This is a genomic window from Actinoplanes sp. NPDC049548, assembly GCF_040676695.1.
Taxonomy (GTDB): domain Bacteria; phylum Actinomycetota; class Actinomycetes; order Mycobacteriales; family Micromonosporaceae; genus Actinoplanes.
This window is the reverse complement of sequence record NZ_JBFAPM010000013.1, coordinates 166,870-223,429: the sequence shown is the minus strand read 5'-3', so window position 1 is coordinate 223,429 and position 56,560 is coordinate 166,870. Positions and strand designations below refer to the sequence as shown.

At 73.5% G+C, this 56,560-nt stretch carries 51 protein-coding genes (2 of these 51 running past the window's edge); 30 read left to right on the top strand and 21 right to left on the bottom strand.

Annotation, left to right across the window (positions count from 1 at the left end; genetic code table 11):
- A protein-coding gene (locus AB0J80_RS25290) for a glucose 1-dehydrogenase (protein WP_364709369.1) crosses the window boundary here: on the top strand, positions 1-726 show its 3' portion. Its footprint begins 57 nt before the window's first position; the window shows 726 of its 783 coding nt (coding positions 58-783); its start codon lies off the left edge, out of view; its stop codon occupies positions 724-726.
- Between the two features lie 220 nt (positions 727-946).
- Here AB0J80_RS25290 and AB0J80_RS25285 read toward each other — a convergent pair whose 3' ends face one another.
- The 4 genes from AB0J80_RS25285 to AB0J80_RS25270 all read right to left on the bottom strand — a co-directional run bounded on the left by AB0J80_RS25285 (position 947) and on the right by AB0J80_RS25270 (position 5,525).
- Positions 947-1,471, bottom strand: coding sequence for a DUF6262 family protein (locus AB0J80_RS25285; protein ID WP_364709366.1), 525 nt, complete (start codon positions 1,469-1,471; stop codon positions 947-949).
- Positions 1,468-3,951 carry a site-specific integrase gene (locus AB0J80_RS25280; RefSeq protein WP_364709364.1) on the bottom strand — a complete coding sequence of 828 codons (2,484 nt, stop codon included), beginning with the start codon at positions 3,949-3,951 and terminating at the stop codon, positions 1,468-1,470. The genes AB0J80_RS25285 and AB0J80_RS25280 overlap by 4 nt, the downstream gene beginning before the upstream one ends.
- The gene (locus AB0J80_RS25275; RefSeq protein ID WP_364709361.1) at positions 3,948-5,084 is read right to left on the bottom strand and encodes a tyrosine-type recombinase/integrase; all 1,137 of its coding nucleotides are present in this window, start codon (positions 5,082-5,084) and stop codon (positions 3,948-3,950) included. The genes AB0J80_RS25280 and AB0J80_RS25275 overlap by 4 nt, the downstream gene beginning before the upstream one ends.
- Positions 5,085-5,228: 144 nt before the next feature.
- On the bottom strand, positions 5,229-5,525 hold the full coding sequence (locus AB0J80_RS25270; RefSeq protein ID WP_364709359.1) for a hypothetical protein: 297 nt from the start codon (positions 5,523-5,525) through the stop codon (positions 5,229-5,231).
- A gap of 260 nt (positions 5,526-5,785) precedes the next feature.
- Between AB0J80_RS25270 and AB0J80_RS25265 the strand changes: the two genes are divergently transcribed.
- On the top strand, positions 5,786-6,643 hold the full coding sequence (locus AB0J80_RS25265) for a universal stress protein (RefSeq protein ID WP_364709356.1): 858 nt from the start codon (positions 5,786-5,788) through the stop codon (positions 6,641-6,643).
- Here AB0J80_RS25265 and AB0J80_RS25260 read toward each other — a convergent pair.
- From AB0J80_RS25260 to AB0J80_RS25250, 3 genes are all read right to left on the bottom strand, one after another.
- On the bottom strand, positions 6,627-7,325 hold the full coding sequence (locus AB0J80_RS25260) for a VanZ family protein (RefSeq protein WP_364709353.1): 699 nt from the start codon (positions 7,323-7,325) through the stop codon (positions 6,627-6,629). The genes AB0J80_RS25265 and AB0J80_RS25260 overlap by 17 nt on opposite strands.
- A gap of 73 nt (positions 7,326-7,398) precedes the next feature.
- The gene (locus tag AB0J80_RS25255) at positions 7,399-8,190 is read right to left on the bottom strand and encodes an SAM-dependent methyltransferase (protein ID WP_364709350.1); all 792 of its coding nucleotides are present in this window, start codon (positions 8,188-8,190) and stop codon (positions 7,399-7,401) included.
- A gap of 45 nt (positions 8,191-8,235) precedes the next feature.
- A complete protein-coding gene (locus AB0J80_RS25250) occupies positions 8,236-9,654 on the bottom strand; it encodes an amino acid permease (protein ID WP_364709347.1) in 1,419 nt (472 codons plus the stop codon).
- Between the two features lie 200 nt (positions 9,655-9,854).
- On the opposite strand from AB0J80_RS25250, the gene AB0J80_RS25245 reads away from it, so the two are divergent.
- The 5 genes from AB0J80_RS25245 (at position 9,855) to AB0J80_RS25225 (ending at position 15,143) form a co-directional block, all read left to right on the top strand.
- Entirely contained in the window at positions 9,855-10,727 is an 873-nt protein-coding gene (locus AB0J80_RS25245) for a helix-turn-helix transcriptional regulator (protein WP_364709441.1), read from the top strand.
- 205 nt (positions 10,728-10,932) lie between these two features.
- On the top strand, positions 10,933-11,181 hold the full coding sequence (locus AB0J80_RS25240) for a hypothetical protein (protein WP_364709345.1): 249 nt from the start codon (positions 10,933-10,935) through the stop codon (positions 11,179-11,181).
- A gap of 75 nt (positions 11,182-11,256) precedes the next feature.
- Positions 11,257-12,381 (top strand): FAD-dependent monooxygenase, encoded by a 1,125-nt coding sequence (locus AB0J80_RS25235; protein ID WP_364709343.1) that lies wholly within the window; start codon positions 11,257-11,259, stop codon positions 12,379-12,381.
- 69 nt (positions 12,382-12,450) lie between these two features.
- A complete protein-coding gene (locus tag AB0J80_RS25230; RefSeq protein ID WP_364709341.1) occupies positions 12,451-13,044 on the top strand; it encodes a hypothetical protein in 594 nt (197 codons plus the stop codon).
- Positions 13,041-15,143, top strand: coding sequence for a bifunctional polysaccharide deacetylase/glycosyltransferase family 2 protein (locus AB0J80_RS25225; RefSeq protein ID WP_364709339.1), 2,103 nt, complete (start codon positions 13,041-13,043; stop codon positions 15,141-15,143). Before AB0J80_RS25230 ends, AB0J80_RS25225 begins: the two co-directional genes overlap by 4 nt.
- Positions 15,144-15,190: 47 nt before the next feature.
- On the opposite strand, the gene AB0J80_RS25220 is transcribed toward AB0J80_RS25225, so the two are convergent.
- Together AB0J80_RS25220 and AB0J80_RS25215 are read right to left on the bottom strand one after the other, a co-directional pair.
- The gene (locus AB0J80_RS25220) at positions 15,191-17,446 is read right to left on the bottom strand and encodes a catalase (protein WP_364709336.1); all 2,256 of its coding nucleotides are present in this window, start codon (positions 17,444-17,446) and stop codon (positions 15,191-15,193) included.
- 75 nt (positions 17,447-17,521) lie between these two features.
- Entirely contained in the window at positions 17,522-18,637 is a 1,116-nt protein-coding gene (locus AB0J80_RS25215) for an RNA ligase RtcB family protein (protein WP_364709334.1), read from the bottom strand.
- A 134-nt stretch (positions 18,638-18,771) separates the two neighbouring features.
- On the opposite strand from AB0J80_RS25215, the gene AB0J80_RS25210 reads away from it, so the two are divergent.
- Positions 18,772-19,683, top strand: a complete 912-nt coding sequence (locus AB0J80_RS25210; protein WP_364709331.1) for an AEC family transporter — start codon at positions 18,772-18,774, stop codon at positions 19,681-19,683.
- 18 nt (positions 19,684-19,701) lie between these two features.
- Positions 19,702-20,094: a DUF1232 domain-containing protein gene (locus AB0J80_RS25205; protein ID WP_364709328.1), complete on the top strand. Its 393-nt coding sequence runs from the start codon at positions 19,702-19,704 to the stop codon at positions 20,092-20,094.
- A 10-nt stretch (positions 20,095-20,104) separates the two neighbouring features.
- On the opposite strand, the gene AB0J80_RS25200 is transcribed toward AB0J80_RS25205, so the two are convergent.
- The 5 genes from AB0J80_RS25200 to AB0J80_RS25180 all read right to left on the bottom strand — a co-directional run bounded on the left by AB0J80_RS25200 (position 20,105) and on the right by AB0J80_RS25180 (position 24,566).
- Positions 20,105-21,280, bottom strand: coding sequence for a hypothetical protein (locus AB0J80_RS25200; protein WP_364709325.1), 1,176 nt, complete (start codon positions 21,278-21,280; stop codon positions 20,105-20,107).
- A gap of 196 nt (positions 21,281-21,476) precedes the next feature.
- Positions 21,477-22,241, bottom strand: coding sequence for a calcium-binding protein (locus AB0J80_RS25195; protein WP_364709322.1), 765 nt, complete (start codon positions 22,239-22,241; stop codon positions 21,477-21,479).
- 19 nt (positions 22,242-22,260) lie between these two features.
- Entirely contained in the window at positions 22,261-23,022 is a 762-nt protein-coding gene (locus tag AB0J80_RS25190) for a calcium-binding protein (protein WP_364709320.1), read from the bottom strand.
- Positions 23,023-23,251: 229 nt separating this feature from the next.
- The gene (locus AB0J80_RS25185) at positions 23,252-24,091 is read right to left on the bottom strand and encodes a patatin-like phospholipase family protein (RefSeq protein ID WP_364709317.1); all 840 of its coding nucleotides are present in this window, start codon (positions 24,089-24,091) and stop codon (positions 23,252-23,254) included.
- 4 nt (positions 24,092-24,095) lie between these two features.
- Positions 24,096-24,566 carry a hypothetical protein gene (locus AB0J80_RS25180; RefSeq protein ID WP_364709314.1) on the bottom strand — a complete coding sequence of 157 codons (471 nt, stop codon included), beginning with the start codon at positions 24,564-24,566 and terminating at the stop codon, positions 24,096-24,098.
- A gap of 54 nt (positions 24,567-24,620) precedes the next feature.
- On the opposite strand from AB0J80_RS25180, the gene AB0J80_RS25175 reads away from it, so the two are divergent.
- From AB0J80_RS25175 to AB0J80_RS25145, 7 genes are all read left to right on the top strand, one after another.
- On the top strand, positions 24,621-25,700 hold the full coding sequence (locus AB0J80_RS25175; RefSeq protein WP_364709311.1) for an NYN domain-containing protein: 1,080 nt from the start codon (positions 24,621-24,623) through the stop codon (positions 25,698-25,700).
- Positions 25,701-25,704: 4 nt separating this feature from the next.
- Complete coding sequence (locus AB0J80_RS25170; protein WP_364709308.1) at positions 25,705-27,126, top strand: pyridoxal-dependent decarboxylase; 1,422 nt, start codon at positions 25,705-25,707, stop codon at positions 27,124-27,126.
- A 58-nt stretch (positions 27,127-27,184) separates the two neighbouring features.
- Entirely contained in the window at positions 27,185-29,437 is a 2,253-nt protein-coding gene (locus tag AB0J80_RS25165; RefSeq protein ID WP_364709305.1) for a bifunctional diguanylate cyclase/phosphodiesterase, read from the top strand.
- Positions 29,438-29,482: 45 nt separating this feature from the next.
- Positions 29,483-30,196 carry a DUF309 domain-containing protein gene (locus tag AB0J80_RS25160; RefSeq protein ID WP_364709302.1) on the top strand — a complete coding sequence of 238 codons (714 nt, stop codon included), beginning with the start codon at positions 29,483-29,485 and terminating at the stop codon, positions 30,194-30,196.
- 61 nt (positions 30,197-30,257) lie between these two features.
- Positions 30,258-30,824 carry a hypothetical protein gene (locus tag AB0J80_RS25155; protein ID WP_364709300.1) on the top strand — a complete coding sequence of 189 codons (567 nt, stop codon included), beginning with the start codon at positions 30,258-30,260 and terminating at the stop codon, positions 30,822-30,824.
- 26 nt (positions 30,825-30,850) lie between these two features.
- The gene (locus AB0J80_RS25150) at positions 30,851-31,735 is read left to right on the top strand and encodes an LLM class F420-dependent oxidoreductase (protein WP_364709297.1); all 885 of its coding nucleotides are present in this window, start codon (positions 30,851-30,853) and stop codon (positions 31,733-31,735) included.
- A complete protein-coding gene (locus tag AB0J80_RS25145; RefSeq protein WP_364709294.1) occupies positions 31,732-32,847 on the top strand; it encodes a Gfo/Idh/MocA family oxidoreductase in 1,116 nt (371 codons plus the stop codon). The genes AB0J80_RS25150 and AB0J80_RS25145 overlap by 4 nt, the downstream gene beginning before the upstream one ends.
- A gap of 3 nt (positions 32,848-32,850) precedes the next feature.
- On the opposite strand, the gene AB0J80_RS25140 is transcribed toward AB0J80_RS25145, so the two are convergent.
- Positions 32,851-33,981 (bottom strand): acyltransferase, encoded by a 1,131-nt coding sequence (locus AB0J80_RS25140; RefSeq protein WP_364709438.1) that lies wholly within the window; start codon positions 33,979-33,981, stop codon positions 32,851-32,853.
- A gap of 226 nt (positions 33,982-34,207) precedes the next feature.
- Here AB0J80_RS25140 and AB0J80_RS25135 point away from each other — a divergent pair, with 226 nt between their 5' ends.
- The 3 genes from AB0J80_RS25135 (at position 34,208) to AB0J80_RS25125 (ending at position 36,916) form a co-directional block, all read left to right on the top strand.
- Positions 34,208-34,879, top strand: coding sequence for a hypothetical protein (locus tag AB0J80_RS25135; RefSeq protein ID WP_364709292.1), 672 nt, complete (start codon positions 34,208-34,210; stop codon positions 34,877-34,879).
- Positions 34,880-34,955: 76 nt separating this feature from the next.
- A complete protein-coding gene (locus tag AB0J80_RS25130) occupies positions 34,956-36,032 on the top strand; it encodes a hypothetical protein (protein WP_364709289.1) in 1,077 nt (358 codons plus the stop codon).
- Positions 36,029-36,916 (top strand): hypothetical protein, encoded by an 888-nt coding sequence (locus AB0J80_RS25125; protein WP_364709287.1) that lies wholly within the window; start codon positions 36,029-36,031, stop codon positions 36,914-36,916. Before AB0J80_RS25130 ends, AB0J80_RS25125 begins: the two co-directional genes overlap by 4 nt.
- Here the strand turns inward: AB0J80_RS25125 and AB0J80_RS25120 are convergent.
- The gene (locus tag AB0J80_RS25120) at positions 36,904-39,381 is read right to left on the bottom strand and encodes an Ig-like domain-containing protein (protein WP_364709284.1); all 2,478 of its coding nucleotides are present in this window, start codon (positions 39,379-39,381) and stop codon (positions 36,904-36,906) included. The genes AB0J80_RS25125 and AB0J80_RS25120 overlap by 13 nt on opposite strands.
- Positions 39,382-39,395: 14 nt before the next feature.
- Here AB0J80_RS25120 and AB0J80_RS25115 point away from each other — a divergent pair, with 14 nt between their 5' ends.
- The 3 genes from AB0J80_RS25115 to AB0J80_RS25105 all read left to right on the top strand — a co-directional run bounded on the left by AB0J80_RS25115 (position 39,396) and on the right by AB0J80_RS25105 (position 40,145).
- Positions 39,396-39,527, top strand: coding sequence for a hypothetical protein (locus AB0J80_RS25115; protein WP_364709282.1), 132 nt, complete (start codon positions 39,396-39,398; stop codon positions 39,525-39,527).
- Between the two features lie 63 nt (positions 39,528-39,590).
- Complete coding sequence (locus tag AB0J80_RS25110; RefSeq protein WP_364709279.1) at positions 39,591-39,728, top strand: hypothetical protein; 138 nt, start codon at positions 39,591-39,593, stop codon at positions 39,726-39,728.
- 6 nt (positions 39,729-39,734) lie between these two features.
- The gene (locus AB0J80_RS25105) at positions 39,735-40,145 is read left to right on the top strand and encodes a hypothetical protein (RefSeq protein ID WP_364709276.1); all 411 of its coding nucleotides are present in this window, start codon (positions 39,735-39,737) and stop codon (positions 40,143-40,145) included.
- 389 nt (positions 40,146-40,534) lie between these two features.
- On the opposite strand, the gene AB0J80_RS25100 is transcribed toward AB0J80_RS25105, so the two are convergent.
- A complete protein-coding gene (locus AB0J80_RS25100) occupies positions 40,535-41,194 on the bottom strand; it encodes a response regulator transcription factor (RefSeq protein ID WP_364709274.1) in 660 nt (219 codons plus the stop codon).
- Positions 41,182-42,411 carry a sensor domain-containing protein gene (locus tag AB0J80_RS25095; RefSeq protein ID WP_364709271.1) on the bottom strand — a complete coding sequence of 410 codons (1,230 nt, stop codon included), beginning with the start codon at positions 42,409-42,411 and terminating at the stop codon, positions 41,182-41,184. The genes AB0J80_RS25100 and AB0J80_RS25095 overlap by 13 nt, the downstream gene beginning before the upstream one ends.
- A gap of 127 nt (positions 42,412-42,538) precedes the next feature.
- Here AB0J80_RS25095 and AB0J80_RS25090 point away from each other — a divergent pair, with 127 nt between their 5' ends.
- From AB0J80_RS25090 to AB0J80_RS25070, 5 genes are all read left to right on the top strand, one after another.
- The gene (locus tag AB0J80_RS25090) at positions 42,539-42,730 is read left to right on the top strand and encodes a hypothetical protein (protein ID WP_364709268.1); all 192 of its coding nucleotides are present in this window, start codon (positions 42,539-42,541) and stop codon (positions 42,728-42,730) included.
- Positions 42,727-43,443 carry an ABC transporter ATP-binding protein gene (locus AB0J80_RS25085; protein ID WP_364709265.1) on the top strand — a complete coding sequence of 239 codons (717 nt, stop codon included), beginning with the start codon at positions 42,727-42,729 and terminating at the stop codon, positions 43,441-43,443. Before AB0J80_RS25090 ends, AB0J80_RS25085 begins: the two co-directional genes overlap by 4 nt.
- On the top strand, positions 43,440-45,929 hold the full coding sequence (locus AB0J80_RS25080) for an FtsX-like permease family protein (RefSeq protein WP_364709262.1): 2,490 nt from the start codon (positions 43,440-43,442) through the stop codon (positions 45,927-45,929). Before AB0J80_RS25085 ends, AB0J80_RS25080 begins: the two co-directional genes overlap by 4 nt.
- Positions 45,930-45,976: 47 nt before the next feature.
- On the top strand, positions 45,977-47,371 hold the full coding sequence (locus AB0J80_RS25075; RefSeq protein ID WP_364709259.1) for a serine/threonine-protein kinase: 1,395 nt from the start codon (positions 45,977-45,979) through the stop codon (positions 47,369-47,371).
- 227 nt (positions 47,372-47,598) lie between these two features.
- A complete protein-coding gene (locus AB0J80_RS25070; RefSeq protein WP_364709256.1) occupies positions 47,599-48,345 on the top strand; it encodes an ATP-binding protein in 747 nt (248 codons plus the stop codon).
- A 22-nt stretch (positions 48,346-48,367) separates the two neighbouring features.
- Here the strand turns inward: AB0J80_RS25070 and AB0J80_RS25065 are convergent, their stop codons facing one another.
- Positions 48,368-49,141: a response regulator transcription factor gene (locus AB0J80_RS25065; protein WP_364709254.1), complete on the bottom strand. Its 774-nt coding sequence runs from the start codon at positions 49,139-49,141 to the stop codon at positions 48,368-48,370.
- A 369-nt stretch (positions 49,142-49,510) separates the two neighbouring features.
- Here AB0J80_RS25065 and AB0J80_RS25060 point away from each other — a divergent pair, with 369 nt between their 5' ends.
- The gene (locus AB0J80_RS25060; protein ID WP_364709251.1) at positions 49,511-49,807 is read left to right on the top strand and encodes a helix-turn-helix transcriptional regulator; all 297 of its coding nucleotides are present in this window, start codon (positions 49,511-49,513) and stop codon (positions 49,805-49,807) included.
- Positions 49,808-49,944: 137 nt separating this feature from the next.
- A complete protein-coding gene (locus tag AB0J80_RS25055) occupies positions 49,945-50,589 on the top strand; it encodes a lamin tail domain-containing protein (RefSeq protein WP_364709248.1) in 645 nt (214 codons plus the stop codon).
- A 65-nt stretch (positions 50,590-50,654) separates the two neighbouring features.
- Here AB0J80_RS25055 and AB0J80_RS25050 read toward each other — a convergent pair whose 3' ends face one another.
- A complete protein-coding gene (locus AB0J80_RS25050; RefSeq protein ID WP_364709245.1) occupies positions 50,655-54,521 on the bottom strand; it encodes a S8 family peptidase in 3,867 nt (1,288 codons plus the stop codon).
- A 226-nt stretch (positions 54,522-54,747) separates the two neighbouring features.
- On the opposite strand from AB0J80_RS25050, the gene AB0J80_RS25045 reads away from it, so the two are divergent.
- The gene (locus AB0J80_RS25045) at positions 54,748-55,728 is read left to right on the top strand and encodes a hypothetical protein (RefSeq protein WP_364709244.1); all 981 of its coding nucleotides are present in this window, start codon (positions 54,748-54,750) and stop codon (positions 55,726-55,728) included.
- Here AB0J80_RS25045 and AB0J80_RS25040 read toward each other — a convergent pair.
- Positions 55,713-56,560: the 3' portion of a LuxR C-terminal-related transcriptional regulator gene (locus AB0J80_RS25040; RefSeq protein WP_364709241.1), read on the bottom strand. It continues 187 nt past the right edge of the window; 848 of the gene's 1,035 nt are visible here — the last part of the coding sequence; its start codon lies beyond the right edge, outside the window — the gene reads right to left on this strand; it ends in the stop codon at positions 55,713-55,715. The two genes, AB0J80_RS25045 and AB0J80_RS25040, sit on opposite strands and share 16 nt — an antisense overlap.

Genomic DNA, 56,560 nt, shown 5'->3' with positions numbered 1-56,560 from the left:
ATCACCGGAGCCGCCGGCGGCATCGGCCAGGCCACCGCGCGAGCTTTTGCCGCCGCCGGCGCGGCGGTCGCTCTGGCCGACCTCGACCTGGCCGGCGCCGAGGCCCTCGCCGCCGACATCCAGGGCGCCGGCGGCACAGCCATCGCTATGGGCCTAGACGTCACCGACAGCGACGCGGTCAAGGCCGCCCTCGACCAGGTCGTCGCCACCTTCGGCCGGCTCGACGTGGCGTTCAACAACGCCGGCATCGAACAGAGCCACACCAACACCGCCGACACCACCGAAGCCGACTTCGACAAGCTGATGACGGTCAACGTGCGCAGCGTCTTCATCGGCCTCAAGCACCAGATCCCGCTCATGCTCGCCGGCGGCGGCGGCGCGATCGTCAACACCTCCTCCGGCGCCGGCGTCATGGGCATCGCCCAGCAAGCCACCTACGTTGCCACCAAGCACGCCGTCATCGGCCTCACCAAGTCCGCCGCTCTCGAGTACGCCGCCCAAGGAGTCCGCATCAACGCGATCTGCCCCGGCATCATCGACACCAAGATGATCGAACGCGTCAGCGGCGGAACCGACGACGGCTACGCCCAGATGATCGCGCAGGAACCCATCGGACGCCTCGGCCGACCCGAAGAGATCGCCTCCGCCGTGCTGTGGCTGTGCTCACCCACCGCTGCCTTCACCATCGGACACGCCCTCGTCGTCGACGGCGGCCAAACCGTCTAGCCCAACCGCAGACAAGATCGACGCTGACCAGCGGGCCGGGTCTGTTGGGCGGGTTCACCGGCCAGGGCCTGTCGATGACTCATGTTCAGCATCCGCCACCAAGATCAATATTTGGTGCTGGGCCAGCTACACAAGGCGTGGGGCCTATCCGGTCGTCCGAGGACGCTTGCCGCGTCCGGGTAGCCGCAGCGGCCGGGTAGCCGTCGGCGTCGAGTTGGTGCTAGCCATGGCGTCGGTTCAGGTTTGTGATCAGCTCGCGGTTGGCGGCGCGGGCGGCGTCCAGTTCCTGTTCGCGTGCATCGAGGGTGTCCTGCAGGTCGATGACCTGCTGTTCGAGCTGGGTGATGCGTCGCTGCAGGTGGTTGATGTCAGCGGGTGCGCCCACCCCGGCCTCGCGCCAGGCTTGGTCGCCGAGCAGTTGCGAAAGGCGGCGCTCCAGGTTCCGGATGTGGGCGGCCTGGCGGTTGATCTGACCGTGTGCGTTGGCGAGGTCAGCCTGGAGCGAGGCCCGGCCTACCGTTGCCGGTCCGGGTTCCGCGGCCGGGGTGACCTGGGCGCCGTGGATTTGGTCGAGAAGGTCGCGGTGCCGGTAGAGGAAGGTCCGGTCGACGCCGGCGGCGCGGGCGATCGCGGAGACGCTGATCTCGGCATGGATGCTGCGGGCGGCGTGGATGGCCTGAATGACGCGCTGACGGCGGCGAGCGGAGTCAGCCCGGCGGCCGTCGATCAGAGGGTTGCCGGTCATGCGATGCGCTCCGGTCGGACGTCGGGTATGGGTTGACGAGATCGCGGCAGGCCTAGACCGACGAGGCGTTTCCTGCTCTGGCGCACCACCGTGACGGCGTCGGTGATCTGGACGCGTTCCTCGTCGGTGAGGTCTTGCAGGTCGGCGGTCATGCGGGTGATGAGGCGGAGGATCCGCTGGATTTCCTGGTCGGAGGGCATGGCCTCGTCGCGGGCCCAGTCGTCGACGTCGAGGGTGGCCGTCAGGCGTTCGCGGTGGCGTAGCAGGTCGGCGAGGTAGCGCTCCAGGTCGGGCAGGTAGGAGATGTCGGTGCTGAAGTGGCCGCATCCGGCAAAGCGGAACCGGACCGGGCAGTCCTGGCCGGCGGCGGCGACGTTGGATGGTTCGGAGCAGCCGCCGTAGGGCACGGCGACCTCGCCGACGGCCTTGCGGGCGTACTCGGAGTCGAGCATCGCCTGGGCGCGGCGCCAGACCCGGTTGCCGTGGCGGTCGAACTGCATGACCGTCACCCGTTCGACCGCTTGGCGACGGCGCTGCTCGCCGACGTGGTAGTAGCCCTGCGTGGTGGACAGCAGCCGGTGGTTCATGAGTTCGCGCAGGACGGTGACGTCGACGCCGGCGTCGGCGTGGCGTTGGGCGTAGGTGTGCCGGTAGGCGTACGGCGAGATCTTCTCCTTGTCGAAGGGCAGCATCTTCGTCGTGGTGGTGCCGCCGATCTGCACGGCGGTGGGCACGGCGATGTCGGGCAGGTGGTTGATCCATCGTCGGTGCCGCCCGGACAGGTTTCCGCCGCGCATGGGGTGGCGTCCGTCGGGATTGCGCTGGGATGTGGGCAGCAGCTTCAGCTCCGCGTCCGGGGTGTGGGGGAAGGCGGCACGTACCCGGTCCTGCTGCGCGACGATGAGCGCCGCGGTGGCAGCCGGGATGGGCAGCCGGCGGCGGAGCCGATTCATCTTGAGGTTGTCGTAGATCAGCACCGGCTGGCCGTCGCCGTCGCGGTCCAGGCAGTCCAGGTTCAGCCGGCAGATCTCCTCGGGCCGCCGGCCGGTGTCGATGAGCAGCTCGATGGCGACGCGGACCTCCCGGCCGCACAGGTCCTCCAGCATCGGCAGGTGCCGGCACAGGTGCTGCATCACCTCGGCGGGAAGGTCTCTGCCGGCCTCACTGTCGTCGGGCAGGTCAGGGATGTCCTGCACGACCAGGCGGAAGTCGTCCGGGAGCCCGTGCAGCACCTGCCGGGCCCGGGTGAGACCCAGGGCGCGCATCGAGTCGAGCACGCCGCGCACGGCCGCCGTCCGACGCGCGCGGGTTCCGTGCGTGATCGTGCCCTGGCTGACCAGGTATGCCTGACGGTTACTCCATGCCGTGATGTCCTGCCGCGACAGCGCAGCCAAGTCGAGACCCTGGTCGTCACGCTGCAGCCGCAAGCTGTCCGAGAGATCGGCGACCGCTCTGACCCGGAACGCCACCACCTGGCCGACCGCAACGCCGCGCCGCGTGGGTAAATCGTCGGCGGCCCACAACTTGGTCGCCGCGCGCAGCCAGGGCTGGCTGATTCCGGTGAATCGCAGGATTCCGGACCGGCCGAACACCGTCAGGTCCCAGACGTCCTTGTGCCGCTCGACGTCAGGGGTGGCCCCGATGCGCCCGATCTCCTTGCCGACGAACGACACGAACTCCCGCACCCGCTTGGTGAGCCGGCCGGTCGGCACCTGCGACAGCGAGCCAGCGTCCACCGCCCGGGCAGCGTCACACAGCGGGCGGACCTCGGTATCGGCGATCCGGGCACCGGCGCGGATGCGCTGCTGCACCCCGAAGATCAGCTCGGCCACCAGCCGCGGCCGCAAACCCCGCAGGCTCACCTCGCCCTTCATCAGCACCGCCGGCACGGTGACCCGCCAGCGGGCCACGTCCAGGTCAGGATCGGCGCGCTGGGCGTTGCGCAGGCGCTGGTGGTGGGCCTGGCAGTACGGGACCTGCCCGTACCGGTCCCGAACGCAGGCAGCCACCTCGCACGGCCCGAACGACTCATGACCGACGAGGTCGGTCCGAGCCAGGAAGTCCGGCAGGCTCTGACCGCTCTGCTGGCGCTGCAGCAGGTGCGCGGCGCACAGCTGGATGTTGGAGGTGCGCCACGGCCGTCGGCAGCCGGGCACCACGCACCGCTGTTCGGCCACCGACCGTTGCAGCGGCTTGGGCAACGCCACGAACTCGGCCAACGGCAGACCCAGCCTGCGACGGCGCCGGCTGCACGCCAGGCAAAGGTCGCCGCTGCGGCAGTAGGTGTCCTGCGCGCAGGTCGGTACCGCGCACGGCTTCCAGCCCAGCAGCGGATGAGCCTGCGGGAAATGCAGCACCCGGTGCTGGTCGTGCCACCCGATCAACGTCAGCACCTCGCCGTCGATCATCGCCCACAGCCCGTTGACGTCGTCCTGCACATCGGCGGACGGGATAGGCGGCCTGCGCCGGGCGAGCGTCATCGGACAGCACCGCCCGAGACGGCCTGTCGGGGTGAGGGCACCCGGTCGACGGCCGCGCGCAGCCGCGCCGCGGCGGGATGCAGGTACGGCTGCGACGAGAACGGACTGGCGTGCCCCATCAGCCGCTGGATCTCGTCGAGCAGCGCACCCGCGTCGGCGAGGTTGCTGGCAAACGCGTGCCGGCACATGTGCGGCGTCACCCGGCGCTCCAGCCCCGCGCGACGGCAGAGGGCATCGAACAGCTCGTTGACCGCGTCCGGTGGCACCGGCGCGCCCAGCGGCGCCCGGAACAGGTTCACCAGCAAAAAGTCGACGCCCGCCGCCTCGGGGCAACCCTGCCGTTCCACGACGTACTGGTCGATCGCCTGGACCACCAGGAAGTCGACCGGGACCGCCCGCGAGTGCCGCGACTTCGCCCACGCGCCGTTGACGTTGACCCGGCGGATCACGTGCACGTGCGGCCCCTCCAGCACGCATCCGCTCGCCCGGTTGTCAGGCAGCAGATGCAGGTCACCGCGCCGAAGCCCGACCGCCTCCCCGCGCCGCAGGCCCACCCGAGACAGCAGCAGCACGATCAGCCGGTCCCGCGCCGACCGGCAGACGCCGAGCAGCGCGACGATCTCCTCGTCGCTGGCCCGGTTCACCGCCGTTTCGGGTTCGCCGAGCCGGTGCCGAGCCCGCATCCGGTAGAACAGCCCGCCGTCCTCGGTTTGCGCCTGGACCGGCAGGTCCCGGGAGTCGGCCAGGTCGTAGATTTGCCCCAGCACGTACGGCTCGACTTCCTTGGCGGCCACCGCGAACGCGAGAAACGCCCGCACCGCCACCAGCACGAGGTTGATCCGTCGCTCGCTGCGTGCCGGCTTCGCGCCGGGCCCCGGCACCACCGTGCCTTCGTCAACAGGGCTGTACCTCAGCCAGGTGATGAACAACCCCATGTCCCCGGCCGCCGCCCGCCAGTCCCGGCCAGTACGGTCGCACCACCGCAGGAACAACGCCACGCCGCCGGCGTACGCCTTCGTGGTCGACTCAGCACGATCCCGCCCGAACCTCAGCTCGCGCAGGAACCGGTCTGCCACGGGTTCTGCGCGCAGGTCCTCGCGCAGCACTGTCCAGTAGCTGCTCCCGGAGGGCACCTGTACACGGAACGCTCGGGCCATGAGGACCCTGCCTTCTCTCGATCGAGCAACGTTAGGTCACTGAACAGCACCCCCGGAGAAGCGCTGCACGGACCCACCGAAGTACGACCGATGCAACGTGCCGCTACAGATCCGGAAGCCCTAGAGAAGGCAGGGCGCCTCGGCGGTGAGGTCGTCGCGCAGGCGGGGCAGCTCCACCCCCGGCATCAGCAGCCGCAGCCTGCTGCCGTCCGAGAACGGCAGGTCCCAACCGAAGCGGCCGTCACGGTCCGCGGCGGGGTCGCGCACCGGGTCCCCCGCGAGCTCCTTGATCCGTACGGCCGGAGCACCGCCCATCTGGGGCACGCGGCCGGTGACGGCGGTGAGGAAGGCGCTCAGGTTGGCGGCCGCGACGTCCTCGCGGGCGTCGGGGGCCGGGGCCGTACCCGGGTTGATCATGAGCCGACGCTAGGGCCCGGCGACCCGCCGGCGGGGCCGGATGCCGGCATGACCACCGGCCGGGTGAACGTCCTCTGCGGAGGGACGGCCCAGGCAACCGGCGAAGCGCCGGCGTGGGCGGACGGCGATGACACCGCGAGCGCCGCCCGGCCCGTCGTATCGGGAACTTCAGCCATGCGCGCCCAGGACCGTCAGCCCTTCCGTCGGAGCACCGCGACGGCGGATGCTGGGTGGAGCATCGAGGGCCGGGAGGTCGGGTCATGACCACTGTCGCCGGAGCCGCCGTGGTGGTGGGTGTCGACGGATCGCCGCGCAGCATGGATGCCGTCGAGGTCGCCGCCGCCGAGGCCATGCGCCGGCGGCGGCCGCTTCGGATCGTGCACGTGCTGGATCGCAGGCCGGGAGCGCCGCGGGAGGCCTCGCCGGAGGTGGTGCACGAGCGGGCGGCCGCCTGCCTCGCGGAGGCCGCCCGGATGGCCGGCAAGGTGTCGTCCGACGTCGCCGTCTCCACCGAGCTCCTGTCCGGGCGCCCGATGCCGGCGCTGACCGGGCTGAGCCGGCATGCCAGCCTCGTGGTGGTGGGTGAGAACGGTGCCGGCGGCCTGCTCCTGGGCTCGGTGGCGAACCATGTGGCGTCGCACGCGGCGTGCCCGGTGCTGGTCGTCCGCGGCGAGCCTCGCACGGGCGGCCCGGTGGTCGTCGGTGTCGACGGGGACGGGGACTCGGCGGGCGCCCTGGACTTCGGCCTCGAGGAAGCGTCGTTACGGGGCACGTCCCTGGTGGCCCTGCACGCCTGGTGCGGCACCGACTCGACGGAGCTGACGGGGACGTGCGAGTTCTGGTTCGGCGAGGCCCAGGAGGAACGCGTCCTGGCCGAGGCGCTGGCGGGCGCCGCCGTCCGGTATCCGGAGGTGCCGGTGCGGCGGCAGGTCGCCCGCGGTCACGCCGGGCCGCTGCTCGCGGACTGGTCCCACCTGGCGCAGCTGATGGTGGTCGGGGAACGCGGCCACAGCGGGATCGGCGGGGCCCTGCTCGGCTCGGTCAGCCGCCACCTCATCCTCCATGCGGACTGCCCGACCACGGTCGTGCGGTCGGGCGTGCTCAGCGGTACAGGTTGACCGTCGTCTCGTCCTCCGCGGCGGGCACCAGGACGAGCGTCGGCTCCAGCGGCCGGTGCAGCGTGGCGGGAGGCGGCAGCGTGGCGGGAGGCGGAAGGGGCGCCGGCGCCGCGGGCCGGACCGGAGCCGGGGACACCGGAGCCGCGGCGCGCGGCCGGGTCAGGGCGCCCACGGCGAGCACGACCAGGCCGGCGGCCGCGCCGATCAGCGCACCGCCGCTGTTGTAGAGCCAGTCGGCGGCGGTGGCGACCCGGACGCCGCTGACCGCCTGCCAGCCCTCGATGCCGAACGACAGCGCCGCTCCGGCCACTGCCGTCCACACGGCGCGGCGCGTGGCCAGCGCGCCGAAGATCCCGAGCGGCACGAAGAGCAGCAGGTTGGCCATCGGCTCGTCCTCCGAGGTGGGCGCCTGCAGCTCGGCGTGGAAGGTGGTCACGTGCAGGAACGAGCGGACGTACTCGCCCGCCCGCTGGACGGCGCCATCCTGCCAGCCGGGAGCCTCCAGCGGTGCGGTGAACACCAGGATCGGGGCGAGCGAGAGCAGCGCGAGCAGGGTCCAACCGGGCCGCCATCGCAGCACCCGGGACACCGGCCAGAAGAACAGGCCGGCGGCCACGGCGCAGCACACCAGCAGCGGTACGGCACCGGGACGGCTCAGTGCCAGGTCGAGCTGGTACTCCATCGCACGCTCCTCGCGGGTCGGTGTCGGCGCGGTGCCGATCCTGTCCGAAGGTGCGTAACGCCCATATAAAGCCTCAGGGCTTGCGGGCCACCCCGCCGTAGAGGGCCGCCTGAGCGTCGCCGAGCTGTTCGTCGGCGTCGGGCCGCCACCGCAGGATCGGCACCACGCCCGGCTCGACCGGCTCCAGGCCGGCGAAGAAGCGCGCCACCTCGGCCCGGTCCCGCAGCCGGGTGGTGATCCCCTGACGCCGCATGATCTCGGTGAACCGCGCCCAGGACACCGGGTCGTAGTCCGCGGTGATGTGCGAGACCACCAGGTAGCTGCCGCTGGGCAGGGCGCCCATCAGCTTGCTGACGATCGCGTACGGGTCGGCCTCGTCGTCGAGGAAGTGCAGGATCGCCAGCAGCAGCACGGCCACCGGCCGCCCGAGGTCCAGCGTCTCGCCCAGCTCCGGGGCGCCGAGGATCTGGTCGACGTCGCGCAGGTCGGCGTCGACGTACGCGGTCCGCCCCCGCGACGTGCCCTCGAGCAGCGCCCGCGCGTGGGTCAGCACGATCGGGTCGTTGTCGACGTAGACGATGCGGGCGGAGGGGTCGACGGCCTGGGCCACCTCGTGCACGTTCGGCGAGGTCGGCAACCCCGTACCGATGTCGAGGAACTGCCGGATGCCGGCCTCCGCCGCCAGGTGGTGCACCGCCCGGCGCAGGAAGGCCCGGTTCTGCAGCGGCGCGGTCGCCGCGTCCGGGTTGACCTGCAGCCCCTGTTGCGCGGCGGCCCGGTCGGCGGCGAAGTTGTCCTTGCCGCCGAGCAGGTAGTCGTACACGCGGGCGGGATGCGCCCGCCCGGTGTCCAGCGGCTCCGCCATCGTTCCTCCCCCGGGCCGGCGACTGTCCACACGCATCATAGGGGCTCACTGGCGGCGGTTGAGCCGCGAGTGGTGGCGGCTGTAGAGCAGGTACACCAGCAGGCCGAGCACGAACCAGACCACGAACCGCAGCCAGGTCACGGGGCTGAGGAAGGTGATCAGCCACAGCGAGAAGAGCACGCCGAGCGCGGGGATCACCGGCATCCCGGGCAGCCGGAAGGAGCGCGGCAGCTCCGGGCGCCGGTACCGCAGCACGATCACGGCGACGCAGACCACGACGAACGCGAGCAGGATGCCGATGTTGGTCAGCTCGGCCGCCTCCCGGATCGGCAGCAGCCCGGCGATGACGGCCGAGGCGGCCCCGGCGATCCAGGTGACCCGGCTGGGCACCCGGCGCACGGGGTGCAGCCGGGCGAACCAGGCCGGGAGCAGGCCGTCGCGGCTCATCGCGTACCAGACGCGGGTGACGCCCAGCATGAAGGTGAACATGACGGTGAGGATGCCGATGATCGCCCCGACCGCGATGACGTCGGCCAGGCCGGAGAGGCCGACCGCCGCGAAGGCCGACGAGAACCCGCTCTCCGGGTCGATGTCGCGGTAGTTCTGCATGCCGGTGAGCACCAGCGTGGCCGCCACGTACAGCAGCATCGAGAAGATCAGTGAGTAGATGATCGCCCGGGGCAGGTGGCGGCGGGCGTCGCGCGCCTCCTCCGCGGCGGTGCTCATGGCGTCGTAGCCGAACACCGCGAAGAAGACGGTGGCGGCACCGGTGATCGCTCCGCTCACCCCGAACGGGAAGAAGGGCTTGTAGTTCGCCGTACGGATGTGGAAGACGCCGACCACCACGACCAGCAGGACCACCGCGACCTTGATCGCGACCACGGCGGTCTCGGTCCGGGCCGCGGCCCGGATGCCCAGGTTCAACAGGTACGCGATCAGCAGGCACAGCACCATCGCGAACAGGTCGACGACGTGCCCGTCGCCGGTGCCCGGGGCGCCGAGCATCCAGGCCGGCAGGTCGACGCCCAGCTCGGCCATGAGGAACGAGAAGTAGCCGGAGATGCCGATGGCGACGACCGAGACGATCGCGGTGTACTCCAGCAGCAGGTCCCAGCCGATGAACCAGCCGACGATCTCGCCGAGCACGACGTAGCCGTACGTGTAGGCGGATCCGGCCTTGGGGATCAGGCCGGCGAACTCGGCGTAGGACAGCGCGGCGGCGGCGCTGGCGACGCCGGCCAGCAGGAACGAGATCAGCACGGCCGGGCCGGCGGTCTCGTGCGCCACGGCCCCGGCCAGGGCGAAGATCCCGGCGCCGATGATGCCGCCGACGCCGATCGCGGTGAGCTGCCACAGTCCGAGCGTGCGGGTGAGGTCGGCTTCCCGCTCGTCGGCGACGTCCTCGACCGGCTTGCGCCGGAAGAGTCCCGCCCCGGGGCCGAACCGGTCCGGTGTGGTTGTCATGCCATCGGCGTACCACGTCGGGCGGACTACCGCATCTACAGACGTGAATGGGACCGGTGACACGGCTGAATCCGTACCGTCGCGGGCCCTAAGATCGTGCAGGTGACTGCGCATCGTCCGTTGAAGCTGCACGTTTGGATGCACGTGCATCCGGTAAAGGTCTCTCCCGAGAGGACCGAGGACTGATCGGGGTGAGCGGATTGATCGCGGCTCGTCAGGACGCCGGCACCGGCCCCGCCGCGCTGCGCATAAGACTGGGCGCCCAGCTGCGGCGGCTGCGCAAGGACCGGCAGATCACCCGCGAGGCGGCGGGCTGGGAGATCCGCGCCTCGGAGTCGAAGATCAGCCGCATGGAGCTGGGCCGCGTCCCGTTCAAGGAGCGCGACGTCGCCGACCTGCTGACCTTCTACGGGGTGCCCTCGCCGGACCGCGACGATCTGCTGGCCCTGGCCCGGCAGGCGAACGCCCCCGGCTGGTGGCAGGAGTACGCCGACGTCGCGCCGCCCTGGTTCCTGTCCTATCTGGGGCTCGAGGAGGCGGCGTCGCTGATCCGCTCGTACGAGGTCCACTTCGTCCCCGGCCTGCTGCAGACCGGCGACTACGCCCGCGCCGTCATCACCCACGGGCACGCGGACGCCTCGGAGGAGGAGATCGAGCGCCGTATCGCCCTGCGCCAGGGGCGGCAGCGGGTCCTGCACCGGGCCGACCCGCCCCAGGTGTGGGCGGTCCTCGACGAAGGCGTCCTGCGCCGCCGGATCGGTGGCCGCGGCGTCATGCGGGACCAGATCCGCGCGCTCATCGAGGCCGCGCACCTGCCGCACGTGCACATCCAGATCGTGCCGTTCCACGCGACGACGCACGCCGCCGCCGGGCTGCCCTTCGCGATCCTGCGGTTCGCCGAGACCGAACTGTCCGACCTCGTGTACGTCGAACAGCTCTCCACGGCTCTCTACCTCGACAAGCCGGGCGATGTGGACCTGTACGCCGAGACCATGGAGCGTGCCTGCCTCGAGGCGGAGCCGCCCGGCCGGACTCCCGCGATCCTCGGCAAGATCCTCGACGAGCTGGGCTGATCAGCCGGGCGGGCTCCCCCGAACGGTGCACTCCGGACATCCATTCCTGTTGTCTTGCGAGTCAATGTGCATATGCACGTGCAGGAGTACTTGCATCGTCGCTGGCAAATGGCCATGCTTGGGCACGTGCGCGGTGCGCGTACCCGCCGGTGATCCCGGCGACGGCCCCGACCCGGGCGGGCTCCGGCAGACAGAGGAGTTGTGGATGGACAGGAACCGCGGCCCCGCCGGTCCGGTGAGCCTCTTCCCGGAGGCGGACTACCGGTTCGGAGCCGGGCCGCTGCGCATGCGGGTCGAGCGCGTCGACTGGAACCGGCCGGTGCACTACGACAACGACAGCTGGTACGAGGTGGACGGCGTCGAGGTCACCGCGGACGGCCGCGAGATCGGGCGGCGGCAGGCGCTGGTCCGAGGCCGCAGTCTGGCGGCGCTACCGCGCAACGCCCGTCCATAGTCGAGAGATTTTGGACGTATTCCTGCCCGCGATCCCTCTGGCGCGAGCCCACCCGCGGGCACCACGATCGGCGACATGAACGAGCCTGTCCTGATCATCGGCGCCGGAATCGCCGGCCTGGCCCTCGCGCGCGCCCTGCACCACGCGGACGTCCCGTACGCGATCTACGAACGGCGTACGGAGGCCGCCGACGCCGGCCTGGCGATCAACCTGCCCGGCAACGCGATCACCGCCCTGCACCGGCTGGGCCTCGGCGACGCGATCGCGGGCGCGGGCTTCCCGGTGCTCCGCCGCGAGTACCGCACCCAGCGCGGACGCCTGCTCTTCGGGATCGACGAGACAGCGTTCTGGGGGCCGGACGCCACGCCACACTGTGTACGCCGCGCGGACCTGCACGCCATGCTGCGCGACGGCCTGCCGGACGAGAACCTCCACCTCGACCTGGGCGTGACCGCCGTACGCCAGGACGAGACCGGCGTGGAAGTGGACCTCTCGGACGGCTCCACCGCCCGCGGCGCCCTGGTCGTCGGCGCCGACGGCGTGCGCTCGACCGTTCGCCGGGCGACGTTCGGGGAGCAGGGCGTCCGGGCGGCGGTGCTGTCGGCCGCGAGCTACCGCTTCATGGCCCCGAACCCCGGCGTCGACTGCTGGGCGGCGTGGATCGGCGACCGCGGCACCTACCTGCTGCTGCCCGTCTCCCCCGACGAGGTGTACGGCTTCGCCTCCGCGACCGGCGGCGGTCCGGCCGCACCGGACCTCGGCTGGCTGGCCGAGACGTTCACCGGCTTCCCCGAGCCGGTGGGCCAGACCCTCAAGGCGGTGCTCGCCGACCCGTCGCGGCTGTACCACTCCCCCATCGAGGAGATCCGCATCCCGCGCTGGACGCACGGCCGGGCCGTGCTGATCGGCGACGCGGCCCACGCCACCGCCCCGGTCTGGGCCCAGGGTGCCGCGCTCGCCCTCGAGGACGCCGAGGTCCTGGCCGGCCTGCTCGTCGGCGGCGGGGACGCCGCAGCCGCCGCGGCCCGCTTCGAGCAGGTACGCCGTCCGCGGGTCACCCACGTCCAGACCCAGACGGACCGCTTCTCGAAGACCGCCGGCCTGCCGGGCTGGGTCCGCGCCCTCACCGCGCCCCTGGCCGGCCCGGCCGGCTACCGGGCGGCGTATGGCCCGCTGCGGGAGTGGAGCACTACCTCCTGACCTCCCCCTCGTTGATCCCGATACGTCCCTGTTTCGGACGATCTATTCGGGACGTCGGGAGGGTGGGCAGTGGCCTCGCACGAGACAACACCGATCGGCGAGGACCCCGTCTTCGTGGACGAGTCCGGGCGTCGCCGGCGGTGGCTGGTGATGTCCGGACGGCTCGGCATCGCGGTGCTGGCCGTCGCCACCGTGGTGACCGTTGCCGGGCTGGCGGGCGGGGCCCGCCTGCCCTTCCTCGCGCTGCCCGCCCTCCCGGCGCCGGTGCCGAAGAAGACGCCGGCCGGGGACCGGCCCGGTGAAGCGGCGGCGCCGACGACGGGCACGGAACACGCGGCCGCCGGCCCGCTCGAGGCGGCGACCAGCGCCGCGAAGGGCGCACCGACGCGCCGGCCCGCGGCGCCCGGCCCGGTCACCGGGCTCGAGCTCGAGCCCCGGTCGTCAGCATCCGTGCCCACAGTCGCCCCGTCCTCCACGTCTCCCAGCACCGCCGCTGCCGGGTCCTCCTCCCCGGCGAGGGCAACGGCAACGGCGCGGGCGACGGCGACGGCTACGGCTACGGCGACCGGGCGCAAACCGAGGCCCTGCCCCGCCGTGTCCCACCAACCGCCCAGGAAGCCGCAACCGGCTGCCTGCCGCACCCCCTCCGGTCACCGGAAATGACGCCCGCGCGTCCCCGGTCCCACTGGGCCGGCCTCGGCATCGGGCTGGTCCTGCTGCTGATCGCCCTCTGCGTGAACGGCTACGTCCGCCACGTCGGCGGCGAAGGCGCGGGCACGCCGCGGCGCTCCGGCTCCGCGACCCCGGCCGATCCCGCGATCCGCGGCGGTGGCCCGGTCCAGCGCCTGTCACCCGGGCAGCCGGTCCGCAGCCTGCGCCCGCCACCGCGGGTCCTGGCACTGACCTTCGACGACGGTCCCGATCCCCGGTGGACCCCGCAGGTCCTCGACGTCCTGCGCCGGCACAACGCACACGCGACGTTCTTCGTCGTCGGGGCCAAGGTGGCCGAGCACCCCGAGCTCGCGCGGCGGATCATCGCGGAGGGCCACGAGCTGGGGGTGCACACGTACACGCACGCCGAGCTGGCGGCGATCCCCGCCTGGCGGCAGCGGGCCGAGCTCGCCGCCACCCAGGCCGTCATCGCGGCGGCCACCGGCACCCGGACCAGGTTGCTGCGCCCGCCGTTCTCCGCCACCCCGGCGGGTGTGACCGCGGCCGAGGCCGAGGCGCTGAACCGGGCCGGGGCGGCGGGCTACCTCGCCGTGCTGACCGACCGCGACAGTCAGGACTGGCGCCGGCCGGGAACGGCGGCGGTCGTCCGGGCCGCCACGCCGGCCGCCGGCCGCGGCGCGGTGGTGATGTTCCACGACAGCGGCGGCGACCGGAGCCAGACCGTCGCGGCCGTCGACCGGCTGCTCGGCGCCGGGCACGGCTACCGCTTCGCGACGGTGTCCCAGGCCGTCCGGCTGGCCCCGGCGCCGGCCGCACCGCTCTCCCTGCGCCTGCGGGGGCATGCGCTCACCGCGGTGCAGCGTGCGGGGGCCCTCGCCGGCTCGGCGATGTCGGTGCTGCTGGGTGCGGCGGTCCTGCTCGGCGTCGGTCGGCTGGTGCTGCAGCTGCACTACTCCCGGCGCCACGTCCGGCGTACCCGGCGGCGGGCGGACCGGCGGGCGGGCTTCGGTACGGTCAGCGTGATCGTGCCCGCGTACAACGAGGCCGCCAACATCGCGGGCACCGTGCGCTCGCTCGCGGCCTCCGACTACCGGCCGCTCGAGATCATCGTGGTCGACGACGGTTCGGACGACGACACCGCGGGCATCGTCGACCGGCTCGGCCTGCCCGGAGTGCGGGTGCTGCGGCAGGCCAACGCGGGCAAGCCGGCCGCCCTCAACACCGGCATCGCGGCCGCGACCGGACAGCTGCTCGTGCTCGTCGACGGCGACACCGTGTTCGCCCCGGACGCGATCGGCCGGCTCGTCCAGCCGTTCACCGACCTCTCCGTGGGCGCGGTGTCCGGCAACACCAAGGTCGCCAACCGCGGCGGGTTGCTCGGCCGCTGGCAGCACCTCGAGTACGTCATCGGCTTCAACCTGGACCGGCGCATGTTCGACCTCGCGCGCTGCATGCCGACCGTGCCCGGCGCGATCGGGGCGTTCCGGCGTACCGCCCTGACCGAGGTGGGCGGGGTGTCGCAGGCGACGCTGGCGGAGGACACGGACCTGACCATGGCGGTGATCCGGGCCGGCTGGCGGGTCGTCTACGAGCCGCACGCCGTGGCGTGGACCGAGGTACCGGCGAGCCTCGGGCAGCTGTGGCGTCAGCGTTACCGGTGGTGCTACGGCACGATGCAGGCGATGTGGAAGCACCGGCGCTCCCTCGGCGAGCGCGGACCGGCCGGCAGGCTGGGCCGGCGCGGGCTGGCGTACCTGCTGGTGTTCCAGGTGCTGCTGCCGCTGACCGCCCCGGCCGTCGACGTGGCGGCCGTCTACGGCGTGTTCTTCCTGCCGTGGCCGCAGATCGTCGCGACCTGGGCGGGATTCCAGGCCCTGCAGCTGGTCACCGCCGGGTACGCGCTGCGCCTCGACGGCGAACCCCTGCGCCCCCTGTGGAGCCTGCCGCTGCAGCAGCTCGTGTACCGGCAGCTCATGTACCTCGTGGTCGTGCACGCGACGGTGGCGGCGCTGCTGGGCGACCGCCAGCGGTGGCACCGGATGCACCGTACGGGTCAGGCGGAGCTCGCCCTGGCCGGCCGCCGGACGTGAGCGGGCCCGCCCTGCGGCGCAGGGCGGGCCCGATGATCCGCTGGACGTCAGGCGACGGAGGCCGGGAACCGCTCCCAGACCCGGTGCGCCGCGAGCAGCTGCTGCACGGCGGCGAGCGCCTCCGCACCGGACTCGGCCGTCACGACACCGGGTGTGCCGGCCACGCCCGCCTCCTGCAGCACGGTGCGGCCGTTGCCCCACGCCCCGATGGCCTTGGCGTGCCGCCAGGCCTCGTCGACCAGCAGCAGGACCCGCGGGTCCACCGCGACCGAGCCGGCCGCGCCCGCCTTGGCGTCGCGGGCGGGCAGCGCGTCCGCGGCGGGCGCCGGTGCGCCGGCCACGAGGATCGCGTCGAACTCGACCGAGCGGGCGGTGGCGAAGGTGCGCTGCACCGGCGTGCCGTCCACCATGCCGCCGTACGGGGCGATCAGCAGCGGCACCATGCCGGCGGCGAACACCGCCCGGCGCACCGCCCCGACGTCGTCGAGGCCGACCGCGGGGTCGACGACGATGCCGATGAGCCGGCCGTCCGCGGGCCAGGTCCGGCCCACCTGCGACAGTGCCGGGCTGGGCTGGACGTCGGCGAGCGGCACGGTGGGCTCCGGCGCGGGCAGCCCCAGGCCCTTGGCGACCTCCGCGCACAGCACCGGGTCGACGTTGGCCAGGCACTGCAGCTGGCGCTCCTTGATCGCCTGCTCGTAGCACTTGCCGAGCTCGAACGTGTACGCCCGGATGATGTGCTCCTTCTCCACCGGCGACATGCTCAGCCAGAACAGCCGCACCTGGCTGTAGTGGTCGTCGAAGGAGACCGGGTTGGCCCGCACCTTGGGCGCCTCGGCGACCACCACGGGCAGGTCGGCGAAGGCGTCCTCGTCGGTGGGGAACGGGTTGCCGCCGTCGAGGGAGTTCGGCCGGTACGGCGCGACCCCGGCATGCACAGCGTGCTGGTGGAAGCCGTCGCGGAGCATGTCGTTGACCGGGGCGTGCGGGCGGTTGATCGGGATCTGCGAGAAGTTGGGCCCGCCCAGCCGGGTCAGCTGCGTATCGACGTACGAGAAGAGCCGGCCCTGCAGCAGCGGGTCGTTGGTGACGTCGATGCCCGGCGGCAGGTGCCCCAGGTGGAAGGCCACCTGCTCGGTCTCGGCGAAGAAGTTCGTCGGCGTCCGGTTGAGCACCAGCTTGCCGACGGGCTGCACCGGGGCCAGCTCCTCGGGGACGATCTTCGTGGGGTCGAGCAGGTCGACGCCGGCGAAGGTCTCCTCGGGGGTGTCCGGGAGGACCTGGATGCCGAGCTCCCACTCCGGGAACGCGCCGGCCTCGATGGCGTCGTACAGGTCGCGCCGGTGGAAGTCCGGGTCGACGCCCGCGGCGATCTGGGCCTCCTCCCAGTCCAGGGAGTGCACGCCCAGCTTGGGCTTCCAGTGGAACTTCACCAGCGCCGTCTCCCCGGCCGCGTTCACCAGCCGGAAGGTGTGGACGCCGAAGCCCTCCATCGTCCGGTACGAGCGCGGGATGCCGCGGTCGGACATGTTCCAGATGGTGTGGTGCTGGGCCTCGGTGTGCAGCGAGACGAAGTCCCAGAAGGTGTCGTGCGCGCTCTGCGCCTGCGGGATCTCCCGGTCGGGGTGCGGCTTGCCGGCGTGGATGATGTCCGGGAACTTGATCGCGTCCTGGATGAAGAACACCGGGATGTTGTTGGCGACGAGGTCGAACGTGCCCTCGTCGGTGTAGAACTTCGTGGCGAAGCCGCGGGTGTCGCGGACCGTGTCGGCCGAGCCGCGCGAGCCCAGCACGGTGGAGAAGCGGACGAAGACCGGGGTCTCCTTGCCCTTGGCGAGGAAGCCTGCCTTGGTCACCTCCGCGGCCGTGCCGTAGCCGGTGAACACGCCGTGGGCTCCCGCTCCGCGGGCGTGCACGACCCGTTCGGGGATGCGCTCGTGGTCGAAGTGGGTGATCTTCTCGCGGAAGTGGTGGTCCTGCATGAGGATCGGACCGCGGGGGCCGGCCTTGAGCGAGTGGTCGGTGTCCCGCAACCGCGCACCCTGCGAGGTCGTCAGGTACGCGCCCTGCTGCCCCTTGTCCGTGGCCGGGACGCCGGTCTCGGCGCCGGTGGGCGTACGGGTGTCCGGCGTCCCCTGTTCCTTCTTCGGCGGCAGCGGGCCGACCGGGGTGGTGGGCTCGTCGAGGGTCGCGGGGGCACTGCCCGGCTTACCGGGAATCTCGGACGTCAGCACGTCCGCCACCTTGGCGGCGGCCGCCTCCACGACGTCCTTGACCGCCTTGACCGGCTTGCTCGAATCCATGGGGCGCGTCCTCCGTGAGCGGTTTGTACCAGCGGTGGACGGCTACCCGGGCAGGCCGGCAGTAAACAGGCTTAGTCAGCGCCTGCCCCGTCGCCGGTCCCCGGCGCGATCCGCTGTCTTGTACGTGACCAGCGGAACCGTCGTCACCACCGGCGTGGCGAGCCCGTGCTCGACCAGGTCACCGACGACCTGTTCGATGCGCTTGTACGCGGTCGGCGCCTCCTCGAACAGCAGCTGGCGGTCGCCGCACACCACGAGCGAGCCGACCGGCGTACGCCGCAGCTCCTCGACGGTGTGCTTGACCCGCCCCCGCCGCAGCGCGTCGGCCCGCGACATCTTGCGCCCCGCGCCGTGGGCGACCGAATGCCCGGCGTCCGCCCCGGCGTGGGCCGCCACGAGGTAGGAGGCGGTGCCGCGCGTGCCGGCCACGAGCACGTCGCGACCGTCGCCGCGTGCCGCGCCCTTGCGATGCAGGTAGAGGCCGTCGCGGACCTCGACGAGGTTGTGGCACTCGTCGACGATCGGCTCCGCGGGCGCGGCGCCGAGGGCGTGGGCGACACGGGCGGCCATCAGCCGGCGGTTCAACGACCCCCACCGGACGGCGGCGGCGTGCGCCGCCAGGTAGGCGGCCGGGTCGGGCGCGGGGCCGGCGCCGTGCACCTCGGTGTGTGCCCGCAGGATGCGCTCCCCCAGGCCGCGGGACCCGCTGTGCACGATGAGCACGAGATCGCCCCGGTCCAGTCCGAGCCGGCTCGCGTGCCCGGGCTCCAGCACGGCGTCGACCCGCGCCAGCTCCACGAAGTGGTTGCCCCGGCCGACGGTGCCGAGGCTCTCGGTGTGACCGGCCGGGATGTCGCCGTCGAGCACGTCCCAGGCCGGGTCGTCGGCGTCGGCCACCGGGTCCAGCGCGCGGTCGAGGTCGGGGAAGCGGGCCGCGAGCTTCTCGGCCACGGGACGCTTCAGCGTGATCGGGAAGACGGCGATGCCGCAGCCGATGTCGGAGCCGACGAGGAACGGGTAGAGCACCGACGACAGCATGGCGGCGCCGATCGGCGCCCCCTTGCCCGGGTGCAGGTCGGGCATGCCGGCCACGTGCAGCATGCCGTCGAGGGCGGCCACCTGGTGGCACTGCGCGACGGCGTCGGACTCGATCCAGCTCGCCGGTGAGGCGAACACGGTGACGGTGGACAAGAACGTTCTCCCTGGCGAGGGTGCGGACGGACAGCGTGCGGTGAGGGCGGTGATCCGTCAGAACGTCATGGGCACAGCATCGTGGTCCGCACCCGGCCGGGGCAACGGGTTTTCTGCGGTTAGCGTGTCGACACATGATCTCCGCTCTGTCCGGCTTCGCGCTCATCGGCGTGATCGTGCTCGCCGGCCGGCTCGCCCGCAGCCGGGCCGGGCTGCCGGCGGACGCGGAGGCGGTGCTGGGCCGGCTCGTCTACGCGGTGATGACGCCCTGCCTGCTGTTCACCGGCGTGGCGGAGGCGGAGCTGCATGTGCTGCTCAGCGAGCCGCTGCTCGTCTCGGCCGGCGCCGCGTTCGCCTGCTTCGGCGCCCACACCCTGCTCACCCGTCACGGCGACCGCGGCACCCGGATAGTCGGCGCGCTCACCGCCGGCTACACGAACGCCAACTACATCGGCATCCCGGTCGCCACGTACGTCCTGGGGGACGCCGCCCTGGTCGTCCCGATCGTCGTGCTGCAGCTGCTGGTGGTCACCCCGGTCGCGCTGACACTGCTGGAGGTGGCCACCACCGGGCACGCCTCGCTGCGGACCACGGTGACGGCGCCGCTGCGCAACCCGCTCATCGTCGCGGTGCTCGCCGGTGTGGTGTCGTCCCTGACCGGCGTACGGCTGCCCGCCGTGCTGGCCGAGCCGATCGCGACGATCGGGTCGGCGGCCGTGCCGGTGGTGCTGCTCGCCTTCGGCATGTCCCTGTCGGGGCGCCCGGTCCTCGCGCCGGGACCCGACCGGACCGCGACGATCGCCGCGGTCGTCCTCAAGACGGTCGCCATGCCGGTGATCGCCTTCCTGCTCGCCGCCGGGCTCGGCCTGCCGCGGGACGCGGCCTACGCGGTCACGGTCCTGGCCGCACTGCCCACGGCCCAGAACATCTTCCTGTACGCCCAGAGCTTCGGCACCGGCCTGGTCGTGGCCCGCGACGCCATCTTCCTGTCGACCGTCTGCTGCGTGCCGGTGCTGCTCCTGATCGCGGTCCTCTTCAGCCGATGACCTTCTAGACTCGACCGGATGCGGGACTGGGTCGCCGGGCTCGGCGTGGCGGTGCTGTGCCTCGTCGCGAGCTGGGCGCTGCTGCTGGTCCTGGCACGCCGACTGCCGCCGGGCATCCTGCGCGACCTCGCCGCCTTCATCCCGGACTGCGTCACCACCGTCCGCCGGCTGCGCCGCGACCCGCGGGTGCCCCGGCGGGCCAGGATCGCGATCGTGATCGCCGGGATCTGGGTGGCCAGCCCGATCGACCTGATCCCCGAGTTCATCCCGGTCATCGGCCCCCTCGACGACATCGTCGTGGTGGCGCTGGCCCTGCGGTACGCCGGCCGCCAGGTCCCCCGCGACGTGCTGCTCGCCGCCTGGCCGGGCGAGCCCCGGCTGATCGAACGGCTCCTCGGCGACCCCCGCTGAGCCCGGCGGGTCACCCGGCCCTGGCGGCGGCCGCGGCGCGGACCTCCGGCGTCTCGAGGGGGTCGGCGCTCATCTCCCGCAGCCGTCGCTCGATGAGCGGGTCGAGGGGGACGAGCCCGGCCGCGATCAGGCGGACGTCGCTCTCGCAGTCCCACAGTCCCTCCGTGAGCAGCCGATCGGTGGAGTCCGGGTCCAGTTCCAGCAGCGCCCGCAGGTAGGCCGCCCGCTCGTAGCTGTGCGGGCTGAACCAGGCTCGTCGCAGGGGGCGCACGACGGCCGGGGCGGCCGGGCCGCCGATGCGCGCGAGGCCGGCGGCGAGGGCGTCGTAGCCGCAGAGATCTTCCTCCCGGCTGTCCAGCCACTCCCATCCGGCCAGGAGCGCCGGCACGTCGGACTCGTCGCCGTGCGCCGCGAGCAGCAGGTGAGCGCGCCAGAACATCGGATGACCCGGCACGGCGGCCCACTGCCGGGCCAGGGGCAGCGCCCGGGTGCCGAGCAGATCGAGGGCGTGCCCCGCGTCGCCGGCCACCCGCTCCAGCGGCAGATCCGCCAGGAGCGCCAGCACCTCCGGCGCCGGTCCCCGGCGGTTGAGCTCACGCAGCGCGGCCCGCTGCCGGTCGGCGTCGCCGGTGCGCACCAACGTGAGCAGCGCTGCCGCCGGATCGTTCGCGTACGGTCGGTGGAGCGGCCGTGGTGAGTCGGCGGCGACCTCCGCGGCGATGCGTTCGTCGGAGGTGGCCCAGCGCCGCCACGGCTCGCCGTTCCACAGCAGATCGCGGTCCTGAGCGTCGTGCGGCAACCGGGCGCGCGCGGTGGGCAGGAGATCGTCCCAGAGCTCCACCGGCCAGGCGCAGGCGATGGTCTGCAGGACGTCCACCCAGCGCGGACCCTGCCCCACATACCGGCGCAGTCCGTCGACGGCGGCCGCATCGCCCGCCCGGCCCAGTGCCTCGAGCACGTCCAGGACGTTACCGAAGGCGTTGTCGTGGTCGTCGTCCTCGTTCACCACGTCGACCAGGAGCGGCACCGGCACCGCCAGGTCGCGGACGAGCCGCGCGAGGTAGACGGCGCGGTCGTCGACCATCCAGTACCAGCGGTAGTCGCGGCGCAGGCACCGCAGCACCTCGTCAGGACCCGCCGGGTCGTGCAACGCTTTGTACGCGCCCCGGCCCAGCCCTCGTTGCAAGGCGCCCGCCAGCGTGGCGGGTGGGTCGTAGTACCAACTCTGGGAATCCTCGTCCGTGACCGCTCCCGATGCCGAAAATGGTCACGCTACGCGTGTCGCCCCTTTTCTGCGACGCTTTTTCCTCGATCGACCGGCGCGCCGGGGCACGAATGTGCCGCTTCGTATCCCGGCGCGCGATCGTCCGTGCGTCCCCCACTCACGGACAATTGAGCATCGAATCTCCGGTGTCGCGATTGCAGCTGTCGAAGCCGGTGCCGCCGTCGAGCGAGTCGTTGAACACCACCCCGTCCGCGGCGTTGAGCGTGTCGTTGCCCTGTTCGCCCACCAGGGTGTCGTTGCCGCTCCCGCCGGTGACCGTGTCGTTGCCCTCGTTGCCGTTCACCGTGTCGTTGCCGGAATCCCCGTTGAGGGTGTCGTTACCGGCACTGCCGCTGACGGTGTCGTTGCCGCCGAGACCCGAGATGGTGTCGTTGCCCGGTCCGCCGACGATGGTGTCGTTGCCGGGACTGGCCGCGATCGCACCGCTCACGGCGGGCTCGTCACCGACCAGCCGGTCCGCCTGCGGGCCCCCCTCGAGCACGTCGTCCTCGCTCCCGCCGTAGACGGCTGCCGGGGCATCGACATTCGGCAGGATCCGCACGTCGTCGTCGAGGTCTCCGCTGTGCACCTCCACCGCGACCACGGGAAGGGGACACTGCGCCGCGTTGGTGCCGGACTGCTGGCACCCGACACCCGCCACGACCGGGGCGGCCGCGTCCGACACCGTGATCACCGAGCCCTGCCGCTGCACCCGGATGTCGTTCGCCACCCCCGGGCCCGCGACGACCTGCAGGACATTGCCGGGCGTCCTGGCCACCGAGGTGGGCTCGGCCGAACGTTCCGTACGCACGCCCGCCCCCGCCGGCGAACCCACCACCAGCACCCCGACCGACGCGGCCGCGAGGGCCCATCGCGCCTTCATGTCATCCGCCTCCTCGTGCTCACGGGCAGCCGGCGACGTAGTCGCCGGGATCCGCGGAACAGGTGTCCGTGCCGCTGCCACCGTCCGCGTAGTCGTTGCCGAACACGCCGTCCTGCGCGTAGAGCGCGTCGTTGCCGGCGTCGCCGCCGACGTAGTCGTTGCCCGCGCCGGCGTACAGCTGGTCGTTGCCGGAGGCGCCGTTGATGACGTCGTTGCCGGCGCCGCCGTCGGCCACGTCGTTCTGCGGTCCGCCGTCGATGGAGTCGTTGCCCGCGCCGCCCGAGAGACCGTTGGCCCCCGTGCCGCCGCTGAGGGTGTCGTTGCCGTTGCCGCCGGAGAGGAAGTCCCCGCCGTCGTCACCCTCGAGCGTGTCGTTGGCGGAGCCGCCGAAGAGCGCGTCGTCCCCCGCGCCGCCGATCAGCGTCACCCCGGGCGTCGCCAGGTAGGAGTGGACTTCGTCGTTCTGGTCGCCCGCGTACACGACGAACTCGGTGAGACCCGCCGCCGGGCAGCTGACCTCGCCGGGCGAGACCAGCGTGCAGCCCCCGTACGCCGCGAGGTCGTCCCCGGTGTCGTCGATGTGGATCGTGCTGCCGGAGTGCCAGGCGGAGATGGTGTTCGCGCGCCCCACCGCCGCGGTGACTGTGATGACGGTCCCCGACTTGACCACCAGGGTGGTCGCCATCAGCGCGGGCGCGGCCGCGGTGGCGCCGGAAGCGCCGAGGACGGTGACGAGCGCCGCGCCCAGCGGCACGGCCACCCGCGGCAATGCCTTTCCCATCGTGTGCTCCTTTCAGCCGAGAGCTCACCGGCAACCGATGTGCCGAATGGGGAGGAAAAGATCCTGAGCGCGCGCACATAGGACCGTGACAGAAGAATTATGCCAACCCTTTCAAGACCGATAAAAGGGCCGGACGGAGATCTAAAATGAACTTCTGTTTGCTAACTTTGCCGCCGCACGAGGAATTGCGATGACCATTCCTGCGGCGGCCGTGCCCGCCGGATGCCGCTCAGGACTCCGGGCCCGGGGCCGTCACCTGTTCCCATTCGCGCCGGGCGGCAGCCGTCGCCACCATGGACTGCAGCAGCGGGACCGCCTGTTCCGCCGCCGCGCGGCCCGCGTCCTCGAACTCCGTGATGCGCGACAGCTCCCAGAACGCGTACTCGTCCACGGTGGGCGTCAGGACCAGATCGGCGTCCTCGGCCGGTTGCGCGGCTCCGCCCGGTTGCAGGGTGCTCACGGCGACCATGATGTGCAGCAGCGTGGTGGGCCGGCGGCGGGGCAGCGGACCCGAGACGTCGACGGCCACGACGATGTCGGCGCCGAGCTCGCGGGCGAGGCGGGCCGGCACGATGTCGACCAGGCTGCCGTCGACCAGCAGCCGGCCGTCGCGCTCCACGGGCGGGAAGACGCCGGGGATGGCGGCGCTGGCCAGCACCGCATCGGCCACCGGGCCGTCCTTCAGGACGACCCGCTCACCGGTGCACAGCTCGCAGGCGACCGCGGCGAAGGGGCGGTCGAGGGCGTCGAAGTCCCGGCCGCCGAGCAGCCCGTCCAGGAACGCGCCGAGGCGGGTGGTGTCGAACAGGGCGCGGCGGGTGCGGGCCGGGCGGATGAGCCGCGACCAGCGCAGCGCCTGCGCCACCTTGCTGATCTCGGACGGGGTGGTGCCGGCGGCGTACAGGGCGCCGATCAGGGCGCCCGCGCTCGTCCCGGTGATGACGGCGGGTTCCAGACCGGCCCGGTCGAGCGCGTCGAGCACCCCGACGTGGGCGGCGCCGCGCACCGCCCCGCCGCCCAGGGCGAGGCCGATGCGCACCGGCGGGACGGTCGTGGGCTGCGAGGACATCCCGTCAGGATGCCAGCCGGTCGAAGAACGCGGACTTGCGGCTCTCGTAGTCGCCGCCGGGCTCCAGCTTCATCGCGTTGTACGCGGCCAGCAGGCCGGGGTCCGCCGCGAGCCGCTGCCAGCTCCGCCGGAACCGCAGGTCGTGCTCGCTGCCCGCCGGAGTGACCGCGATGCCCGTCGGCAGCTCGGCGTCCACCGCGAACGTCGCCAGGGTGTCCTGCCAGATCTGCGGATGCACGACCCGGTAGAGCCTCCGCAGGGTCGCGACGGCGGCGGCGAAGTCCTCCGGGGCCACCGTCAGGTGCAGGTCGACGTCGCCCTTGGTGAGCGCGCCCGGCACCGAGCTGCCACCGGTCAGGGTGAGCTCGTGCTCCGGCAGCAGCGGCCCGGCGCGGTTCCGGACGGCGGCCAGGATCCGGTGCGCGGCCTCCGTGACGTCCTCGGCCGGCCTCAGCGGTGGCCGTTCAACGGTCATGGACCCATCCTCGCCCGTCCCGGCCCGGACCTGCCGGGGCGTACGCTGACCGGCGTGGATCAAGAAGAGCGGATCGCCCTGTTCCTCGACTACGAGAACCTGGCGATCGGCGCACGCGAGCACCTCGGCGGCGTGACCTTCGACCTGCGCCCGGTCACCGATGCGCTCGCCGAGCGGGGGCGGGTCGTGGTGCGGCGGGCGTACGCGGACTGGTCGTACTTCGACGAGGACCGCCGGATGCTCACCCGCTCGCACGTGGAGCTCATCGACATGCCGCAGCGCATGGGTGCCTCGCGAAAGAACGCGGCCGACATCAAGATGGTCGTGGACGCGCTGGAGCTGGCGTTCGAGCGCGACTACATCTCGACGTTCGTGCTGTGCACCGGCGACAGCGACTTCACGCCCCTGGTGCACAAGCTGCGCGAGCTGAACAAGCGGGTGATCGGCGTCGGCGTGGAGCGGACGACCTCCGCGATGCTCCCGCCGGCCTGCGACGAGTTTCTGTACTACGACCGCCTCGACGGTGTGGAGGTCCCGCCCGCCCGGGCCCGCCGGAGCCGTCCCGCCCCGGAACCCGAGCCGGCCCCGCAGCCGGTGGCGCCGGAGGCCGCCCCGGACGCCGCCGCGGACGCCGCCGCGCGGGACATGGACGCGCTGACCGCGCTCGTCGCCCAGACCGTGGCTGGCCTGCAGCGCAGCTCCGGCGCCGCGGTGACGTCGTCGACGCTCAAGCGGACCCTGCTGCGCAAGGACCCCACCTTCAACGAGGCGGACTGGGGGTTCCGCGCCTTCGGCGAGCTGCTGCGCCACCTCGCCGAGCACAACGTGGTCGAGCTCAGCGACCGGGCGGCGAAGGGCGACCCGGAGGTCGGCCTGCCGGAGCACGGCGACCGGGAGACGGCCTTCGCCCTGCTGCGCGCGGTGGTGGTGGACCTGGCCGGGCGCGACGGCCCGGTGGCGCTGTCCGGGCTCAAGAACCAGCTGCGCAAGGTGGCGCCGGACTTCAGCGAGAAGAAGCTCGGCTACCGCAGCTTCCTGCAGTTCTGCAAGGCGGCGGCGACCAGCGGGGCGGTCGGCCTCGCGTGGAGCCCCGACGCGGACGACTACCTGCTGACCACCCCGGCGGAAGGCTGACGGCATGACCGATCCCCTCGCCGACCGCGACCTGGCCGCCGACGCGCTGCACCGGGTGAACGCTGCCGCGGGTCCCTATCTCGACTCGCTCGCGAGCCGCCGGGTATACGACGCCGGGGCCGCGTCGCTGCTCACCACGCTCGGCGGCGACCTGCCCGAGCGGGGTCTGGGCACCGTCGCGGCGGTGGAGCGGCTGCTCGGGGTCGGCACCGCGGCGGGCACGGCCTCGTCCGGGCCGCGGTTCTTCCATTTCGTCACCGGAGGCGCCACCCCGGCCGCGCTCGCCGGCGACTGGACCGCGGCGCTGCTCGACCAGAACAGCTTCGCCCGGGCGTCGTCGGCGTTCGGCACCGAGGCCGAGACGGTGGTGCTGGACTGGCTGCGGACGCTGGTCGGGCTGCCGTCCGGGTGGGGTGGCGCGCTGGTCACGAGCGCGACCTTCGCCAACTTCACCTCGCTGGGGTGCGCCACGCACTGGTGGGGCGAGCGGCACGGCGCTGATCCCGTACGCGACGGGCTGGCCGGACTCCCCCGGATGCCGGTGCTGTCGGGAGGGTACGTGCACTCGAGCGCCCGCAAGGCGCTGCAGATGCTCGGCCACGGGCGCGAGGCGGTCGAGGTCTTCGCCGCCGACGGGGCCGGCCGGGTCGACCTGGACGCGATGGCCCGGCGGCTGGAGCGGCTCGGCGGCACCCCGGCGGTGATCATCGCGAACGCCGGTGAGGTCAACGCCGGCGACTTCGACCCGCTCGACAAGCTCGCCGACCTGGCCCGCGACCACGGCGCCTGGCTGCACGTGGACGGCGCCTTCGGGTTGTTCGCCGCGCTGTCGCCGCGCTCGGCGCACCTGGTCCGCGGCATCGAGCGGGCGGACTCGATCGCCGCGGACGCCCACAAGTGGCTCAACGTGCCGTACGAGAGCGGGTTCGCCCTCGTCCGGGAGCCGGAGCGGCTCGGGTCGGCCTTCGGCATGCCGGGCGCCGCCTATCTGCCCGGTCCGCAGGACCCGGGCGGCGGCTACGGACTGTACGGGCCGGAGTCGTCGCGCCGGGCCCGGGCGCTGCCGATCTGGGCGACGCTCGCCGCCTACGGGCGGGAGGGCTACCGCGCGATGGTCGAGCGCCACCTCGACCTGGCGCAGTACCTGGCGCGCCGGGTGGACGAGTCCGACGACCTGGAACGGCTGGCGGAGGTGCCGCTCTGCATCGTGTGCTTCCGGGTACGGCCGCCGGGCGTGCCCGAGGGCGAGCTCGACGAGCTGAACCGCCGGGTGGGCGCCGCGCTGCTGGCCGACGGCCGGGTCTTCGCCGGCACGACGGTGTACGACGGGCGGGTGGCGCTGCGCCCGGCGATCGTCAACTGGCGTACCACCGAGCCGGACGTCGACCTCTTCCTCCAGGTCGTCCGCGAGCTCGCCCGCGCCTGAGGCCCCGCTGCATCGTGCAGGCTGCTCAGATCGCGGCTCGCGGCGCCGATAGCAGATCGTGCGGCACGGGCGATGGTGGTGGCTGTGGCTGGCAGCGGGAGCGCTGGTCACCGGCTGCTACTTCCTCCTGCCCGCCGACAGCCTCGCCCGGAACCTGACCTACAACGCCGTCGGGCTCGTGTCCGGCCTGCTGATCCTGTCCGCCGTCCGCCTGCACCGGCCCGAGCGCCGCGCCATGTGGTACTGGTTCGCCGGCGGGCAGCTCCTCTGGGTCGTCGGCGACGTGATCTTCGAGTACTACCAGTACGTGCTGCTCCAGGAGCCGTACCCGTCACCGGCGGACGCGTTCTATCTCAGCGCGTACCCGATGCTCTTGACGGGTCTGATCCTGCTCGTGCCGCGCGGCCGGGGGCAGGACCAGGCCGCCCTCGTGGATGCCGCCACGGTCGCCGTCGGCGTGGGCCTGGTGTTCTGGATCTTCGTGATCGAGCCGGTGGCCGCGGACGTGACCGTGTCGGCGTTCGAGCGGATCATCAGCGTCGCCTACCCGGCCGTCGACGTGCTGCTGCTGGCGCTGCTCGCCCGGGTCAGCTTCAGCGGCGCGGACCGCACCCCCAGCACCCGTCTGCTGCTGACCGCCGTGGCGCTGCTGCTGACCGGGGACGTGGGCTTCTCCGTGGTCAGCCTCTACGCCGACGCCAACGGCAGCATCTTCGACGGCGCCTTCCTGATGTCGTACGTGTTCTGGGCGGCCGCGGCGCTGCACCCCTCCATGCGCTCCGCCGGCACGGTGAACACGAGCCGCACCGCCGCCCGGATCGGCACGCCGCGGGTCGTGCTGCTGGTGATCAGCTCCCTGCTCGGGCCGGCGTTGCTGCTGGTGCCGGCGATCGGTGGCAACGTGCTCGACCGGGCCGTCATCGCCATCGGCGCCATCATGCTGTTCCTGCTGGTGCTGCGGCGCATGTCGGGCTTCGTGAGGCAGGTGCAGCGCCAGGCCGGCCAGCTCGAGGACCTGGCCATGTCCGACGACCTGACCGGCCTGGCCAACCGGCGCCGCTTCGAGCAGGTCCTCGGCATCGAGCTGACCCGTGGGCGGCCGCACGTCGCGCTGCTGGACCTGGACGGGTTCAAGAGCGTCAACGACCAGCTGGGGCACCCCGTCGGCGACGAGCTGCTGGTCGCCGTCGCGGACCGGCTGCGGGCCACGGTCGGCGTCGGCACCATGGTCGCGCGGATGGGCGGCGACGAGTTCGCCGTGCTCATCACCGAACCCGGCCCGGGAGCGGCGCGCGACGTCGTGCGGCGCATCACCACCGCCCTGCACGAGCCGCTGCACAGCGGCGGTCACGAGCTGCTGGTCAGCGCCGGCATCGGGCTGACCGACAGCGCCGGCGACGCGGGGGCGATGGAGATGCTGCGCCGCGCCGACCTCGCCATGTACGCCGCCAAGGACAGCCGCGAGCCGTTCCGGTGGTACGTCCCGGACCTCGACCGCCGCGCGGGCGAGGAGGCCCAGCTCGGCGCCGAGCTGCGCGCCGCCCTGGACACCGGGCAGTTCCGGCTCGTCTACCAGCCCATCGTCGAGCTGCCGCACGGCCGCATCGTCGCCGTCGAGACGCTGGTCCGCTGGGACCACCCCGAGCACGGCGAGGTGCCGCCGACGGAGTTCATTCCGGTCGCGGAGCGCAACGGCCTGATCGTCGAGCTGGGCGCCTGGATCCTGCGCGAGGCGTGCCGGCAGGCCGCCCGGTGGCGCGCGGAGCTCGGCCCCGACGCACCGGAGCGGATCAGCGTGAACGCCTCGGCCCGCCAGCTGGCCCACCGCGGGTTCGTGCCGATGGTCGCCGCGGCCCTGCGGGACAGCGGCCTGCCCGCCACCCGGCTCACCGTCGAGGTGACCGAGACCGCGGTGTTCGAGGGCGGCCAGGCGATCGAGGCGCTGCACGAGCTGCGGGCGCTGGGCGTACGGATCGCGCTCGACGACTTCGGCACCGGCCACTCGTCGCTCGGGCTGCTGCAGACCGTGCCGGTCGACGTGCTGAAGGTGGACAAGAGCTTCGTCGACAACATCACGATGGCGGGGCGGCACGCCGTCATCGCCACCGCCCTGATCCAGGTGGCGAACGGGCTCGGGCTGACGGCCGTCGCCGAGGGTGTCGAGACCAGTGAGCAGGCCGCCGAGCTGGAGCGGCTCGGATACCGGCTGGCACAGGGCTACCACTTCGGCAGGCCGGCGGCGGAGCCGGACTTCCGCGGTGCCCGCCGGGCCGATCCCGTGCCGGGCCCCACGACCGCCGGCGCGCTCTGACCGGCGCACGGGCGCCGTCCCGCGCGGCGGGGCAGAATCGGGGGCATGGCGACGACCGCACCCGGCCGGGAAGCCGGCGACCACGACGCACGCGACCGTGACGCGGCGGGACGCCCGCGCAACGCCCGCCCGCGCGACGGCCTGGGCCGGCCCCTGCCGCACGGCATGACCGGCGTGCCGACCACCCCGGACGACCTCGCCCTGCCACCGGACGAGTCGCTGCGGGAAGCGGAACGCCTGCTGGCGGCGGGCCGCCCGTTCCACGCGCACGAGGTGCTGGAGGCGGCGTGGAAGGCGGCCGCAGAGCCGGAGCGCGACCTCTGGCAGGGCCTGGCCCAGCTCGCGGTGGGGCTGACCCACGCCCGGCGCGGCAACACCGTCGGCGCGGCCCGGCTGCTGAGGCGCGCCGCATCCCGGATCGAGCCGTACGCCGCCGCGGCCCCGCACGGCGTACCCGCAGGACGGCTCGCCGCATGGGCCCGGGCGACCGCCGAGCGCGTCGCGGGGGGCACGGCACTCACCGAACAGGACACGAACCCGAGCCTGGTCGACCGGCCGGCGCCGGGGACGTCGCCGCTGGAGCTGCTGCGCCGCTGGGAGGACTCGGGCGCCACCTGGCGGGTGCTCGGCCGCTCACCCGGCGCGGTCGTGGTGGCCCTGCTCAGCTGCGACGCCGGGGAGGAGGTGGACCGGCTGCACGCCACCGACCCCGAGGTGCTGGCGTACATCGGCGCGCGGGACCGCAGCGACGCCATCTGACAGCTTCCACACATCTGCCGGCGATGCTGCCTCGAGACAACCGAGGCAGAGAGGCAAGACGATGGTCGGCAAACGCGGAGCGGGACGTCTGCTGGTGGCGCTCGCGATGCTCGTACCGGTGCAGGCGTGTTCGTCCGGGTCCGGACAGGACGGTGACCGGCAGGTGGCGACCCTGGCCAGCGCGGGCAGCACGCCCGCGGCATCGGCGTCGGCGGCCGCCGCCAAGCGCCCCCGCGAGCGCCTGGACACCACCCCGGAGGAGTTCGAGGCGATGCTCGTGCCGTTCAACAAGTGCGTCCGCGAGCACGGCGCGAAGCCCAAGGAGGACTGGCGGGGCCAGGTCCCGAGCAAGTCCGAGATCCAGAAGCTCGAGGCCGCCAACAAGGCCTGCGAGCCGCTCTACTACCCGCTGCCGCCGTGGGAGAAGGACCCGGCGAACCCCGAGGCCAAGGACTTCGCCCGGGACGTGGTCGCGTGCCTCAAGGGCAAGGGCGTCAAGTACGTCGAGGTGGGCGAGAACGGCGTCGACATCTCGCTCGGGGGCGAGCAGAACGACCGCGGCTCCATCACGAAGGGCATGGATCTGATGCCGGCCTGCGAGCGGGAGGTGGTCGCGAACCGCAAGTGACCGGCAAGATCGGGTACGTTGCGAGGATGAGTGTGCGCTTCGGAGTGTTCGTACCGCAGGGCTGGAAGATGGACCTCGTCGAGATCGCCGACCCGGTCGAGCAGTACGAGGCGATGACGGCGGTGGCCAAGGTGGCCGACGCCGGGCCGTGGGACTCGGTGTGGGTGTACGACCACTTCCACACCGTCCCCGAGCCGACGATCAACTCCGTCTTCGAGTGCTGGACCGTGACGTCGACACTGGCCCGCGACACCAGCCGGGTCAACATCGGGCAGATGGTGGGTTGCAACGGATACCGGCAGCCCTCGCTCTACGCCAAGATCGCCTCCACGGTGGACGTCGCCAGCCACGGCCGGCTCTACGCCGGGCTCGGCGCCGGGTGGTACGAGCACGAGTGGAAGGCGTACGGCTACGAGTGGCGGGACGTACCGAAGCGGATGGGCGAGTTCCGCGAGGCCGTCGAGATCGTGCACAAGATGTGGACGGAGGAGCAACCGGTCTTCACCGGCCGGCACTACTCCATCGACAAGCCGATCAACGAGCCGAAGGGCGTCCGCAAGCCGCACCCGTCGTTCTGGCTCGGCGGCGGCGGCGAGAAGGTCACCCTCAAGCTGGTCGCCCAGTACGCGGACGCCTGCAACGTCGGCGGCGGCGACCCGGAGCTGATCCGCCACAAGCTGGGCGTCCTGCGCGGCCACTGCGACGCCCTGGGCCGCGACTACGGCCGGATCATCAAGTCGACGAGCCTCGAGCTGGACCTGAGCGAGTCCACGGCGGACACTGTCGGCCGCATCGAGCGGATGGCCGAGGCGGGCGCCGACTACGTGATCGTGTACGTGCCGCGGGTGGCCTACGACCACGAGCCGATGCTGCGCTTCGCCCAGGAGGTCATCCCCCAGTTCGCGGCGTGACGGCCACCGTCGCGCTCATCGGGGCCAACGGGTACGGCCGGCACCACCGGCGGCATCTCGCGTCACTGGGCGGCGTACGCCTGGTGGCGCTGGCCGACACCCGCCCGATCGACCGGGACCCGCCGCTGCCGGACGGCATCCGACTCTTCGCCTGCCACCATGAGCTGCTCGACGCGACGAAGCCCGATGTGGTGGTGATCTGCACTCCCCCGCACACCCACCTACCCATCGCCGAGGACGCGCTCCGCGCCGGCGCGGACGTCCTGCTCGAGAAGCCGCCGCTGCGCACGCTGGCCGAGCATCGCAGCCTCATGGCGGTGCTCGGCGAGACCGGGCGCGCCTGCCAGGTCGGGTTCCAGGCGCTCGGATCGCGAGCCGCCGGGATGCTGTTCGACGCGGCGGCCGGGCAGACGGTCCGGTCGATCGCCACGGTGGCGTCCTGGCAGCGCGACGACGCCTACTACGCGCGGGCACCCTGGGCCGGGCGTCGCAGCGTGGCGGGCCGGCCGACGGTCGACGGCGCGCTGGTCAACCCGCTCGCGCACGCGGTCATGCAGAGTCTCGCCGCGGCGGCGGCGGCCGGCGCCGGGCCGGTCGAGGCGCTCGCGGTCGAGCGTTACCGCACCCGGCCCATCGAGGTCGACGACACGGCGTTCGCCCGGCTCACCTTCGCCGGGGGGCTGCGCCTGACGGCGGCCGTGACACTGGCGGGCGAGGACTTCATCGCCGGTGAGGTGGTCGTCGACGGTACGGCCGGCCGCGCTGTCCTGGAGTACCCGACCGACCGCCTCGCCCTGCCCGGCGACACCGCGCTGCGGCCGGTCGAGGGGCGGACGGACCTGCTGGAGAACCTGGTCGCCCATCGCGGCGACCCGGCTGTCCCGCTGCTCGTGCCGCTGGCCCGCACCGAGGCGTTCACCGGCGTGCTGGAGGCGCTGACCGCGCCCGAGGTGCCGCTGCCCACGCTGCTGGGCGGGCCGCTCGTGGAGATCCGGGGCGGGGTACGGGTGATCCGGGGCATCAACAGGGTGTTGCGGCGCTCGGCGGAGACCCTGGCGCTGCCGTCCGAGCTGGGGGTGCCCTGGGCGGTGCCGCCGTACCTGTGTGCCTGACGGTCAGGCGGCGGCACCGATGCGCGGGCCGGACTCGACGGCGTCGGCGAGGCGGGCGGCCGCGTGCTTGGGCGTTCGCACCTGCCACGGGCGCAGCCGCGGCGGCCGGCGGGCCGCCAGGTCCTCCACCCAGCCGAGGCCGAGCACCGTGACCACGAGCATCGACACCGCGATACAGGTGAAGCCGAGGTAGATCAGTGCCCCCTGGTGGACGTTCCAGAGGTCGAGGCGGTCCCCCACGATGATCGCGACCGTGATGACGACGTTGTGCCAGAGGTAGATCGTCACCGCCCGGTTGTTGAGGGCGGACACCACCTTCTGCAGCAGCGGCATCCGGCCGAGCCAGGCGAGGCTGGGGTTCAGGCGCAGCAGCGCCAGCACGAAGCCCATCGAGTAAAGGGCGTGGGCGAGCGGGAACGGCACCATGTCGAGGCCGGAGGGTCCGGGGTGCTCGACGACCCAGCCGAGCCCGAGCGCGGCGCAGCCGGTGGCGACCCCGGCCACCACCACGGGCCGCAGCTTGCGCAGGTCGCCGTCGCGGTGCGCGAAACCCAGCAGCCAGCAGGGCAGGAACGTGAGCACGTACCCGGCGGTCTGCACGGCGCTGTTGCCGTCGGCGATGTGCCGGTTGTGCAGCGCGGCCAGCACGATCAGCGGCAGCGCGACGGTCAGCAGCCGCTGCCGCCGGTAGAGCCGCAGCAGCAGCGGTGACAGCAGCACCAGCCACAGGTACGTGGCCAGGTACCACAGCACGCCGGCGCCCTCCGCGCCGACGTCGCCGAGGCCGTGGCTGGCCGGCGGCGTGGCCAGGGGCAGCACCCACAGCAGGAAGTCGGGCCACGCGGGCCGGTGCCCCCAGCCGGCGAGCAGCATCAGCGGCACCAGGATCCCGCCCATCACCCACAGCGCGGGCAGCAGGCGGCGTACCCGCCCGCGGATCACGGTCGGCGCCGCGGCCCGGTCGAGCGACTTGGCCATCAGCGAACCGGCGAGCGCGAACATGACGCCCATGGAGGGGAAGAGCAGGGCAAGCACCGCGTAGTGGAACGCGTGGTACGCCACGACCCGCACGATGGCCAATGCACGCAGAGTATCGAAATAGCGATCCCGGGCGGGCGCCTTAGCGCTCGTCACGTCCACCACCAGCGACTCCTGCACAGTCGGGCCTCCACCTACGTCACACACAGTAGCGGATCATGGCTCTGAGTCGGTGAGCCGAACGGGTGGAACACCTCCCCTGTCCGGGCACCCGGGCGGGGTACGCCTCGCCGCCCGGGCGCCGTGGTATGAAAGTGCCGGTCTGTGACACCGGTCTCAGCGGCGTCTTGCGCAACGCGCCCCGTGCCGGGACGCTGAGGGGGTGGGTGAGAGACCGGGCTTCCGGGCCGCTCAGCGCACCGATCTGCTACATCGCATGCTGCTCGTCCGGCGGCTGGAGGAGCGGCGTTCCCGCCCGGCCGGGTCCGGCGACGAGGCGGTGGCCGTCGGCCTGCTGACCGCTCTGGGCCCGCTGAACGCGGTCGTGGCGGCCGGGGCGCCCCGCCCCTGGCACACGGTCGGCGCCGCGGCGCTGCTCTTCGGCGGGGACGTGACGACCGCGCCCGGGCCGGCCGAGGCGGTGGCCACGGCACGGGCGAAGACGCGTGCCGGCGACCGCAGGATCGTTGCGGTCTGCCTGACCGGCACCGGCCCTCTCCCGCCGGCGGTGCACGCCGACCTGCCGATCGTGTTCTGCCGCGGCGAGCACCTCGCCGCCGCCGGAACGCTGCCCGCCGTCACCGTGCTGTCGGTGGACAGCGACGACGTGGAGGCGATCACCGGTGCCGCCACCGCCGAGATCGGAGCCCTGCGCACCGGCACCGGGCCCTGCCTGCTGGAACTGCGGCCCCACGCGGGCGGCGAGGACCCGGTCGAGCTGCTCGCCGCCCGGATGCGCATCGACCACCAGCTCGACGACAACACCCTGCGCGCGATCGACCGGGCCGCCGCGGCCCGCGCGGAGGAGGTCCTGCAGCGGCTCGGCGGCCCCTGAGCCCGGACCCGGTTCGGTAGGTTGACAGGGCGCCGGGCCGCGCCCGCCACCCGGCTGTCCTGAGAGGAGTGACCGGGTGGACCCGACTGCCGTGTCCTTCACCGCACGCGAACGGTGGGTGCTGCTCGTCGCGAGCGCCTGGCTCGTCGCCGGCCTGCAGCTCGACGCGTACGCCCACGCCACCACCCCGGAGCTGGAGACGTTCTGGACCCCGTGGCACGGCGTGCTCTACTCGGGCATCGCCGCCAGCGGGCTCACGCTCGTGTGGGTGCTGCGGTCCCGGCTGCCCGCCATCCCCACGTACCGGTCGCTGCTCGCCCTGCCGAACGCGCTGCGCATCCCGGTCGCCGGGATGGCGCTGCTCCTGGTGGGCGGCGGCATGGACACGCTGTGGCACAACCTCTTCGGCATCGAGCAGGGCCTGGAGATCTTCGTCAGCCCCAGCCACGAGCTCATCATCCTCGGCATGGTGCTGGTCGCCGCCGGCCCGGCGCTCATGCTTGCCGCCGGACCCGGTCGCGCGCTGAGCGCGGGAGACGCGATCCTCGTCACGGTGTCGGCGTTGCTGTCCGTGCTGCCGCTGCACATCTACTCGCTGCACGCCTCCGCGCTCACCATGCCGTGGGTGGGCACCGGCGAGAACCCGGTGCGGATCTTCTCCCAGGACGCGCAGATCGTGCACGGCTACCTGTTCAGCACCGCGCTGCTGCTCCTCCCGGTCCTCGTCATCGGGCGGCGGTGGCCGCTGCCGTGGGGCGTGGCGGCGGTGCTTGTCGCCGTGCCGGCACTGCTGATGCACGTGATGTTCGGGACCGGGGACCCCTGGTGGATGGCACTGACCGTCGCCGGCGCGGGCGCGGGCGCCGAGCTGGTGCTGCGGGTGGCCGGACGCACGGTGACCTGGTCGGCCGACGCCCGCTGGATCGGTGCCGGGCTGGCCGCGCCCGTGCTGGTGTGGGGTGCCGTGCTGGCGGTGGGCGAGGTCACGGTCGGGGTGGGCTGGAACGTCCACATCGTCACGGGACTGCTCACCCTCACGGCCTTCACGGGCGGACTGACGGCGCTGGTGGCCCGCCGGTTCCAGCCCCCGTCCGCGGGCGCGCCCCCGGCGCCGCACGCCGCCTCGTCAGCTCCGGGCGTACCGGCCCGGTGACGCTGCTGCGCCGGGTCGCCGCGGGCACGGTCCTGCTCGCCTGCCTCGTGCTCGGGACGGGCTCTGCGGTCCAGGCCCACGCCGGTGGGCTGGCCCCGGCGGACGCCCGCAGCCGCGTGGTGGCGGTGACCCCGCCGATCCCCGGCCTCACGGTCGTGGCGGTCGAGGACGGCGCCCGGCTCACGATCCGCAACGACACCGGCGTCCCGGTGACGGTGCCGGAGGGAGGCGGGCCGGCGACACCGGCGGTCGTCGGTCCCGGCACCGCACTGACCTGGGCCGACGCCCGCACGACCCCGCTCGGGCGCACGGTCGGGCCGGGCCGCACGCAGCCCTGGTCACTGAGCCTGGGCGTCGGCGGGGTGCCGGTCACGGTCACCGGCGAGCTGGTCGGCGAACCGGCGCCCGCGCCGCTGCCCTGGTGGGCCGCCGTCGTGGCGGTCGCCGCCGCCGTTGCGGTGCTGGCACGCCGGCTGCGGCGGCCGGACCTGGCGCTGGCCGCCGCCGGTACGGTCGCGATGGCCGCATCGGTGGCCCATGTGATGGGATCGGCGCTGGCCGTCACCTCGGCGGCGCCGCTCGGCACGTTCCTCAGCGCCACCGGCGTCAACCTGCTCGGCTGGCCTCTCGTGGCCGGGGGCGCGGTGGCGGTGCTGCGCGGCCGGGCTGCCGGGGTCCTCGCCGTCTGCGCCGGCGCGGCGCTGGTCGCGCTGTCGGTGCTGCCCGACGTCACCTCGTTCCACCGGGCGGTGCTGCCGTTCGCCGGGCCGGCCGCCGCCGAGCGGGTGCTGGTGGTGCTGGCGCTCGGCGGCGGGGCGGGTGTCGCGGCGGCCGGGGCGGGAGCGCTGCGCACCCTCGCCCGGCGGGCCGGTCAGCCGATGTAGATCTCGACCCGGCGGTTCACCGCCTTGTTGCGGCCGGTGGTGTTGGGGCGTACGGGCTGCGTCTCGCCCCGGCCGGTGTGCGTGGCCCGCAGGCCGGGATAGGTACGCCGGAAGTACGCGGCGACCTGCGCTGCCCGCCGCTGCGACAGGGTCGCGTTCGAGGCCGCCGTACCGTCGGCATCGGTGTGCCCGACCATGAGCGCGGTGCCGAAGCCGTACGTGCGCGCCTGCAGGGCGACCGTCCCCAGGACCCGGCGGGCGGCCGCGTCCAGGGAGAACTCGCTGACCGGGAAGTACACGACGGCCAGGAGCCGGTTCGCCGCGGACGTCGGCGTGATGCGGGCGGCGACCGGCTCGGCCAGGGTGCCCTCCGCGCCGACCGCGACGACCCGCACGGCGTCACCGGGATCGAGGGCGACGCTGCCGATCCGGCAGGACCGGACCGTGGCGCGCACCGTGCAGACCCGGTTGCCGTTGAGCATGACGCGGTACCCGATGAGGTTGGCAGCCGGCGAGGGCCGCCAGGTCACCAGGGAGTCGACCCGGTTCGACAGGGTGCGCGAGGTGGGCCGGCCGTCGACGTAGACGGGGTCTGCCAGCTCGGCGCGGGCGCCAGGGTCGGCGAGGATCACCCCGGTGGCCGTGCCCGCCGGTGCCGGCAGCACGGTGACGGTCAGCTCCGTGGCGGCGCTCGCCTCCTGGTCCCGGACCTCGACCGGGATGGTCACCACACCGCTGAAGCGCTCGTCCACGGTGAGCGTGAGCCGGGTGCCCGTCACGGTACGCCGGATGCCCGTGGCCGCCCCCTCGCTGCCGGTCGGGACGCCCGCGGTCAGCGTGAGGTCGTCGTCGTTCGAGTCGGTGACGCGGAACGGCACGACGAGGCTCTCCCCCGCGGTGACGGTCCGCGACGGAACGGCCTCGATGGCCGGTCCGGCGTTGGCGACGCTCACGTGCACGGCCGCGGTGGCGGTCTGGCCGGCCGCGTCGCGCACCCGGTAGGTGAAGGTGTCCGTGCCCCGGAACGCAGTCCCGGAGGTGTACCAGACGCCGTCCCCGCGCAGCTCGGCCGTGCCGTGGGTGGCCGCGGAGACCTGCTCGACGGTTAGCCCGGTGCCGATGTCGTTGCCGAGCACGTCGATGCGGCCGGCGGCGCCGCGTACCGCCGTCAACACGTCGTCGGCGGGCGCCAGGGCGGGCCCGGTGACGATCACGGACACGGTCGCGACGGACGGGCCGCCGGTCAGCCGGTACGTGAAGCTGTCCGGACCCGCGTACGTGCTGTCCGGGACGTACCGCACCGTCCCGCCGTCGAGCGTCACGGTGCCGTGCGAGGCCGGCGTGACCGCGGCGACCGTGGCGCCCGCCGGGTCGTTGGCGAGCACACCGAGCAGTGTGGCGGTGCGGAACTCCACGGTCGCGGTGTCGGCGGCCGGGGCGGCGGAGGGCAGGACCGTGACGGTCACCGTGCCCGTCGCGGTGGCCGCGTGGGCGTCCTGAGCCGTGTACGTGAAGGTGTCCGTACCCCAGAAGTCCGCTGCCGGCTGGTAGCTCACGTCGTCGCCGGTGAGCGTCAGGGTGCCGTGCGAGGCCCCTGCGGCGGACTGGACGCTGAGCGGGCCGTCACCCGTGTCGTTGGTGAGCGGGCTCACCACGACGACCGTGCCGCTGGGGGTGTCGACCTCGTCGTCGGCCACGATCAGCAGCGCCGGCGGAGTGATCACCGGCGGGACCACCGGCGCGGTCACGGTGACGGTCACCGTGCCGGTGGACGTGTTCCCGCCCAGGTCGGTGACGGTGTACGTGAAGGTGTCGGAGCCCGTGAACGACGAGTTTCCGGTGTACTCGACGCCGGTCCCGCCCAGGGTGATCGTCGCGGTGCCGTTGCCCGGCGCACTGACCCCCGTCACGCTCAGCCCCTGGCCGGTGTCGTTGCTCAGCACGTCCATGGTGGTGGGCGTACCGGCGACGGCGGTGGCGGTGTCGTCGGTGGTCTGCGCCGGCGTGCCCGACGGCGTCGTCACCGTGAGGTTCACGGTCGCCGGGTCCGTGCCGCCGCGGCCGTCGGAGACGGTGTAGGTGAAGCTGTCGGACCCGGTGAAGCTGGTCGCCGGCGTGTAGCTGAGGACCCCGCCCACCAGGGCGACCGTGCCGTTGGTGCCCTGGCCGGCGCCGGTCACCGTCAGCGGGTCGCCGTCCGGGTCGGTGTCGTTGCCGAGCACGCTGACCGTCGACGTGCGGTTGTCGCCGACGGTGACGGTGTCGTCGGCGGCGACCGGGAAGGTGTTGACGTTCACCGTGCTGGTCGCCGGCGCGTTGTCGGTCAGTGCGAGGGTCGTGTCGATGGTGGCGGAACCGACGGTGGCCACGACGCTGGTCGTCCGGTTGCCGGAGACGGCCGGCAGCGTCAGGTCGAAGGCGAGCGTGTCGGCGCTGCCGGTCACCGCGAACGGCCCCTGGAACACGATGGCGGAGCCGGGTGGCCACCCCGTCGGGCGCCGGGCTGCCGTGCCAGCGCACCGAGCCGGGTACCAGCGTGGCGCCGGAGGGCACCGTCGCGGTGAAGGAGTCGAGGACGGCGCCGGCGGAACCGGAGACGGAGACCTGGTAGGCGGCCGTACCGCCGGTGTCGGGCAGCTTCGGGGGGCTCGCCGACGCGGCGACGGTCAGGTCGTTGACCGACGGGTCGATCGCCGGCAGCGAGGCGACGCTACCGAGGTCGGTGTGCTTGATCTGGGTGCCGGAGGCGATCTGCTGGACCGGCAGGACGCTGGTGGGCGAGCTGGTGAAGCCGACGGCGCGGAAGGTGTAGACCGCGGTGTACGCCTTCGACGCCGAGCTCAGCCCGCTGACCCGCAGCAGGTCGGTGTACGACGCGCCGCCGGTGAAGGTCAGGCTGGTGCCGACGAGCCGGTACGCCCCCGCCGGCCACGAGCCGGAAGCCGCCGGGCTCATCCAGAACGACGACGGGTCGTTGGCCGAGCCGGCGCCGATCGTGCCCGTGTCGCCCTTCACGGTGATGGTGAAGGTACCGCCGATGCGGGGCGTGCCCGCCGAGACCGTGACGCTGGTCAGCTTGTTCGCGGCGGCCTTGATGGTCTCCTCGACGGCGGTGAAGCCGCCGCTGTTCGCACAGAGCCGGCTGGAGCCGGGCAGGTCCGGCCGGCCCTGCCACACGCTGACGGTGTGCTGCTGGGCGGTCGAGGTCTCGGCCTGGGCCGTCAGGTAGAAGAACCGGGCGGCCGAGGCGCCGGCACCGAGGGTCGGCACCTGCTGGGCAGACGGCTGCCCGGAACCGAGGCTGACGGAGCCACCGGTGAAGTCGCTCAGCGCCACCCACAGGTCGGTGCGGGCGCCGCCCGACGTGTCGGTGACCCGGTAGCCCGCGTAGGCGCCGCGCAGCACCGGCGAGGACGACGTGTCGATGTAGAAGTTGGGTCCGTGCAGGGCGGCGACGGTCAGGCCGGCCGAGGAACAGGAGGGCGGCGGCAGGGCCGAAGCGGGCGACGCCGCGGCGACCAGCGTGGCCGCGGCGGCGGCGATGCCGGGCGGCGATGCCGGCGAGGAAAGGACGCTTCACACATCCACGATCGGCGCCTCGGCGGGATGTCTGAGCTTTCAGCTACGGCGCTGAGTGTCATCCAGATAACGCAGCACCGCGGTCACCCGGCGGTCCGCCCGGTCGTCCGGGGGCAGGTCCAGCTTGGCGAAGATGCTGCGGATGTGCTTGTGCACCGCGCCCTCGGTGACGAACAGCCGCTCCGCGATGGCCGTGTTGCCCAGGCCTTCCGCCATGAGCGCCAGCACGTCGCGCTCGCGCGGGCTGAGCCGGTCCAGGGCCGCGTCCGGCCGGGTACGGGTGAGCAGCTGCGCCACCACCTCGGGGTCGATCGCCGTACCGCCGCCGGCCACCCGGTGCAGGGCGCCCAGGAACTCCTCGACCCGCCCCACCCGCTCCTTGAGCAGGTAGCCGAGCCGGGCGGCGCCGTCGCCGAGCAGCTCCGTGGCGAACGCCTGCTCCACGTACGCCGAGAGCACCAGCACCGCCAGCTCCGGCCGCCGTCGCCGCGCCTCGACCGCCGCAACGATGCCCTCGTCCGTGTGGGTCGGCGGCATCCGCACGTCCACGATCGCCACGTCCGGCGCGTGCTCGTCGACGGCGGCCAGGAACGCCGAGGGGTTCTCCGCGGTGGCGACCACGTCGAGGGACTCGGCGCGCAGCAGCAGCGCCAGCCCCTCGCGCAGCAACGAGTCGTCCTCGGCGATCACGATCCGCATGGCAGCTCCACCCGCAGGGTTGTCGGCCCACCGGGTGGGCTGGTCAGGGTCAGGGTTCCGTCGAGGGCGCCGATCCGCCGGCGGATGCCGGTGAGCCCGGAGCCCGCGTCCTCGTCCGCGCCGCCGTGGCCGTCGTCGGTGACGGCGATGGTCAGTACGTCGTCGCGGCTGCGGACCGTGACGGCCGCCCCGGTGGCGCTGCTGTGCTTGGCCACGTTGGTCAGCGCCTCGGCCACGACGAAGTACGCGGTGGCCTCGACGGCGGCGGCGCAGCGCCCGGGCACGTCCACCTCGACGCGGCACGGGACACCGCAGGCGCTCGCGAGACCGTCGAGCGCGCCGGCGAGGCCCCGGTCCGCCAGCACCGGCGGCAGGATGCTGCGGGCGACCGTACGCAGCTCGGCCAGCGCCTGCTCGGCGGCGTCCTGCGCGCGGTCCAGGATCTCGCCGGCGGTGGCGGGGTCGCGGGCCAGGGCACGCCGGGCGGCGCCGAGCAGGACGGTCACGCCGACGAGGCGGTTCTGCGTACCGTCGTGCAGCGAGCGCTCGATGCGCCGCAGCTCGGTGGCGTGCGCGTCCAGGGCCGCGGCGCGGGTGGCGGTGAGCTCGGCGATCCGCAGCGACAGGTCGAGGTCCGCGCCGGGCGGCAGCAGCCTGCGGCCGGGGGAGGCCTGCGCGCGGGCGAGCGCCGGGAAGAAGCCGACCACCACCGCCGCCCAGGCGACGCCGAGAGCTGCCACCCCGAAGGCGCCCACCGCGTCGTGCACCACGGGGAAACCGAGCGAGGACGTGGCTTCCTGCGGCGGCAGCAGCCGCCACCACAGCGGGAAGGTGCCGTCGCGGACCGCGTTGATCGGCAGCGACAGGCCGAGCATGCCCAGCAGGAGACCGAAGGTGCCGTGCACGAGCAGCCAGCGCCACTCGCGCCGGACGACCGGATCGGCCACGGCGTCGCGCCACCGCTGCGGGGCCGGGCCCGGGCTGAGGATCTCGTCGCCCCAGCGCGACAACCGCCGCCGTTCCCGGTCCGCCGCGAAGCGTTGCAGGCGCAGCGCGGTACGCCCGAACAGCAGCCCGACGCCGAGGACGGACGTCAGCGCCACGAAGATCAGCCAGAGCAGCGCGGCGGTGGCCAGGCACGCGGTGCCCAGCCCTCCCACGAGGTGTTCCAGCGACTCGCGGATCCTGGTGGCGAGTCTGCGCAGCTCCGATCTCACGGGCAGCAACCTTAGGGCCTCACCGGCGGCCGCGGCAGCCCGCGGGCGGAGGAAGTACAGCCTGCTGTACCCGCGGTGGCGCGCTGGCGGGATCGATCGGGCACGCCGGAATTCCTAGCGTCGAAACATGACCGAGAACAAGGAACGGACCACCGTCACCCGTCCGCTGCTGTGGCTGGTGCTGGTGCTGAGCGCGGCGGCCAACGCCGTGGCGTCGAGCACCGGCGCCAACGTCTTCATCGGGGCCGGCTTCGGCGTGGTCACCCTCGCCTGCGCCGTCGCCCTCGTCGCCCACCACTACCGGCGCAGGGCCCGGTGAGCGCCGTCGTCCTCGAGCACGTCACGCGCGCCTATCCCGGCGGCGTCCGGGCCCTCGACGACGTGTCGCTGACCGTCGCCACGGGTTCGTTCGTCGCCGTCATGGGGCCGTCGGGCTCGGGCAAGAGCACCCTCATGCACTGCGCCGCGGGGCTCGACGCGCCCACGTCGGGGCGCGTCGTGGTCGGCGGCGCCGAGATCGGCGCGCTGAGCGAGAACCGGCGCACGGTGCTGCGCCGGGAACGGGTCGGGTTCGTGTTCCAGGCGTACAACCTCGTGCCGGCGCTGACCGTCGAGGAGAACGTGACGCTGCCGCTGCGGCTGGCCGGTGCCGCCACCGACCGGATGTGGCTGGAGACCTTGCTGGAACGGGTCGGGCTGGCGGGCCTGCGGAACCGCCGTCCCGCCGAGCTGTCCGGCGGCCAGCAACAGCGGGCCGCGATCGCCCGGGCGCTGGTCACCCGCCCGGCCGTGGTCTTCGGCGACGAGCCCACCGGCGCGCTGGACCTGCGCACCGCCCGCGAGGTCCTCGCGCTGCTGCGCGACATCGTCGACGGGTTCGGCCAGACGGTCGTCATGGTCACCCACGACCCGGGCGCCGCCGCCCACGCCGACCGGGCGCTGGTCATGGCCGACGGCCGGATCGTCGGCATCCTCGACAAACCCACCGCCGGCGACCTCGCCGAGCGGCTCACCCGCCTGGAGCTGCCATGATGCTGCGGCTCGCCCTGCGCACGGCCCGCCACCGCATCGCCGCCCTCATCGCGGTCGCCTGCGCGACCCTGGGCGGCGCCGCATTCGTCACCGGCATCGGCGTGCTGGCCGAGTCCGGGCTGCGCTCGCACGCCCCGGCGGGCCGGCTCGGCGCCGCCGACGTGGTGGTCGCCGCCCCGCAGCGCCTCGACGCCGGCGGCGACCTCGCGGTCGACCTGCCGGAACGCGCCCGGATCCCGGCCGCCGTGGTGGCCCGCATCGCCGAGGTCCCGGGCGTCACGGCCGCGGTCGGCGACCTGAGCTTCCCGGCCGCGCTCGTCACCACGACGGGGCAGGTGGTCCCGGGTCAGGATCCGCGGACGGCCGGGCACGGCTGGTCGTCGGCCACGCTGCTGGACCCGGCCCGGATCACCGGCGCCGCGCCCACCGGCCCGCGTGACGTCGCCCTCGACTCCGAGCTCGCCGCTTCGGCCGGTGTGCGGCCCGGCGACCGGGTGACGGTCGTGGCGGCGGGGCAGCGGGCCACGTACCGGGTGACGGCGGTGCTCTCCGGGGCGTACGGCGGCATCTACGTCGCCGATGCGACCGCAGCCCGGCTGACCGGCCGGGGCGGGGCCGTGGACCTGGTCGCCGTCCGGTCCGACGGTCACGCCACGGAACGGATCCGTGATCTCGTACGCCCTCAGCACCTGGCCGTCACCACCGGCGCCGCCCGCGGCGACGTGGCAGCACCCGAGGTCCGCGCCGCGCGCGCTCTGCTGCCCGTCCTCGCCGGCTCGATGGCCGGAGTGACACTTCTGGTGGTCGGCTTCATGGTGGCCGGCGCCCTGGCCGTCTCCCTCGCGGCACAACGGCGCGACCTCGCCCTGCTGCGGGCGGTCGGCGCGACGCCGCGCCAGGTACGCCGGCTCGCCGTGGCCCAGGCCGTCGCGGTCACCGCCGTCACGCTGCCGCCCGGGATCGCCCTCGGCTACCTGCTCGCCGAGCAGCTCCGGCAGCTGCTGGTCCGCGTCGGGATGCTGCCCGGGGTGCTCCCGCTGACGATCAGTCCGCTGCCCGGGCTCGCCGCCGTCCTCCTCCTGCTCGGTGCTGTCGCCGCCGCGGCCTGGTGCGTGGCGTGGCGGATCTCCCGGATGCCCGCCACCGAGGCGGTCGCCGAGTCGCGGGTCGAGCCGCGCCACCCGTCGCGGACGCGCGCGTTCGCCGGCCTGCTCCTGCTGGCCGCGGCGACCGTGCTCGCCGCCGGTCCCCTGCTGGCGCGCACCGAGATCGGCGCAGCGTCCACCGCGATCGCCGGGATCCTGGCCACCATCGGGGTCGCCCTGGCCGGGCCGCTCGCGGTGCAGCGGAGCACGGCCTGGCTGCGGCGCCGGCTGCCCGGGGACCTGCGCGCACCGGCGTGGCTCGCGGTCTCCAACACCCACGGGTACGCCCTGCGCACCGCCGGAGCCGTCACCACGCTCGCGATGGCGGTGGTCTTCACCCTCACGTACGGGCTCACCCAGACGACCGTGCTCCGCTCCACCGCCGACGACCTGCGCGCGGGCACCGTCGCCGACGTGGAGGTGTCCGCGCCCGGCCTCGGCGGGATCCCCGTGGACGCGGCCCCGGCGGTGGCAGCGGTGCCCGGCGTACGGGCCGCCGTGCCGGTCACGTCGACCACTGTCGTATGGCCGTACCGGATCATGGGTGAGCCGCAGACCGAGGCCGCGCCCGCGCTGGCCGTGCCGGCGTCCGCGGCGCAGGTGCTGGACCCGGACGTGCGCTCCGGGCGCCTGGCGGACCTGCGGGGCGCCACGGTCGCGGTCGACGCCGAGGCCGCCCGCGCCCGCAAGGTGAAGGTCGGGTCCGCGGTGGAACTGTTCCTCGGCGACGGCATCCGGGTCACCGCCCGCGTGGTGGCCGTCTACTCGCGGGGGCTCGGGTTCGGGCCACTCCTGCTCTCGCAGGACCTGGCCGCCGGGCACACCACGACCGGGCTCGCCGACCGCCTCCTGGTCCGCACCGACGGGACGCCCGCGGCCCGTGACCGCCTCGCCGCGGTCGTGCCCGGGCTCGACGTGCGCGACCCGCGGGCCACCGTGCCGGTGCCGGCCCAGCTGTGGATCAACGTGGCGGTGCTGGCGGTGCTGCTCGGCTACCTGCTGCTCGGCATCGCGAACAAGCTGGTCGCGGCGACGGCACAGCGGCGTACCGAGCTCGCCGCCCTGCGGTGGATCGGCGCGACCCCGGCACAGCTGCGCGCGATGATGCGGGTCGAGGCGGGGCTGGTGGGCGTCGCGGCGCTGGTGACGGGGGTGGTGCTCGCGGCCGTACCGCTGGCGCTGCTGGGGGTCGGCTTCCTGCACCGGCCCTGGCCGGCCGGGCCGCTGTGGCTCGCCCCGGCCGTGCTGACGGTGGTGGCGGCGCTCGCGTTCCTGACCGTGGAGATCCCCACCCGGCGGGCGCTTCGCGTCGCCCCGGCCCAGGCGCTGGTGCGGGAATGAGCCTGTCCGCGGGTAGGGTGCCCGGCGGAATGGGGAGGGAAGTCGACATGGCCGTGCCACTGCGCCCCGGCGACCCGCGCCGGCTCGGCGGCTACGAGCTGCTGGCGCGGCTGGGCGAGGGCGGCATGGGCACGGTCTTCCTCGGCCGCTCCCCCGGCGGACGCCGCGTCGCTCTCAAGGTGGTCCGCCCCGAGTACGCCGACGACCCCGAGTACCGGGCCCGTTTCCGCAGCGAGGTCACCCGCGCCCGGCAGGTCCCGCCGTTCGCCACCGCCGAGGTCCTCGACGCCGACCCCGCCCACGACCCGCCCTACCTCGTGGTCGAGTACGTCGACGGCCCCAGCCTCGCCGCGGTCGTCGACGGGCAGGGCCCGCTGACCGGCGCCGCCCTGCACACGGTCGCGGTCGGCACCGCCACCGCCCTGGCCGCCATCCACCGCGCCGGGGTCGTCCATCGCGACCTCAAGCCGGACAACGTCCTGCTCCCCCGCGGCGGCGTCAAGGTCATCGACTTCGGCGTCGCGCGGCCGGTCGAGGCCATCGGCCACCACACCGCCACGGACCAGCTGGTCGGCACGGTCGCCTACATGGCCCCGGAGCGCTTCGACGCCCACCCGGAGGCCGGTTTCGCGGCGGACGTCTTCGCGTGGGGTGCGCTGGTGGCGTACGCGGCGACCGGGCGTACGCCGTTCCACGCCGCCGGCCCGCCCGCGACGGCTCGGTGCATCCTGATGGAACCGCCCGAGCTCGACGGTGTACCGCAGCCGCTGCGCGACATCGTCGCCCGCTGCCTCGCGAAGGATCCCGCCGCCCGGCCGGCCGCCGGGGACCTCCTCGACGAGCTGGTCGCCCCGCGCCCCGGTCCGCCGGTCCACGCTCGGCCGGCGTCGCGGCATCGTGCTCGCGGAGTCGCGATCGGGAGCGGCGCCCTCGCGCTGGTCGTGGCGGCAGTGCTCGCCGTCAGAGCCTCGACCGGCGGCGACGCCGCGGCCCCGGACGTCCTCTCGGGCGGCCGGCGCGTGGTCATCCACCTCGTGGAGTCCGGTGAGGACCTGTGGATCCACCCGAACGGCGGCGAGGCGGAGACGACGGCCGCCGCCGGCGGCATCGCCGGCGAGTCGCAGTTCGCGCTCGTGCCGTCCGGTGGGGGCCACGAGATCAGGTGGCTGTCCGAGGAATACCCGGGCCAGTGCCTGGGCGTGCACATCAGCCCCGGCGTCAGTGCGGTGCTGGTGACCTCGCCCTGTCGCCCGGCCGCGGCGACGGTCTTCTCCATCCGTCCCGCCGGAAGAAAGGACGGTGCCGGGCGCCCGGCGTACATCCTGTCGAACGAGGCCTACGGAACGGTGGGGCGGTCCGCAGAGGACGGGCGTGTGACGCTCACGAAATCCGGCGGGACTTCCTTCAGCTTTGTCGATCGTGGGCCGGTCCGAATCTCGTAACACAGAACACAAAAGTGTCAACCATGACATCAAATGTCCTCTCTGTCACTTCACCGCAACAGGTGGGAAAGTGGGATGAGATGCGGCGGGCTGCCCGGCACGAAAGGGAGGGGCGCATTCCGGCGGCGACGCTGCAGGAAGGTGACGGTGTCACCTGCGATCCGAAAGGCCGGGCCATGACAATGCATCCGCCCCACCTGGTCACAGATTCGGCGAATGAATCATCCGTGGTGATCACCAGCGACGGCGATCGCGAATCGATGGAACTGGCGGTTCACGGCCGCTGGAGCCCGCTGCTCGCCACCGAGCTGCGTTACGGCATTCACAAGTGCCTGGCCGAATATCCGGTCGCCCTTCTGATCGACCTGCGCGACTTCGGCGACCCGCGGGGGCACAGCGCGCCGATGTGGCTGGCCGCCTATCACGCGGGGACGATTCCTCAGCCGCCCGTGCGCCTGGCGTTGTGCGTACCACCGGGGACCGTGCTCGCCACCCGGCTGCGCAAGACCGGAGCGTCGCATTTCCTGTCCGTGTACGCGAGCATGCCCGAGGCGCGCGCCGCGATGGCCGGCAGCCTGCCCGTGCCGGACCGGCTGCAGCTCATCCTGCCGCCCGAGCCCGAGTCGGCCGGCCGCGCCAGCGCCCTCGTCGACCAGGCCTGCACGGCCTGGCGCCTGACGCCGCTGGCGCACCAGGCCCGGACCATCGTCTCCGAGCTCGTCGGCAACGCCGTCGAGCACGCCGCCACCACCGTCCGGGTCACGGTGTCGCGGCGTGGCAGCGGCATGTACCTGGCCGTCCACGACGACGACCCGCGCCTGCCCGGACTGCCGGAGCCCGGACAGGACCGGCCCGGGGCGCCGGGCCGCGGGATGGGCCTGCGCATCGTGCACGCCGCGGCCGCCGCCTGGGGAGTCCGCGCCGGGAGCACCGGCAAGGTCGTGTGGGCCACCGTCGGCGGCCGCCCGGGGTGAACGATCCCACGGGATCCCGGCGTCACGTCCCGGCCGTCGGCGGTGGGGCATCCGGCGCGTCCATCGACTGCAGGAAGCGTGCGGCCTTGGCCTTGTTGACGGCGTCGAGCCGCGAGACCGCGCCGAGCTTGGTGTAGACGTTCGTCAGGTGGCGCTTCACCGTGCCCTCGGCGATCCGCAACCGCGCGGCGATCTGGGCGTTGCTCAGCGCCAGGGCGGCCAGCTCGAGCACCTGGAGCTGCCTTCGGCTCAGCGGGTTGTCGGCCGGCACGGCCAGACGCCCGGCGTTGCGATGGGAGACCACGAGCACGCTGTTGGCCTCGTGGCAGACCGTCCGGATGACGCCGAGCAGCTCCTGGCGGCCGGCCGACCGGACCAGCACGGCATGGGCCCCCGCCGCCAGAACCTCCTGCAGCAGGCGCAGGTCGTCGTCCATCGCCAGCACGACGACCCGCGTGCCCGGCGAGATCCGCCGGATGTGCCGCACCGTGGCGCAGGCCGGGTGGTCGGGCATCTTGACGTCGAGCAGGACCACCCGGGGCCGGCGGGCGGCCACCGACTGGACGGCGGTCACGCTGTTGCCCGCCTGGCCCACCACGCGGAAGTCCGGCTCGGCGGCGACGAGCTCGACCAGGCCCTCGCGGAGCAGAGGCTGGTCGCCGGCCACCAGGATGTCGATGATCGCGGTGCCCGGGACGTCGACCGGGCGGGCGGACCGCGGCCGCGGGGACCGCCGGACCACCCCCCGGTTGCGGCCCGGCCCCGGCAGGACGAACGGGACGTCGAGCTTGTGCATGACACCTCGCACATTCCGGTTGCGGCGGCCGTCGCAGAGGGACCGCCGCCGGTGGACGGCCGGCCGGGCCACCTTCCGCTCCCGCGCGCCGCGCCGCTATTCCGGCGCGTGCCTGACTTCGTCGATTCTGCCGACATCCGAGGGTGATTGTCCACGCGGCCGGACGCGTTTGCCGTCTTTTCACAAGTTCAAATTCGCGGCGAATCACGGCCCTACCACCAAAGGTGTAGTCCGGCGCACTCCGTTGGTATCTGTGCCCGTACGCCACGCCCTGCTCGTCGCGGCGCCACCCTTGCGCGCCTGCCGCCGTCGGGGTGTTGACTGCCCCACGGCCCATGTCCTGCGCACCAGGCTCCGAGGAGGACTTCCGTGACCGAACTCGCCGAACCGCCGGCCGGGCAACTGATCAGGCGCTACCGGATGCGCCGCGGCATGACCCAGGCAGCCCTGGCCGAAGCGCTGGCGAAAGCCTCCGGCAACGGCTCCGTGAGCCGCGACCAGGTCAGCCGCTGGGAGGGGGGCGGCCGGGTCCCGGGCCCCTACTGGCGGCGGTGGCTGAGCGCGGTGCTCGGTGTGCCGCGCCCGGAGCTGGACCGCGCGGCCGTACGCGCGCGGGCGGCGCGCCTGCTGGCCGGAGCCGGCACCCGAAACGGTGTTTCCCATTGACTTTTATCAATGGGGAGCGTGGCCAGAAAACGGACTCTTTCTCACCGCACCGGGCGCGACCAGGATCGGATTCCGGAACACCGGGACCCGCACCACCGGCGGGTTCTCGCCAGTCGTTTCCGATCCAAGGAGGAACCGTGTCCCACACCACCCGGCGTCTCGCCGCTCTCGGCACGCTCACCCTGGCCGCGGGTGCCACCGCCGCCCTGATCATGGCGCCCGCGAACGCCGCGCCGCTGGTGCCCCCGGCACCCGCGTCCAACCTGGTGATCAGCCAGGTCTCCACCCAGGGGCCGGGCGGCGCGACCGACGAGTTCGTCGAGATCCACAACCTCGGCGAGAACTCGATGGACATCTCGAACTACAGCGTCTGGTCCTGCACCAACTCCGGCACGCAGGTCCTGCTCGGCGTGCTCCCGTCCGGCACCGTCCTGAGCGGCACCGAGGACCAGCAGCCGGAGGTCGGCCAGTTCTACCTGCTCGCGGGACAGGACTACTCGCGCATCACGCCGCCGGACCAGACCTACAGCGGCAACATCGCGCGGACCGGCGGCGTGTTGCTGCGCGGCGCTCCGCAGGCGGGCAACCCGACGGGTGCCAGGATCGACTCGGTGGGCTTCTCCTCCGCCAACCCGTGCACGGAGACGGCGGCAGCACCCGCGCAGAGCACCACGTTCATGGACCAGGCCGCGCTGCGCGTGTCCGACCAGGACACCAACAACAACGCGTTCGACTTCCGCAGGATCTCGCCCGCCATGCCGCGCAACAGCAGCTCGTCCTGAGCATCCGGGACCGGGCAACGGGTACGGCCCGGTGGGAAACCCCACCGGGCCGTACCGGCCTGTCGTCAGCGGGCCGGCTGCACCAGGTCATAGGCACCGCGCACCGTCTGCTGCAGACGATTGCCGGCGCTGTCCCACGCCTCCGCCTTCAGCCACATGCCGCCCTGCGCGGCCGCGGCGGGATTGCGTACGGTGATCCCGTAACGGCCCGCAGCGATCTGCCGCACCGAGGCCGGGCGCCAGGTCTTCCCCTGATCGGCAGAGGACCACAGCCAGAGACCGGCCAGTGCTGCGCCGTTCTCCGCTCCCTGCGGTTCCCGGGCCAGCACCTCGAAGGCGAGGTCCTGCCCGGCGGGAGCATGGTTCGCCTGATCGAGGCCCAGCCGGTAGGTCAGCTGGATCAGCGGCTGATGCGCGCAGCCGCCGGTGAGGCCGTTGGGGCACGGCACGGACGGCGACTGCGGCGCAGCGGAACGGAACGACCACGCCGACGTGGTGTGCTGCACCGGCCGGACCGAGGTGCTGACCGGCGTCGGCCCGTCGACCTCGAGCCGGTAGGTCGCCGCTTGCGCCGGCAGCCGGAACGTGGGCATCGGCAGGCCGTTGGTCTGCTCCTCGGCCGGCACCTCCGCACCGTCCCGGAAGAGCCGGACCTGGCTGCGATAGTCCGGCCACGACTGCACGGCATGCGAGTCGGACGAGTCCATCAGGTGCCAGGCCGGGATGAGCACGGCGCCGTCCGGACCGCCCCGGCAGAGGCCGCAGCCGTCACTCCCGCCGGCGGGTTCCGCCTCCAGGATCGGGCCTTCGTACCAGCGCTCCTCAGGCAGCGACCGGGTGCCGGCGGCGAACACGTCACGGCTGATCAGCGAGGTCGTCCGCGACGGCGAGCCGGCCGGCTGCTCGTTCTGGGTGGTCCAGCGGGTCCACGTCACGGCCCCGTTCGCCGGGCCTACATATTCGATACGCACCGCCGGCGCCGGGAACTGGACGCGTTCGCGGACGGCACTGACGCTGCGGGTACCGAAGGCGTACCAGTTCTTCTCGTAGGTCATCGCGGTGTCGGCGTGGTAGCGCGTCGGGATCGTCACCAGCCCGGAGGGCGTCGCAAGGTCGCTGCGCCCGGCCGGGACTCCGTCGGCGGGATAGAAGAGGTTGTAGTTGCTGTCCGGCGAGCCGTCGCCGGTCAGGGTGAGCCGCACCGGGCCGCTCGCCAGCCACGCCCGCAACCCGGCGCCCTCCTGCTGACCGAGGAACAGCTGCGGCACCGGCGTCGCCGCCGGCCGGCTCAGCGGCACCGCCCCGGCACGATCGACGAAGACGAGGACCCCGGCGGCGCCGGCCTCGGCGACCGCCCGGGTGGCCGCGGTGGCAGCCTGCGCGGCGGCCGCCGGATCCGAGCCGTCGACGGCCACCAGGGCGAACCGGCCGTGCAGGTCGAGGCCGGCGAGATCCTCCGCCCGGCCCTGCCCGGCCCAGAGCAGATCGGCCTGGCGGGTACCGGCCCAGCGGGCGGGGGTGTGGTAGACGTCGTACCGGGCGTGCAGATCCACGCCGGTGGCGGCGGTGTCGGCCCGTACCCGCAGCCCGGCGGCGGCCAGCGTGCGCTTGTCGTACGTGTCGAGGGCACCATGCCGCGCCGCGGGCTGGGGAGTGACGAAGATGCCCAGATCGGGGTCGGTCCGCACGGCGGCCAGCAGACTCGTCTGCGCACCGGCGGAGGTGCGCACCACCTCGACGGAACGCGCCAGCTCGTCGGTGGCCTCACCGGTGGTCACCGTGTGCTTCTGCCCCTTGCGGGCGTCCAGCGTGATCTCGGTGTCACCGGTGACGGAGACCTCCGGCGACACCAGGAGGTCCGTACGCCGTCCGGTCAGCTCGCCGGCGGACAGCGATGCCAGGGCCTGGAACACGCCACCCTTGCGGACCGGTACGACCGCGGTCCCGTCCTCCACGGCCACGACCGTCGTCGGGGCGGAGAAGGGATCGTTCGAGGCGGCCGGATCGAGGGTGGCGTCGACCAGGTAAGCGCTGGCGTACGGCACCGGCCTGCCCTGGTAGTCGGTCATCGTCACGGTCACTTGCGAGGTCTCCGGGCGCACGTAGACGCTGACCGCGGTCCGCAGCGAGACGTGCTCCCCGGTGGCCGTGACGGCACCGCCGTACGCGCCTCCGGCGGCGGCCGGGTCGATGGTGAGCGTGACGGTGGCCCGGCCACCCGCCGGCACGGTGAGCTCGCTCGCCGAAAGCCGGCCGAGGTCCGGCGCCGCGGTGCCGTTCCAAGCGGTGAGGGCCACCCCGAGCTGCAGGGTCAGCGGCACGGCGCCGTCGTTGACGTAGCTGACGGGGTAGGTGTCGTCCGTGCCGGGGGCTCCGCCGTCGGCCTGCAGGGAGCCGGTGGCGGAGGTGTCCTGCCGCACGGCCCGGGCGACGTCCACCCGGCCCGCGCCGACCGCCGTCCAGCTGCCGTCGATCGGGGCGGCGCTGCTGATCAGGGCGTCCTTGAGCCGGTCCGCGTGCCACGCCGGGCGGCGCTGGGCGAGGATCGCGGCGGCACCGGCCACGTGCGGGGTGGCCATCGACGTGCCGGAGAGCGCCGTGTACGAGTCGTCGACGGGAGAGCCGAGCTCGGTACCGGCCGCGCGGGCGGCGACGATGCTCACGCCGGGCGCCACGATCTCCGGCTTGATGAGGCCGTCCCCCAGTCGCGGGCCGCGGCTGGAGAAGGTGGCCGGCTGGTCGTCGCGGTCCACGGCGCCGACGGTCAGCGCGGCACGGGCCGCACCGGGTGCGTTGACGCTCACCGAAGCTCCGTCGTTGCCCGCGGCCACCACGAACAGGGCACCGGTCTGCTCGCTCAGCTCGTCGACCGCCGCGCTCAACGGGTCGGTACCGTCCGTCGGATCACCGCCCAGGCTCATGTTGATCACCCGGGCGCCGCTCGCGGCCGCCCACTGCATGCCCGCGATGACCGAGGAGTCCATCCCGGACCCGTCGTCGTCGAGCACCTTGCCGATCATGAGCTGCGCGCCGGGGGCCACGCCGCGGTACCGGCCGTCGGAGGCAGCGCCGCTGCCCGCGATGATCGAGGCGACGTGGGTGCCGTGCCCGTGACCGTCCGCGGTGGATCCGGAGTCGGTGAAGTCGGCCGAGGCGGCGATCCTGCCCTGCAGGTCGGGGTGGCCGGCGTCGGCCCCGGTGTCGAGGATCGCGACCTTGACGCCCCGGCCGTCGTATCCGGCCGCCCAGGCCTCCGGGGCGCCGATCTGTGCGGCGCTGTGGTCGAGCGTGGCGGTCACCCGGGCGTCGAGCCACACCTTGCCGACGCCCTGGCGCAGCGCGGCCCGGTCGCCGGGTGCGGCGCCGGGGCGGATCGCCGTCCAGAATCCGGAGCCCTTGCGCTCGACGCGCAACGCGGAGCCGCGCACGGCCGGCAGGTCGCGGGTCCGGCGGCTGGCCGGAAGGGCAGCGAGTTTCCGGGTACGCGGGTGCGTCACGATGACCGGCAGCGTGGCCGACCGGCTGTCGTCGAGCCCCTGCCGGGTGAGCCCGCGCACGTTGAACAGCTCCCGGTCCAGCACGCCGGCGCCGAGCAGCGGTTCGGCGTCCGACGGGACGATGTAGAGCGCCGGGCCGCCGGCCGCCGAGCGGCGCACCGTCGTGGCGAAGGTGATACCGGTCCGGTCGGGTCCGGGCTGGACGGTGACCTGGGCGCGCCCCTCCGGCAGGTCGTGGTAGCGGACCCGGTCGCCGGTGAGCAGGGTGACGGTGTGGTCGGCGGCCACCGGCGTCGATGCCGGTCGGCCGGGGGCCGGCGGCTGAGCCTGCGCGCCGGTCGGCGCGAGGACCGCGCCGGCGCCGAGGACCACGGCGGCGGCCGTGGCCCGGATGCGCCCGCGGCGGGCAGCGCCGGAGCTGTGGCTGGGGCTCATGGAACCGTCCTTTCGTCCGGATGGCGAAAGCAGCAGCACCGCGCCATGTCGTGCACGGCGCGGTGCTGGTGGGCCGCTAGGGCGGTGCAGATGAACCAGCCGCTAACAACTTATGAAAAGGATGACGTCCGGTGAGGCATGGCGGAACGGTTCCGCCCTGGCGCGAACTCGCCGCTGACGGCACAGCGCCAGCCGGACGGGGGGTTCCCCCGCCACCATGAGTCAGGTGTTCTCCGTAGCCGGGCTGGGACCCGAGGACGAAGCCGTCTACGAGGCCTTGATGGACGGTCCCGCCACCGTGCCCGAGCTCGCCCGCAGCACCCGCCTGGCCGAGGAGCTGGTCCGGGTCGCGCTGGACCACCTCGAGGAGGCGGGACTCGTCGGCCGCGGCGCCGGCCACCCCGAGCGGCACACCGCTGCGGCGCCGGACGTGGCCCTCGAGGCGCTGTTGCTGCGCCAGGAGGCCCGGCTGCAGCGGGCCCGCCTGCACGCGCACCAGCTGGCCGCCCGGCACCGCCGCGCCCACGCCGGCGACGACCCCGCGTCGCTGGTGGAGGTGGTCACCGGGCGGATGGCCGTGCTGGAACGCTTCGAGCAGATCCAGCGCGGGGCCCGCCACGAGATCCGGGCCATCGACAAGCCGCCGTACGCGGTGCCGTCGGCCAACCGCAACCCGGTGGAGCCCGAGATGCTTGCCCGGGGCGTGAAGTACCGGATCATCTATGACCCGCAGGGGCTGACGGACTTCCACGACCTGCGGGCCGACCTGGAGCAGAACGCCGCCCGCGGCGAGGTGGCCCGGGTCCTGGCCGCACCGACGAAGCTGATCCTCGCCGACGACCGGTTGGGCCTGCTGCCGCTGCAGGCGGCACCCGCCTCCATCGAGAGCATCATCGTCGTGCACCCGTCCGCCCTGCTGGAGGCGCTCGGCGCGCTCTTCGAGTCACTGTGGGCCCGGGCCCTGCCCCTCGGCCTGCAGGCCGGGCAGACCGCCGTGGACGCCGGTCCCACCCGGGATGACCGGCGCCTGCTGAGCCTGCTGACCACGGGCATGCCCGACGTCGTCATCGCCCGGCAGCTGGGGCTCAGCTACCGCACGTTCCAGCGGCGGCTGCGGGAGCTGCTCGTCCGGCTGGACGCCGAGACCCGGTTCCAGGCCGGCGTACGCGCCGCGCACCTGGGCTGGATCCCCTACGACGGCCCCTGATCCTGCACCAGGGCCGGGGGAAGGTAGAGGCCCCGGTCGGCGGCGCGCATCACGGCGGCGGCGGTGCTGCGGGTGCCCAGCTTGCTCCGGACCTGGTCCAGGATCGCGTGCACGCTGAGCACGCTCACCCTCAGCCGGGCGGCGATCTGCGCCGTGGGCCAGCCGGCCACCAGCAGGCCGAGGACGGTCATCTCCCGCCGGTCGAGCTGGTGCAGGTCATCCGGCGGCCGCAGCACCACGACGGCGCTCACGTGGTGCGGGGGCTGGTCGGGGCAGGCCAGCATGGTCGCCCGCAGGTAGCGGGCCGGCTCCTGACGCGACTGCGGCACGTGGAAGGTGGCCTGGCTGTCGCCGTCGGTGTAGCACGCGGCGACCTCGGCCAGCACCGGGGAACCCCGCGTCAGCAGCCGGTGTCCCGGCAACCCGGGGACGGGCGCGAGGGTGTCGTCCTGGGTCAGCACCACGCCCGCGAGCGCGTCGCCGACCAGCCCGGCCAGGGCACTGACGGTCCGCATCGGATCCAGGGCGTGCGCGATCAGCGGCGCCAGGCCGGCGAGCAGCTCGCGGGTGGCGTCGCTGACCGGGGTCCGGCTGTACGTGTGAGTGGCCAGCACGCCGAGGTAGCGCCCGTCGGCGGTGTGCAGCGGAACGCCGATCCCCTCGCCGAACCCGGCCGGGGCCATGTAGTCGGCCCAGCCGGGAATCTCCGCGGCGGGCTGCGGCAGGTCCATGACACGCAGCGGGAGCCGGTAGCGATGCAGTCCGAGCTGTTCGACGCTGCCCAGGAAGTCCGGGGTGGCCAGGTGCTCGACCACCGGCCCCGGGTACCCGA

Coding starts and splice junctions, on each gene's coding strand:
- AB0J80_RS25285 (WP_364709366.1), bottom strand. CDS start 1,471: ATGACCGGCAACCCTCTGATCGACGGCCGCCGGGCTGACTCCGCTCGC.
- AB0J80_RS25280 (WP_364709364.1), bottom strand. CDS start 3,951: ATGACGCTCGCCCGGCGCAGGCCGCCTATCCCGTCCGCCGATGTGCAG.
- AB0J80_RS25270 (WP_364709359.1), bottom strand. CDS start 5,525: ATGATCAACCCGGGTACGGCCCCGGCCCCCGACGCCCGCGAGGACGTC.
- AB0J80_RS25265 (WP_364709356.1), top strand. CDS start 5,786: ATGACCACTGTCGCCGGAGCCGCCGTGGTGGTGGGTGTCGACGGATCG.
- AB0J80_RS25260 (WP_364709353.1), bottom strand. CDS start 7,325: ATGGAGTACCAGCTCGACCTGGCACTGAGCCGTCCCGGTGCCGTACCG.
- AB0J80_RS25255 (WP_364709350.1), bottom strand. CDS start 8,190: ATGGCGGAGCCGCTGGACACCGGGCGGGCGCATCCCGCCCGCGTGTAC.
- AB0J80_RS25250 (WP_364709347.1), bottom strand. CDS start 9,654: ATGACAACCACACCGGACCGGTTCGGCCCCGGGGCGGGACTCTTCCGG.
- AB0J80_RS25240 (WP_364709345.1), top strand. CDS start 10,933: ATGGACAGGAACCGCGGCCCCGCCGGTCCGGTGAGCCTCTTCCCGGAG.
- AB0J80_RS25235 (WP_364709343.1), top strand. CDS start 11,257: ATGAACGAGCCTGTCCTGATCATCGGCGCCGGAATCGCCGGCCTGGCC.
- AB0J80_RS25225 (WP_364709339.1), top strand. CDS start 13,041: ATGACGCCCGCGCGTCCCCGGTCCCACTGGGCCGGCCTCGGCATCGGG.
- AB0J80_RS25220 (WP_364709336.1), bottom strand. CDS start 17,446: ATGGATTCGAGCAAGCCGGTCAAGGCGGTCAAGGACGTCGTGGAGGCG.
- AB0J80_RS25210 (WP_364709331.1), top strand. CDS start 18,772: ATGATCTCCGCTCTGTCCGGCTTCGCGCTCATCGGCGTGATCGTGCTC.
- AB0J80_RS25205 (WP_364709328.1), top strand. CDS start 19,702: ATGCGGGACTGGGTCGCCGGGCTCGGCGTGGCGGTGCTGTGCCTCGTC.
- AB0J80_RS25195 (WP_364709322.1), bottom strand. CDS start 22,241: ATGAAGGCGCGATGGGCCCTCGCGGCCGCGTCGGTCGGGGTGCTGGTG.
- AB0J80_RS25190 (WP_364709320.1), bottom strand. CDS start 23,022: ATGGGAAAGGCATTGCCGCGGGTGGCCGTGCCGCTGGGCGCGGCGCTC.
- AB0J80_RS25185 (WP_364709317.1), bottom strand. CDS start 24,091: ATGTCCTCGCAGCCCACGACCGTCCCGCCGGTGCGCATCGGCCTCGCC.
- AB0J80_RS25180 (WP_364709314.1), bottom strand. CDS start 24,566: ATGACCGTTGAACGGCCACCGCTGAGGCCGGCCGAGGACGTCACGGAG.
- AB0J80_RS25170 (WP_364709308.1), top strand. CDS start 25,705: ATGACCGATCCCCTCGCCGACCGCGACCTGGCCGCCGACGCGCTGCAC.
- AB0J80_RS25160 (WP_364709302.1), top strand. CDS start 29,483: ATGGCGACGACCGCACCCGGCCGGGAAGCCGGCGACCACGACGCACGC.
- AB0J80_RS25155 (WP_364709300.1), top strand. CDS start 30,258: ATGGTCGGCAAACGCGGAGCGGGACGTCTGCTGGTGGCGCTCGCGATG.
- AB0J80_RS25150 (WP_364709297.1), top strand. CDS start 30,851: ATGAGTGTGCGCTTCGGAGTGTTCGTACCGCAGGGCTGGAAGATGGAC.
- AB0J80_RS25100 (WP_364709274.1), bottom strand. CDS start 41,194: ATGCGGATCGTGATCGCCGAGGACGACTCGTTGCTGCGCGAGGGGCTG.
- AB0J80_RS25090 (WP_364709268.1), top strand. CDS start 42,539: ATGACCGAGAACAAGGAACGGACCACCGTCACCCGTCCGCTGCTGTGG.
- AB0J80_RS25080 (WP_364709262.1), top strand. CDS start 43,440: ATGATGCTGCGGCTCGCCCTGCGCACGGCCCGCCACCGCATCGCCGCC.
- AB0J80_RS25075 (WP_364709259.1), top strand. CDS start 45,977: ATGGCCGTGCCACTGCGCCCCGGCGACCCGCGCCGGCTCGGCGGCTAC.
- AB0J80_RS25065 (WP_364709254.1), bottom strand. CDS start 49,141: ATGCACAAGCTCGACGTCCCGTTCGTCCTGCCGGGGCCGGGCCGCAAC.
- AB0J80_RS25050 (WP_364709245.1), bottom strand. CDS start 54,521: ATGAGCCCCAGCCACAGCTCCGGCGCTGCCCGCCGCGGGCGCATCCGG.